This is a genomic window from Haloechinothrix alba (assembly GCF_900188115.1).
Classification (GTDB): Bacteria; Actinomycetota; Actinomycetes; order Mycobacteriales; family Pseudonocardiaceae; genus Haloechinothrix; species Haloechinothrix alba.
The window spans coordinates 1-57,671 of sequence record NZ_FZNW01000018.1 but is presented as its reverse complement, the minus strand read 5'-3'; the positions used below and the strand labels follow the sequence as shown (position 1 = coordinate 57,671).

At 68.2% G+C, this 57,671-nt stretch carries 47 protein-coding genes and 1 pseudogene (1 of these 48 running past the window's edge); 27 read left to right on the top strand and 21 right to left on the bottom strand.

Features of this window, described 5'->3' with window-relative positions:
* The 5 genes in view from CHB84_RS23935 to CHB84_RS17050 are tightly spaced (each overlapping or abutting the next) and all read left to right on the top strand, a layout consistent with a single transcriptional unit that may run on beyond the window.
* On the top strand, positions 1–37 hold the end of the coding sequence (locus CHB84_RS23935) for a DUF5941 domain-containing protein (protein WP_089302639.1). Its footprint begins 581 nt before the window's first position; only the last 37 of its 618 coding nucleotides appear in the window; the start codon falls outside the window, past its left edge; it ends in the stop codon at positions 35–37.
* Positions 34–774, top strand: coding sequence for a phosphocholine cytidylyltransferase family protein (locus tag CHB84_RS17065; RefSeq protein ID WP_089302638.1), 741 nt, complete (start codon positions 34–36; stop codon positions 772–774). Before CHB84_RS23935 ends, CHB84_RS17065 begins: the two co-directional genes overlap by 4 nt.
* Positions 753–1,808 (top strand): iron-containing alcohol dehydrogenase family protein, encoded by a 1,056-nt coding sequence (locus CHB84_RS17060; RefSeq protein WP_089302637.1) that lies wholly within the window; start codon positions 753–755, stop codon positions 1,806–1,808. The genes CHB84_RS17065 and CHB84_RS17060 overlap by 22 nt, the downstream gene beginning before the upstream one ends.
* Entirely contained in the window at positions 1,789–2,556 is a 768-nt protein-coding gene (locus CHB84_RS17055; RefSeq protein WP_217898605.1) for a CDP-alcohol phosphatidyltransferase family protein, read from the top strand. The genes CHB84_RS17060 and CHB84_RS17055 overlap by 20 nt, the downstream gene beginning before the upstream one ends.
* Complete coding sequence (locus CHB84_RS17050; protein ID WP_089302635.1) at positions 2,556–3,416, top strand: glycosyltransferase family 2 protein; 861 nt, start codon at positions 2,556–2,558, stop codon at positions 3,414–3,416. Before CHB84_RS17055 ends, CHB84_RS17050 begins: the two co-directional genes overlap by 1 nt.
* A 93-nt stretch (positions 3,417–3,509) precedes the next feature.
* Here CHB84_RS17050 and CHB84_RS17045 read toward each other — a convergent pair whose 3' ends face one another.
* Complete coding sequence (locus CHB84_RS17045; protein ID WP_089302634.1) at positions 3,510–6,278, bottom strand: penicillin acylase family protein; 2,769 nt, start codon at positions 6,276–6,278, stop codon at positions 3,510–3,512.
* 110 nt (positions 6,279–6,388) lie between these two features.
* A complete protein-coding gene (locus tag CHB84_RS17040; RefSeq protein WP_089302633.1) occupies positions 6,389–7,504 on the bottom strand; it encodes a substrate-binding domain-containing protein in 1,116 nt (371 codons plus the stop codon).
* 101 nt (positions 7,505–7,605) lie between these two features.
* On the opposite strand from CHB84_RS17040, the gene CHB84_RS17035 reads away from it, so the two are divergent.
* From CHB84_RS17035 to CHB84_RS24050, 6 genes and pseudogenes are all read left to right on the top strand, one after another.
* Positions 7,606–8,031 carry a MarR family winged helix-turn-helix transcriptional regulator gene (locus CHB84_RS17035; protein ID WP_089302632.1) on the top strand — a complete coding sequence of 142 codons (426 nt, stop codon included), beginning with the start codon at positions 7,606–7,608 and terminating at the stop codon, positions 8,029–8,031.
* A 140-nt stretch (positions 8,032–8,171) separates the two neighbouring features.
* Positions 8,172–8,507, top strand: coding sequence for a zinc ribbon domain-containing protein (locus CHB84_RS17030; protein WP_176440011.1), 336 nt, complete (start codon positions 8,172–8,174; stop codon positions 8,505–8,507).
* A 63-nt stretch (positions 8,508–8,570) separates the two neighbouring features.
* Positions 8,571–9,824: a formamidase gene (fmdA, locus tag CHB84_RS17025; protein ID WP_089302630.1), complete on the top strand. Its 1,254-nt coding sequence runs from the start codon at positions 8,571–8,573 to the stop codon at positions 9,822–9,824.
* Positions 9,825–9,935: 111 nt separating this feature from the next.
* Positions 9,936–10,466 (top strand): AmiS/UreI family transporter, encoded by a 531-nt coding sequence (locus tag CHB84_RS17020; protein ID WP_089302629.1) that lies wholly within the window; start codon positions 9,936–9,938, stop codon positions 10,464–10,466.
* 95 nt (positions 10,467–10,561) lie between these two features.
* A pseudogene (locus CHB84_RS24055) lies at positions 10,562–11,158 on the top strand (M23 family metallopeptidase); the annotation flags it as partial.
* A gap of 180 nt (positions 11,159–11,338) precedes the next feature.
* Positions 11,339–11,992, top strand: a complete 654-nt coding sequence (locus CHB84_RS24050) for an SH3 domain-containing protein (protein ID WP_425432313.1) — start codon at positions 11,339–11,341, stop codon at positions 11,990–11,992.
* A 97-nt stretch (positions 11,993–12,089) separates the two neighbouring features.
* Here the strand turns inward: CHB84_RS24050 and CHB84_RS17010 are convergent, their stop codons facing one another.
* Entirely contained in the window at positions 12,090–12,278 is a 189-nt protein-coding gene (locus tag CHB84_RS17010; protein ID WP_089302627.1) for a DUF397 domain-containing protein, read from the bottom strand.
* Entirely contained in the window at positions 12,275–13,117 is an 843-nt protein-coding gene (locus CHB84_RS17005) for a helix-turn-helix domain-containing protein (protein ID WP_089302683.1), read from the bottom strand. The genes CHB84_RS17010 and CHB84_RS17005 overlap by 4 nt, the downstream gene beginning before the upstream one ends.
* Before the next feature lie 131 nt (positions 13,118–13,248).
* Here CHB84_RS17005 and CHB84_RS23010 point away from each other — a divergent pair, with 131 nt between their 5' ends.
* Both CHB84_RS23010 and CHB84_RS17000 read left to right on the top strand, forming a co-directional pair.
* Positions 13,249–13,422 (top strand): hypothetical protein, encoded by a 174-nt coding sequence (locus CHB84_RS23010; RefSeq protein ID WP_176440010.1) that lies wholly within the window; start codon positions 13,249–13,251, stop codon positions 13,420–13,422.
* A gap of 374 nt (positions 13,423–13,796) precedes the next feature.
* Positions 13,797–14,624 (top strand): LytR/AlgR family response regulator transcription factor, encoded by an 828-nt coding sequence (locus tag CHB84_RS17000; protein WP_089302626.1) that lies wholly within the window; start codon positions 13,797–13,799, stop codon positions 14,622–14,624.
* A 446-nt stretch (positions 14,625–15,070) separates the two neighbouring features.
* On the opposite strand, the gene CHB84_RS23820 is transcribed toward CHB84_RS17000, so the two are convergent.
* From CHB84_RS23820 to CHB84_RS16965, 7 genes are all read right to left on the bottom strand, one after another.
* Positions 15,071–15,565, bottom strand: coding sequence for a DUF4282 domain-containing protein (locus CHB84_RS23820; protein WP_089302625.1), 495 nt, complete (start codon positions 15,563–15,565; stop codon positions 15,071–15,073).
* Between the two features lie 169 nt (positions 15,566–15,734).
* Positions 15,735–17,204, bottom strand: coding sequence for an adenosylhomocysteinase (gene ahcY, locus CHB84_RS16990; protein ID WP_089302624.1), 1,470 nt, complete (start codon positions 17,202–17,204; stop codon positions 15,735–15,737).
* A gap of 31 nt (positions 17,205–17,235) precedes the next feature.
* Positions 17,236–20,784, bottom strand: a complete 3,549-nt coding sequence (gene metH / locus CHB84_RS16985) for a methionine synthase (RefSeq protein WP_089302623.1) — start codon at positions 20,782–20,784, stop codon at positions 17,236–17,238.
* A gap of 68 nt (positions 20,785–20,852) precedes the next feature.
* Positions 20,853–21,830, bottom strand: a complete 978-nt coding sequence (locus CHB84_RS16980; protein ID WP_089302622.1) for a carbohydrate kinase family protein — start codon at positions 21,828–21,830, stop codon at positions 20,853–20,855.
* A 286-nt stretch (positions 21,831–22,116) separates the two neighbouring features.
* The gene (metK, locus tag CHB84_RS16975; protein WP_281251771.1) at positions 22,117–23,319 is read right to left on the bottom strand and encodes a methionine adenosyltransferase; all 1,203 of its coding nucleotides are present in this window, start codon (positions 23,317–23,319) and stop codon (positions 22,117–22,119) included.
* Between the two features lie 276 nt (positions 23,320–23,595).
* Entirely contained in the window at positions 23,596–25,317 is a 1,722-nt protein-coding gene (locus tag CHB84_RS16970; protein ID WP_089302620.1) for a glycine/sarcosine N-methyltransferase, read from the bottom strand.
* Between the two features lie 687 nt (positions 25,318–26,004).
* Positions 26,005–27,045 carry an AraC family transcriptional regulator gene (locus CHB84_RS16965; protein WP_089302619.1) on the bottom strand — a complete coding sequence of 347 codons (1,041 nt, stop codon included), beginning with the start codon at positions 27,043–27,045 and terminating at the stop codon, positions 26,005–26,007.
* Positions 27,046–27,219: 174 nt separating this feature from the next.
* On the opposite strand from CHB84_RS16965, the gene CHB84_RS16960 reads away from it, so the two are divergent.
* Positions 27,220–28,686 carry a flavin-containing monooxygenase gene (locus CHB84_RS16960; RefSeq protein ID WP_089302618.1) on the top strand — a complete coding sequence of 489 codons (1,467 nt, stop codon included), beginning with the start codon at positions 27,220–27,222 and terminating at the stop codon, positions 28,684–28,686.
* A gap of 10 nt (positions 28,687–28,696) precedes the next feature.
* Here CHB84_RS16960 and CHB84_RS16955 read toward each other — a convergent pair whose 3' ends face one another.
* Positions 28,697–30,379, bottom strand: coding sequence for a peptide chain release factor 3 (locus CHB84_RS16955; protein WP_089302682.1), 1,683 nt, complete (start codon positions 30,377–30,379; stop codon positions 28,697–28,699).
* Between the two features lie 392 nt (positions 30,380–30,771).
* On the opposite strand from CHB84_RS16955, the gene CHB84_RS16950 reads away from it, so the two are divergent.
* Both CHB84_RS16950 and CHB84_RS16945 read left to right on the top strand, forming a co-directional pair.
* Positions 30,772–32,133 (top strand): WS/DGAT/MGAT family O-acyltransferase, encoded by a 1,362-nt coding sequence (locus tag CHB84_RS16950; RefSeq protein ID WP_089302617.1) that lies wholly within the window; start codon positions 30,772–30,774, stop codon positions 32,131–32,133.
* Between the two features lie 232 nt (positions 32,134–32,365).
* A complete protein-coding gene (locus CHB84_RS16945) occupies positions 32,366–33,316 on the top strand; it encodes an alpha/beta hydrolase (protein ID WP_089302616.1) in 951 nt (316 codons plus the stop codon).
* Positions 33,317–33,391: 75 nt separating this feature from the next.
* On the opposite strand, the gene CHB84_RS16940 is transcribed toward CHB84_RS16945, so the two are convergent.
* Together CHB84_RS16940 and CHB84_RS16935 are read right to left on the bottom strand one after the other, a co-directional pair.
* Positions 33,392–34,804, bottom strand: a complete 1,413-nt coding sequence (locus tag CHB84_RS16940; RefSeq protein ID WP_089302615.1) for an amidase — start codon at positions 34,802–34,804, stop codon at positions 33,392–33,394.
* A gap of 70 nt (positions 34,805–34,874) precedes the next feature.
* Positions 34,875–35,801, bottom strand: coding sequence for a D-2-hydroxyacid dehydrogenase (locus CHB84_RS16935; protein WP_089302681.1), 927 nt, complete (start codon positions 35,799–35,801; stop codon positions 34,875–34,877).
* A 438-nt stretch (positions 35,802–36,239) separates the two neighbouring features.
* Between CHB84_RS16935 and CHB84_RS16930 the strand changes: the two genes are divergently transcribed.
* The 3 genes from CHB84_RS16930 (at position 36,240) to CHB84_RS16920 (ending at position 38,787) form a co-directional block, all read left to right on the top strand.
* Entirely contained in the window at positions 36,240–37,004 is a 765-nt protein-coding gene (locus tag CHB84_RS16930) for a maleate cis-trans isomerase family protein (RefSeq protein ID WP_089302680.1), read from the top strand.
* Positions 37,005–37,343: 339 nt separating this feature from the next.
* Positions 37,344–38,084, top strand: a complete 741-nt coding sequence (locus CHB84_RS16925; RefSeq protein WP_089302614.1) for a maleate cis-trans isomerase family protein — start codon at positions 37,344–37,346, stop codon at positions 38,082–38,084.
* Positions 38,074–38,787, top strand: a complete 714-nt coding sequence (locus tag CHB84_RS16920; protein ID WP_089302679.1) for a GntR family transcriptional regulator — start codon at positions 38,074–38,076, stop codon at positions 38,785–38,787. Before CHB84_RS16925 ends, CHB84_RS16920 begins: the two co-directional genes overlap by 11 nt.
* Positions 38,788–38,847: 60 nt before the next feature.
* Here CHB84_RS16920 and CHB84_RS16915 read toward each other — a convergent pair whose 3' ends face one another.
* Positions 38,848–40,326: an NAD-dependent succinate-semialdehyde dehydrogenase gene (locus CHB84_RS16915; protein ID WP_089302613.1), complete on the bottom strand. Its 1,479-nt coding sequence runs from the start codon at positions 40,324–40,326 to the stop codon at positions 38,848–38,850.
* 430 nt (positions 40,327–40,756) lie between these two features.
* Between CHB84_RS16915 and CHB84_RS16910 the strand changes: the two genes are divergently transcribed.
* The 3 genes from CHB84_RS16910 to CHB84_RS16900 all read left to right on the top strand — a co-directional run bounded on the left by CHB84_RS16910 (position 40,757) and on the right by CHB84_RS16900 (position 44,496).
* The gene (locus tag CHB84_RS16910; protein WP_089302612.1) at positions 40,757–42,025 is read left to right on the top strand and encodes an aspartate aminotransferase family protein; all 1,269 of its coding nucleotides are present in this window, start codon (positions 40,757–40,759) and stop codon (positions 42,023–42,025) included.
* 94 nt (positions 42,026–42,119) lie between these two features.
* A complete protein-coding gene (locus CHB84_RS16905) occupies positions 42,120–42,629 on the top strand; it encodes a DUF3830 family protein (RefSeq protein WP_089302611.1) in 510 nt (169 codons plus the stop codon).
* Between the two features lie 220 nt (positions 42,630–42,849).
* On the top strand, positions 42,850–44,496 hold the full coding sequence (locus tag CHB84_RS16900; protein ID WP_089302610.1) for an FAD-binding dehydrogenase: 1,647 nt from the start codon (positions 42,850–42,852) through the stop codon (positions 44,494–44,496).
* A gap of 92 nt (positions 44,497–44,588) precedes the next feature.
* Here CHB84_RS16900 and CHB84_RS16895 read toward each other — a convergent pair whose 3' ends face one another.
* Entirely contained in the window at positions 44,589–45,827 is a 1,239-nt protein-coding gene (locus CHB84_RS16895) for a cytochrome P450 (protein WP_089302609.1), read from the bottom strand.
* A complete protein-coding gene (locus CHB84_RS16890) occupies positions 45,824–46,348 on the bottom strand; it encodes a hypothetical protein (RefSeq protein WP_089302608.1) in 525 nt (174 codons plus the stop codon). Before CHB84_RS16890 ends, CHB84_RS16895 begins: the two co-directional genes overlap by 4 nt.
* A 57-nt stretch (positions 46,349–46,405) precedes the next feature.
* Between CHB84_RS16890 and CHB84_RS16885 the strand changes: the two genes are divergently transcribed.
* Positions 46,406–47,032, top strand: a complete 627-nt coding sequence (locus tag CHB84_RS16885) for a TetR/AcrR family transcriptional regulator (protein WP_089302607.1) — start codon at positions 46,406–46,408, stop codon at positions 47,030–47,032.
* Here the strand turns inward: CHB84_RS16885 and CHB84_RS16880 are convergent.
* Positions 47,010–47,657, bottom strand: a complete 648-nt coding sequence (locus tag CHB84_RS16880) for a TetR/AcrR family transcriptional regulator (protein ID WP_245818797.1) — start codon at positions 47,655–47,657, stop codon at positions 47,010–47,012. The two genes, CHB84_RS16885 and CHB84_RS16880, sit on opposite strands and share 23 nt — an antisense overlap.
* A gap of 219 nt (positions 47,658–47,876) precedes the next feature.
* Here CHB84_RS16880 and CHB84_RS16875 point away from each other — a divergent pair, with 219 nt between their 5' ends.
* Entirely contained in the window at positions 47,877–49,154 is a 1,278-nt protein-coding gene (locus tag CHB84_RS16875) for a lipase family protein (RefSeq protein ID WP_089302606.1), read from the top strand.
* Positions 49,155–49,225: 71 nt separating this feature from the next.
* Here CHB84_RS16875 and CHB84_RS16870 read toward each other — a convergent pair whose 3' ends face one another.
* Positions 49,226–51,400, bottom strand: coding sequence for a 3-hydroxyacyl-CoA dehydrogenase NAD-binding domain-containing protein (locus tag CHB84_RS16870; protein ID WP_089302605.1), 2,175 nt, complete (start codon positions 51,398–51,400; stop codon positions 49,226–49,228).
* Positions 51,401–51,428: 28 nt separating this feature from the next.
* Entirely contained in the window at positions 51,429–52,640 is a 1,212-nt protein-coding gene (locus CHB84_RS16865) for an acetyl-CoA C-acetyltransferase (protein WP_089302604.1), read from the bottom strand.
* 212 nt (positions 52,641–52,852) lie between these two features.
* Between CHB84_RS16865 and CHB84_RS16860 the strand changes: the two genes are divergently transcribed.
* The 3 genes from CHB84_RS16860 (at position 52,853) to CHB84_RS16850 (ending at position 56,831) form a co-directional block, all read left to right on the top strand.
* Positions 52,853–54,058, top strand: a complete 1,206-nt coding sequence (locus CHB84_RS16860; protein WP_089302603.1) for a TetR/AcrR family transcriptional regulator — start codon at positions 52,853–52,855, stop codon at positions 54,056–54,058.
* 172 nt (positions 54,059–54,230) lie between these two features.
* On the top strand, positions 54,231–55,535 hold the full coding sequence (locus CHB84_RS16855; protein WP_089302602.1) for an acyl-CoA dehydrogenase family protein: 1,305 nt from the start codon (positions 54,231–54,233) through the stop codon (positions 55,533–55,535).
* 84 nt (positions 55,536–55,619) lie between these two features.
* Entirely contained in the window at positions 55,620–56,831 is a 1,212-nt protein-coding gene (locus tag CHB84_RS16850; RefSeq protein ID WP_089302601.1) for an acyl-CoA dehydrogenase family protein, read from the top strand.
* A gap of 154 nt (positions 56,832–56,985) precedes the next feature.
* On the opposite strand, the gene CHB84_RS16845 is transcribed toward CHB84_RS16850, so the two are convergent.
* Positions 56,986–57,447 (bottom strand): VOC family protein, encoded by a 462-nt coding sequence (locus CHB84_RS16845; RefSeq protein ID WP_089302600.1) that lies wholly within the window; start codon positions 57,445–57,447, stop codon positions 56,986–56,988.
* Between the last annotated feature and the right edge of the window lie 224 nt (positions 57,448–57,671).

The following is a 57,671-nucleotide window of genomic DNA, read 5'->3' as shown; positions in this document are numbered from 1 at the left end:
CGCGCAGTACGAAGAGGAAGAAGACGAAGCAGAATGATCGGACTTGTGTTGGCCGCGGGGGCGGGACGGCGGCTGCAGCCGCTGACCAACGAGCTGCCGAAGGCCCTGTTGCCCGTGTCCGGAGAGCGGACGATCCTCGACATCGCGCTCGGCAACCTCCGCGAGGTCGGCATCGACGAGGTCGTACTCGTCACCGGGTTCGCCGCGCAGCGGATCGAGGAGCGGGTCGACGACTTCGAGCGTCGCTACGGCGTGAACCTGCACACCGTGTACAACGACAAGGCCGAAGAGTGGAACAACGCGTACTCGTTGTGGGTGGCGCGGCAGTGGTTCGGTGAAGGTGCCTTGCTCATCAACGGCGACACGGTCCATCCGCTCACTGTCGAGGAGCGCCTGCTCGAGGCACGCGGCGCGGACATCCTCCTCGCCGTCGACGACGGCAAGCCGCTCGCCGAGGAGGAGATGAAGGTCGTCCTGGACTCCGACGGCGCGCTCGCGCACATCAACAAGGCCGTCGACCCCGCGGTCGCCGCCGGGGAGTACATCGGCGTCACGCTGATCGAGTCCCGTGCCGCCGGAGCGCTCACCTCAGCGCTGGAGACGACGTGGTCGACGGACCCGTCGTTGTACTACGAGGACGGGTACCAGGAGTTCGTGAACCAGGGTGGGAGCATCGCGGTCACCTCGATCGGGGCGGCCGACTGGGTCGAGGTGGACGACCACACCGATCTCGTCCGTGCGCGGGAGGTCGCATGCCATTACTTGCCAGGATGATCGAGTCCCCGCTCACCGTCGATATCCGGCGGGGAGCCATCGACCGGCTCGGCGAGCTGCTCGCCGACGGGAGGATCTCGTCGGGAGGGCGCGTAGCCATCGCCGTCGGTCCGGGCCTGGGGGACGAGGTCGCGAGCACGCTCGAGCCGCAGCTGCGCCAGGCCACCATCGTCCGCGTGGAGGGTGGGTCGATCGACAGCGCGCGCGAGCTCGCGCATTCACTGCGCGAGTCGTTCTACGACGCCATCATCGGGATCGGCGGTGGTCAGACGCTCGACGTCACGAAGTACGCCGCCAGCCTCGTCGGCATCCCGATGGTGTCCGTGGCGACCAGCCTCACCCATGACGGGCTCGCCTCACCGGTCGCGTCCCTCCAGCACAACGGGCGCAAGGGATCCCATGGCGTGCACATCCCGCTCGCCGTCGTCGTCGATCTCGACTACGTCCACCGCAGCCCCGCTCGGTGGTTACGCGCGGGTATCGGGGAGGCGGTGAGCAACCTGTCGGCGTTGAGCGACTGGTGGCTCGCCCACAAGCAGCTCGGCGCGACGGTCGACGGTCTGGCTACCGCGTTCGCGCGTTCCGGTGCCGAGGCCGTGCTCTACCACCAGGAGTCGATCGAGTCCGATGCCTTCCTCAACACACTGGCTCAAGCGCTCGTGCTGAGCGGGCTGGCGATGTCGGTGGCCGGGACGAGCCAGCCGTGCAGCGGTGCGTGTCACGAGATATCGCACGCGATCGACGCGCTCTACCCCGGGAGCGCCAAGCACGGCGAGCAGGTCGCCGTGGGCGCGCTCTTCGCGACATACCTGCGCGGGGACGAGGTGCTCGGCACCATGGACGCGTGCATGCGCAGGCACGGAGTCGCACGGCTGCCCGCCGACATCGGCCTCACCAGAGAACAGTTCTGTGCCGCCGTCGAGGCGGCACCGTCGACCCGACCCGACCGGTACACCATCCTCGAGTCCCGCGAGCTGGACGAGGACCAGATCAGGAAGAATGTGGATGCATTCATTGAAACCTTCGATCGCTGACCTGCGCCGGACCTGCCATCCGGACTCGGTGCTCGGGCGGGCGAGCGGTGAGCACTGGGCAGGGCGCCTGTACATGCGGAACCTGTCGCTGTACCTGACGCGCGCGCTGCTGCCCACGCCGATCACCCCCAACGGCGTCACCTGGCTGATGATCGGTAGTGGTTTGCTCGCGGCAGGGTTCCTGGGTCTTCCGTATCTCTGGGCCGCCGTCCTCGCGTTCGTGCTGATCCAGCTGCAGCTGCTGTTCGACTGCAGCGACGGGGAGATAGCCCGGTGGCGCGGCACGAGCAGTCCGGCAGGTGTCTATCTCGACCGCATCGGCCATTTCTCCACCGACGCCGCCCTCGTCGCGGCACTCGGCGTGCGGGCGGACGGTGGGTACTCCTCCATCGGAGGATGGACGACGCTGGGCCTGGCCACGGCCCTGCTCGTGCTGATGATCAAGTCCGAGACGGAGCTGGTGCATGTCGCGCGCGCACACGCCGGGCGCGCATTGCTGGCCGATGACGAGACGGTCATGCGCAAACGCGGCTTGCGCAACCTTCGCCAGCTCGTCAACTACGTGCCCTTCCACCGCTTGCTCCTCGCGATCGAGCTCAGCTTGCTCGCCGTGGCCGCTGCCGTCGCCGACGCTGTGCTCGGCTCCCTGACCGGTACCCGAATCCTGCTGGTCGTTCTGGTCCCGATCGCCGTCATCGTGGTGATCGGCCACCTTGTCAGCGTCCTGACCTCGAGGAGGTTGCGCTGATGAACGCTATCAGCTGCATCGTTCTCACCCAGAACAAGCGACCGGACAACCTGCGGCGCGGCGTGGAGTCGCTGCTGCAGCAGCAAGGGGTGACCACCGACATCATCGTCGTCGGTAACGGTGTCACCCCGGAGGGTCTTGACCAGGAGATCCGCGTCATGACGTTGCCGGAGAACGTCGGGATCCCCGGTGGCCGCAACGCCGGGATCAGCAAGGGATCCGGCGACCTCGTGTTCTTCCTCGACGACGACGCGTTCCTGGACGGCAAGGACTTCCTCGAACGCGCCGCGGGGATGTTCAAGGACGACCCGACGCTGGGCCTTGTGCAGCCCCGGGTGCGTGATCCCGATGGCATGCCGACGCCGCGGCGCTTCGTTCCCCGGCTGCGAATCGGTGACCCGGATCGGGGCGGCGACGTCGTGAACGTGTGGGAAGGGGCGTGTGTCATCCGGCGGGACGCACTCGAGTCCGCGGGCGCCTGGCCCGAGGAGTTCTTCTACATGCACGAGGGGATCGATCTGAGCTGGCGCGTGATGGACGCGGGCTACGCGGTGCGCTACTGCACCGAGATCTGTGCCTACCACTCCGCGGTGCCCCCCGAACGGCACGCGCAGGGGCGTTACATGAGCGCGCGGAACCGCGTCTGGCTCGCCAAGCGCAACCTCCCGGCCGCCCTCGGGGCCATCTACATCCTGGCGTGGTTCCTGATCGACACCACGCGGCTGCGCAACCTGGCGGTCTTCCGCGAGCACCTACGCGGCTACTACGACGGGGTGCGCCTGCCGTGCGCGAGACGGTCGCCGATCAGCTGGAACACGATCATGCGCATGGCCCGGCTGGGCCGCCCCCCGATCATCTGACGGGTGGCAGGGCCAACGGGCGAGTAACTCCGGCACGTCAGGTCCGTGTCGAGCGGACCCGACGCGCTTCGGTGCAGGCCCCTCGATCCGGTTCTACCGCCCCGACGTCAGCTGCACGACCTGCTGAAAGGTCGGCCGGTTCTGCCAGTCGATATCCCGGACTCCCACGACACCCGCGCGGACCGAGCGGATGCTGTCGATGCTCTTGTCGTAGGTCAGATCCCCCACGGCAGCGCCGTCCTGACGGTCCCGGACGCGCTCGACGGCCCCGGCCAGCGAGTCACGCAGTGTCGAGCGGCACGCCTCGACCGAGCCGTCACCGCAGTACGAGCGGTGCCAGCGATCCCGGACCGGCTCGCCGAGCAGCTGGCGAAGGTCCTTGTTGACATAGCTGTACCAGGCTCCGGTCCACGCCGAGCCCACTCCGTGCCGCGGATGGTTGTCCAGTGCCTTGGGCAGCTCGTCGACCAGCCCGCCGAGCCCGCCGCGGAGCACGTCCTTCGCGAGGCCGCCGGTGCCGGACTCCCACCATTCGTCGAAGACGGCGATCGCGGCCTGGTGGGAGTACGCGCCGTCGCGGTCGCGGTCCTCGCGGTGCGCGCCGTCCTCCAGCCACGCACGCAGTATCGTCGCCGCCTCCGCAGTACCCGGGTCGTCGCCGAGCGCGTCGAGCAGGTGCGGCAGCGTATAACGGGCTCGCACATCCACCGTCGCCGCGTCCTGCACCGCGGCTGTCAGCGACTCCGGTGTGACGTCGCGCCGCGCGACCATCGGCTCGATACGGTCGGACAGTGCCTGGCTGCGGTGCACGCTCCCGTAGCCCCACTGGTCGTCGGCAGCCGCGAAGTCGACCGCCTGTTTGTTGTTCCAGTTGATCAAGTAGCCGGACGGCGGGTTGACCTGCTGGACGTGCCGGTCGAAGGGCTCGAATCCCTGCCAGCCGAACTCGTCGTCACCCCAGCGCGGCAAGTCGAACTCCACCCCGTCGGCACGCTTCGGCAGCAGCCCGGACCCGAAGTGGGCGATGTCGCTGTCGTCGGCGTAGAACCAGTTGAACGTGTAGTCGATACCGTGCATCGCCTCCTGGAACGACTCGGCGTCGCGAACGTGGTCTGGGTCGTTCGCCCGCATGAAGCCGATCGCCGAGTCGACCTCGTGGTTGTAGGTGCTGCGCTGCGATACGATCGCCACGGGCTCGCCGTCGACGGTGGTTCGCAGCTGCACGATGCCGCGGTGGGTACGCAGCACGAGGAACTCCAGATGCCGGGGGACTTCCGGTGCGGTCACGTTCGGAAGCGCCGTCTGCTCGTGCGTCCGCGAGTCCATCGGCACGCACTCGCCGTCGCGTAGGTAGTCCTCGGACTCCACTGTGGGCTCGGAACCGTCCATCTCGCACAGTCGCTCGACGACGGTGTCCACGTTGTCGCTGTTGGAGCTCGTCGCCGACCAGGCGTAGTCCACCCCCCGGCCGATCTGCACGAACAGGTGCGTGCCTGCGAAGGCGACACCGCGCGCCTTGACGCCCGGCCCGTTCAGCACCTGCTCGGTCCACAGCTGCGGGGCGAAGTACCCGGTCTGCGGGCCGAAGACCGCGGCAGGATGGCCGTCACGGGTGTGGTCCGCGCCGACGAGCGCGGCGTTGCTCATCGCCCGGCCGGCCTGGTTCAGGTCGATCGGCCCCCAGGGGGTGTCCAGCTGCCCGGGGAGCCCGCCCGTCTCGCCCGTCGTGAGGTCGTCGAGAGCAGGCGGCTCGTTCCCGCCGACGAGCGCGCCGGAGCCGGGCGCGGTCGCGTCGGGGTCGAGGTCCGGAAGCGCCACCCCGGGCAGCGACGGATCGATTCCCTCATCGCCGCCGTAGGGGAACTTCCTGTCCACAGTCACCGGAGCCTCGGCGTCCTCCTTGGCGCGTAGGTCATCGTAGACACGACGAGCCTCGTCCTCGCCGAGACGCTCGCGCAGCTCCTGGAACCACATCGCGTTGCCGTACTCGGCACCCCCGCCTGTGCCGAAGATGCCGCCGACGAGCGAGGAGATGTAGACGACGTCGGCGCGAGTCCATTCCTTCGGCTTCTTCTGCAGCGCGGCGTACTCGGCGGGGCAGTCGGGACCGGTCGGCTGCAGCCCCGGGCACATCTCCTCCTGCGCCGCGTTGATGCCGTCGACGAACGCGTCGGCGGCATCCAGCAGGCGCTGACCCTCCTCGCCGTACCGGCCGGCGACGGCCGCGAGCTGGTCGGCAGCCTCCTCCGGGGTGTACGGGGCGAGCCGGAGCTGCTGCTGGTCCATCGCGATATTGCCCTCGGTCGGGCCGAGGAACTCGGCCGATCGCGCCGCGCCTGCGTGCCTGAGCACGTCCATCAGGAACATGCGGTCCAGGGTGCCCGCGTAGCCCGCGCCCCAGGACACGTCCTCATCGGTGTTGCCGTCGATATGCGGCACGCCGTCGCTGTCCCAGGTGATGGTCAGGTCGTGGCGGTCGGGGAAGGTCTGCCGCGGCCGCGACCACTCGCTTTCCGGCGGGGCGGTGAACGTCGCCTGCTTGTAGAAGTCGGTGAGGTCGGAACCGCTGATCTCCTCGGGGGTGAGCGTGTTCAGCTCGTCATACGGCTCCAGCTGGTCACCGACGTTGCTCGGGGTGCTCGCATCGGCATTGCGGTTCTCCGGGTCGTTGGCCATGACCTCGGCCAGCTCGGCCGGGGTCGTCGTTCCCGCCTGCCCCGGCGGCATGATGTTCAGCGCCGTACCGTAGTCGTCGGCCGGATCGGGCCCGGACGGCTCGGTCTGGGCGAGCGCCCCGGTAACCGGACCACTGACCGTCAGGACCGAAGCCGTCAGGACGGCGAGAGACCGAGACGCGCGCACGCTACCTCCCTTGAAAGCGATTCACGTTTCCCAACGAGTGCGCGCACCCGGAGTGACGGGGTTGGGGTCGTGGTCGCCCTCGCTCGGGACCGGCCAGGCGCGACCGTGGTCTAGGGCGACATCGGGGACAGCTCCGCGAGCACGTCGAACTGCATGCCGTCAGCCTTCGCGAGATAGATCCGTTGGTCGAGATGGTGCCCGCTCAACCGGACCTCACCTCGCGGGCCGCCGTACGCCACGGAGTCGGCGACCGAGCAGAGCTCGCCCACCCCGAACCCCTCGGCCTGCCGCGTGAGAGCCGACAGCAACCGCACACCCTCGTAGCACGACTCGCCCATGCTGTTGAGCAGCGGCGCCTCGGGACCGAAGTGCGCGGTGTAGCGTCCCACGAAGTCCAGCGTCTCGGGGGTGGCCGCTGCGGGGAAGAAGCCGGAGGCGGTATAGATCCCCCTCGTGGCATCGGCACCACTGGCCACAAGCATGTTCTCCTCCATGAGGGGGCTCAGCCGCACAAGGGACGAGTCGAGCCCGGCACGGGCGAACGCCCGGTTGAACCGCACCGCGTCGTTACCGACGAGGAACATGAGCACGCCCTGCGCACCACTGCGCTCGATGCGGCGTAGCGGCTCGGCGAAGTCGTCCGTACCCAGCCCGACGTAGATCTCGTCGCAGATGTGCACGCCACACCGGCGTGCGTAGCGGTGCGCGGCTGCCGCCGACCCGCGTGGCCACACGTAGTCGTCGCCCACGACGCACCAGCGGCGCACCCCGAGCTCCTCGGTCATCCACCGGAGGGAGGGCAGCAGCTGGCGCCCCGGGGTCTCACCGGTCAGGAACACGCCGGGCGTACGCTCCCCTCCCTCGTAGAGCGGCGTGTACACGTACGGGATCCGGCTCGCTATCCGCGGTGCGACGACCTCGCGTACGGCCGAGATATGCCAGCCGGTGACGGCATCGATGGCGCCGGCGGACGTGAGTACGTCGAGCTCGTCGGCGACGCGTTGCGGCTTCGCACCCCCGTCGACGACGACGAGACGCAGCTCCCGTCCCAGCACACCGGCACCAGAGTTGATCTCCTCGACCGCCAGCTCGGCACACGCCTCGCAGGACGGGCCGAATATCCCCTCCGGCCCCTGGAGCGGAATGACCAGCGCGACCTGCATGGTCTCCACATCAAGGGCGGGTGGCCTGGACGCTCGCTCGAGCGAGAGTGAAGTCGGCTCCATGGATGGACTCCCATCCTCCGGCGCACGGTCGGGTGTCACTACTTCCGCCAGCAATCATTTATAGTGACTTAGACAGTAGTCACAGCCGGACATGAGGCGCAATGATCGCACGCGTAGGTTGGCAGCTCGCCGAGCTGCTCACCCGTGCCGAGCACGAGGTGTCCCAGCGCCTGGCCGCTGCGCTGGACGCCGAAGGGCTGACGCTGAACCAGTGGCGCGTCCTGTCACACCTGGCCGACGGCGCAGGGCACACGATGAGCGACATCGCCGACCACGCGATGCTTCCCCCGGCTACCCTCACGCGCGTCATCGACCGTCTCGTCGAGGTGAACCTGATCTACCGCCGCGGTGACATCGGCGATCGCAGGCGCGTACTCGTCTACCTCTCCACGCGGGGACGCAACCTGCATCGCACTCTCGCCTCGACACTCGAGCGGGAGGAAGAAGCGCTGACGGCCGCTCTCGGCGACCAGGAGAAGGAGTTACTCGCCGAGCTGCTCGAGCGTCTCACCGCACGCGGGCGCTGACCTCGCTGCTACCCCGGCGACGTCACGCCCCTGCCCCACTCGGCCTCTCCACCGGGAAGTGCGTGGGCACGACTCTTGACGACTAGTTCCTATCGGATTAGTTTCATATGAAATCATTGCAATCCGAAGGGACTGAGCCGATGCCGAGCTACGAGTTCCACTGCCCGGACTGCGGGATCGTGCAGCGTGTCCACCGCATGGGTGCGGCACCGGATACGGAGACGTGCCCGCACTGCGGGACCGCAGCACCCCGCGTCTTCAGCGCCCCCTTCCTGTCCCGGACTCCCGGTCAGCTGCGGTCCGTGCGGGAACGAGCCGAGGAAAGCGGCGAGAACCCCGCGACCACCCACCGCCGACCGGGCCGGCAGGGCAACGACCGGAACCGGCACCAAACCCCGGAACTGGCACGGCTCGTCGGCAAGGAAGCCGCGAGCGAGCTGCGGCACGCCCGGCATCCGGCGAGCCCTTCCCGGTAAGCCGCCGCACCGGCAAGGGAACACACCCACCCTCCGCGACACACCGAACGAAGAGAGGCCGATATGCCTGACGTGGTTTTCAGCGTGGATCAGTCGAGAAGCATGACCGAACAGGACGTTCCCGGTCACAACCGGTGGCATCCGGACATCCCCGCCGCCGTGGAGGTCCGGCCGGGGCAAGAGTTCCGAGTGGAATGTCGGGAGTGGACCGACGGGCAGATTCGCAACAACGACTCCGCCAACGACGTACGGGACATCGGGCTGGACCGCTGCCACATGCTCAGCGGCCCCATCGCGGTGCACGGAGCCGAACCCGGCGACCTGCTCGTCATCGATATTCTGGACCTGGGTCCCGTTCCCCAGGAGTCGGGTCCCGCGGCGGGGCAGGGCTGGGGCTACACGGGCGTGTTCTCCAAGGCCAACGGCGGAGGGTTCCTCACCGACTACTACCCGGACGCGCTCAAGGCGATCTGGGACTTCCACGGGCAGCAAGCCACGTCCCGGCACCTGCCGGGGATCAGGTACACCGGAATCACCCATCCGGGCCTGTTCGGCACCGCCCCGTCCGCGGAGTTGCTCGCCAAGTGGAACCAGCGCGAGCGCGACCTCATCGCCACCGACCCCAGCCGGGTGCCGCCGCTGGCTCTACCCCCGAACACCTCGGACGCCCTCGCGGGCACGTTGCGTCCCGGCTCGGCCGAGTTCGACCGGGTGGCAGGCGAGGGCGCGCGGACGGTACCGGCACGGGAGAACGGCGGCAACCACGACATCAAGAACTTCACGAGGGGGTCGCGCATCTTCTACCCGGTCTTCGTCCCCGGAGCGAAGTTCTCGGGCGGCGACCTGCACTTCAGCCAGGGCGACGGGGAGATCACCTTCTGCGGCGCCATCGAGATGGGCGGCTATATCGACTTCGCCGTCGACGTGATCAAAGGCGGTATGGACACGTACGGCATCACGACGAACCCCGTATTCATGCCCGGCAACGTCGAACCCCGCTACTCCGAGTTCCTGACGTTCATCGGGGTCTCCGTCGAGCACGACTCGAACACGAACCACTACATGGACGCCACCATCGCCTACCGCAACGCCTGCCTGAACGCCATCGAGTACCTCAAGACGTTCGGCTACACCGGCGAACAGGCTTACCTGCTGCTCGGCTCGGCACCGATCGAGGGGCGGATCAGCGGCGTCGTCGACATCCCGAACGCCTGCTGCTCGCTGTACCTGCCGACAGCGATCTTCGACTTCGACGTCCGGCCGTCCGCGTCGGGTCCGGTACGCGCCGACCGTGGCCAAGCCGCAGTGAGCTCGTAGGACACCAGCGCGCCGGTGGGGTGCCCTGGCCAACCGCCACCTCCCACCGGTGCGCACCACCCCGGCGCGCGGGCCCCGCCGCCGGCATGTACTCCCCAGGAGAAGAACACCATGGTGATCGCACTCGTCCTGCTGTACGTCGGGGCCGTTCTGTTCGTGAACGGGATCTGGCTGCTCGGGCACATCGCCGACAGGGAGGTCGGCGTCATCAACGCCTTCGCCGGTGGCATCGGGCTGATCTCCGCGGTGACCCTGCTGGTACACGGCACCATCGAACAGGATCTCGCCTCGATCACGCTGGCCTCGTACATCCTGCTGTTCGCCTTCACCTACCTGTGGGTCTCGATCAACCAGTACCTCGGCAGCGATGGTCGCGGACTCGGCTGGTACTGCCTGTTCGTGGCGATCACCGCCGCGCCGACAGCCTGGATCACGCTGGACACCGCGAGCGGGCAGGCATGGCCGCTGTGGTTGGCGGCGAACTGGGCCGTCTGGGCGGTGTTGTGGTTCCTGTACTTCCTGCTGCTGGCACAGCGCCGCCCGATCACCCGGCTGTCCGCCTACGTGACCCTCTTCGCCGCCGTGACGACCGCCTGGCTGCCGTCCTACCTCCTGCTCAACGAAGTCCTGTCGCTGGCGTGACGAGGTAGAACAGCTCCGCTCCGGACACACAGCGTGAAACACACCGACGACTGATTGACACCGCGAGTTCTCCCGCCATCCATTGCTCAGCTGCCGTGGGTACCGGAGAATCTCCGGCGGCAGGGCGAGCCACCGAAGCACGCTCGCCGACCCGCGACCATGGAGTACGCGTGACGGCAACGTCGACTGGTACGCGATGGAGCTTGGGCGCGGCTGTCATCGTCCTGCTCGCGGTCATCGCCACCACGGCCACACCGCTGCCCACCGGCCAAGCCTCCGGAGACGTCGCCGGTGAGCGGCTTCCGCCCAACCACACACCCGTACCCGAGGGCGACAACCACGCGTTCGTCTGGCCGACCTCGGGTTGGGTGGCCGCCAACGACACCTACGTGGGCGGTGCGCACCACTCGGGGACGGCGGACATCGCGGCACCGCACCACACCCCGGTACACCCGGCACGTTCCGGGCGCGTCATCTCCACCGGATGGAGCGAGGTCAGCGGCTGGTACGTGGGGATCGAACACACCGGGGTCGGCCAGTACAGCTACCAGACGTTCTACGCGCACTTTCTCGAGGAACCGCGCGTCAGCAAGGGCGACATCGTGTCCGCGACCGTCGGCGGCGGGACCGTACTCGGCCATGTCAGCCGCACCGGCAACGCCAACTTCAGTGGCCCGCACGTGCACTTCAGCATCACGCGAATCGACAAGGCCACGGGCGAGCGTGAACTGCTGAGCATTCCCGGCCTGACCGTGGGCAGCTGGGCCACCAGCGGGGAGCACATCCCCGGCATCTACCGCGGGCTCACACCGATACCGCTGGAGCCCGCGCGCGACTTCGACGTGCGGGTCACCGAAAGCGGCGGTCTCGGGATGTACGAGACGACGCGGCGCAGCGGGTCCGGCTACGTCGGCACGATCCCGGAAGACGCGGTGGTGACCGTTTCCGGAAACGACCGGGGGCAGTACCGGGTCCGGCACGAGGGGCGTACCGGCTGGGTCGCCCACTCCGGCACCCGACCCGCAGGCTCCGGTGCCACCGGCGTGCAAACCACGCCGCACTACTCCACGGTCAACGTACGGCGCTCGCCAGGCGGCCCCGTCATCGGTGCCGTTCCGGGCGGCAGGCTCCTCACCCGCTTCGGCACCAACGAATCCGGGCAGTGGAACCGTGTGCAGTGGCACTGCACCTCGGAGACGAACCGCAGCGGCCTGACCGCCGACCGCGCGCGCGAGACCGGCGGCTGCCCCGGCCTGAACACCCCCCAGGTTGTGAAGTACGGCTGGGTCAGCACCGGCGTCAGCTACCCCACGTCGTCGTTCCGGGCACGCACCCGCACCGACGATGTCCCCGTCTACGGCGACATCGTCGACGAGCAGAGCCGCCCGAACACGGATGTGCGGCTGGGCTCGCTCGACATTCGCACCGAGGTCACCGTCACCGCGAGCAGGAACGGCTGGTACCGCATCGACTACGACGGCACACGCGGGTGGATACGCGGGTGGCACACGGCGGGGCGGCAGTAGCGCAGGCCGGGCACACGTGGCGCCGCATCCTGCGCGGATAGCACACAACAGCGCCCCCGGTTCCACGGAGAAACCGGGGGCGCCGACCGAGGTGTGTCTACTGCTCGCGAAGCTGCGTGGTGAATGCCTGCCACGCGGTGAACGGCACCTCAAGAGCACCGCCGTCGCGGTCCTTGGTGTCACGCACCCGCGCGCGAGCAGGGTCAAGGGCCAGCTCGACGCAGTTCGTCTGGCTGCCGGACCGACTGGACTTACGCCAGGTGTCAGTTCTGTGCGGTATTGTCATTCTGTAGTCTCCACGGTGTTGGCTATATCCGCGATGAGCTCCACACTGTCTTCGGGGCTCATCGCGGCCTTTCGGACTGTATCCGCTGCTTCCTGGTAGTCGGCCACGTCCCTCTTGTTGAACAGGGAGACCGACGAGCGGTAATGCTCCAGGTGCACTATGGGGCGTGCCCTGGGGAACTCCAACAGGAGGAACGGCCCATCCAGCGCGGGGGACCATCCCTGCTCGGCAGGCAGCACCTGCACGGTGACGTTGTCCATCCGCGACCAGCTCCGTAGGTGCGCGAGCTGGTCAGCCATCACCAAGCGATCACACGGCGGATACCGCAGCGCGTACTCGCCGATGACCGCCACGAACTCCACGGGCCGGTTGCGCGTAAGCACTTCCCGGCGTCCCATTCGGATCTGCACGCGGTGGTCGGCGTCGCCCTCGGAGCCACCAGCGGCGAGCATGATGCTCCGCGCATAGTCCGATGTCTGGAGCAGGCCGGGGATCAAGAGTGGCTGCACGTCGACCATCAACGTCGCAGTACGCTCGAACTTGATCAGTGCCGAGAGTTGCTTGTCGACGCCTGGAAGGACCCAGTTCGGGTCATCCGCGTCGCGAGCCATCTCGACGAGCTCGTCGTAGTAGGCACCGGTTACGCCGAGCGTGCCGAGTAGCCGTGCAGCGTCCTCGGCCGTCGGCGGGTACTGGCCGGTTTCCCACCGAGTGATCGTCACGTTGTTCTTGCCAAGCTGCGCGGCCAACTGCCGGGTCGAGAGTCCCGCCAACTCACGGAGGTGCTGCAGCTCGGCTCCGAGCGCACGAGCACGGGGAGTGTCGCCGGTACGAGCCATGTAGCAGAGCATAGCCCACACGGCGGGCGTCATCCGATCGATGGATACACATCTGATACGTGTATCAAACCATTGCTACGTGTAGCAGTATGTAGCTACACCGACACGATATCCCGACTGGGGAGGCCTCGATGTTCTGGCTCTGGCTATCGTTGATCTTCGCTCTGCCGTTTCTCACGCTCGTGCCCTGGGACAGGGCGCGCGGCTGGCTGCTGTCGCGCCGGTGGCAGCACGACCCGCACGACACGCGCCCCCGCATGGTCGCCACCCGCGACGGGTACGAGCTCGACCGGGGCCGGCGATGACAGCGGCGTCCCGGCTGCCCACGCACGGGTGGATGCCCGAAATCCCCACCGGCAGCCACACACTGCCCGCCCACTACATCACCCCCGGCAGCCCGCTACAGCCGATCGTGCCCGGCCACGCCTTCCCCCGCGGCTACCAAGCCCCCTGCGGCGCCTGGTGCCTACCCATCTACGGCCACGACCCCTGCAACCGCCTCGCCCGCCACCCACGCTGCCCGAGCTGCACAGCGGAATCGGAGTAACCGTGGTCACCGACGACGTCGCGATCGTCACCACTGACGAGACCTGTACGGACAGAGACTCCCGGCCGGTGCGTGCCACCCCCGACCACGCACCGGCCGGGCACCACTTCCGGGCCACACGGCGAGTGGGCTATGATACCTGTCACTGTGAGTACTGAAGACGACACGAGGAAACTCGTCGCTCTCGCCGTCGACGATGAGCGGCCAGGCATGGAGATCCTCGTGCGCTGCCTGAACAACAACCCGCATATCGCCAAGGTGCGGACCGCTGTGGACGCTTCAGAAGCGTTGCGGGTCATCTCCACCGATGACGAGGACGTGCGGCGCAGGCGGGAGGCGGGACTGCCGCCGATCGACGTCGTCTTCGCCGACCTGCAGATGCCGGGACTGTCCGGTATGGAGATGGCGCGGGTGTTCACCGCGCTGGACCCGGCCCCGCTGCTGGTCTTCGTCACCGGGTACAGCGATGAGGCGGTGCACGCCTTCGAGCTCGGTGCCGTCGACTACGTACTCAAGCCGTACCAACAGGACCGTCTCGACCAGGCGGTCGAGCGGGTCGTCGGTCTCTACGCAGCCCGATACAACTCCGACGCCACGCCGCAGCAACCCGAGCAGGACGACACCGAGGTCATTGCCGTTGAGCTGGGCGGCGTCACCAAGCTCGTCCGCAGAACAGACGTCCGGTGGGTCGAGGCACACGGCGACTACGTGCGGCTCTACACCAACGACGGCTCGCACCTGGCGAGAACTCCGTTGTCGCAGCTCGAAGAGCAGTGGGCCGGTTCAGGCTTCGTCCGGATCCACCGGTCGTACCTGGTCGCCCTCCGGCAGATCACGGAACTGCGCATGGGCCAGGGCGGCTACCAGGTCGTCATCGGGGACGGCGAGCAGATACTACCGGTCAGCAGGCGGCACACCCGTCAGCTCAAGGACCGGATCACCGGCGCCGGAGGCAGGTAGGACAATCGGGGCGGCGTACTGTGCGCGGCCCCGCCGACCTCACCGCGCGGAGTCGCGACGGGCGCCGGAAAGGGTGACCGCGACGTGCCAGGAGACGCCGTGACCACGACCCACCCGATCTGCTCCACTCCAGGATGTGACCAGGAGATCTACCTGCGCCCCGGAGAACGGACCGTGTGCGCCGGATGCCACTACCGCGGCGGTCCTCCCCCGCCGCAGCCCGAGCCCGAGAAGCGGGAAGTCGTCGTCGACTGGGGACCGGTCCCCTCGTGCCAGTGCGGCCGCCCGGTCAGCCGACCCGACGTATCCGGCGACCGGTGCATACGCTGCTGGCGAGAGGACCGCTGACACACCGCACAGCCCCGGACCGGCCGTGACCGCCTCGCCCACGCGGCCGGGGTGGCGTGCCCCGGCCGGACCGGGGCACGCCACCACCGTGGCTGCGCTCAGTACGAGCCGGGTGGCCCTTGCGGCGGGGGCGGTCCCGGCTGACCCGGACCCGGCTGACCCGGACCCGGCTGGCCGGGCCCCTGCTGGCCGGGTGGCGGGCCCTGCTGGCCGGGCGGTGGTCCCTGCGGCGGGCCGCCGGGTGGGGGCCCCTGACCGGGCGGCGGGCCGTAGCCGGGCGGCATCCCGGGCCCACCGGGCGGGGGGCCCTGCGGCCCGGACTGCATACGCACCAGCTCACCGGTGTTCTGCGCGGTGTAGATCGTCGCGAGCAGCGACTCGATGGCGATACGGATCAGGACCAGGTACAGCAGCGCACCGAGCGGCCCAAGAATCACGAGCGTCAACAGGCCGAAGACCACGTCGGCGGCGAAGGCCCCGATCACCGCCCCGATGTAGCCGAGGGCGATCGCGATCATCGCCAGGATGTACACGATCTTCGCGATCGTCGGTGCGACGAACCTGCTGAAGCTGAAGTCGAACAAAGCTCCCATGTCAGCTTTCCCTTGAATTGAAGTGACAATCCGGAACCACGAACCTACCGACCCGATCGTGACCGCCGGTGGCGCGACATGCTACGAGCACGCAGCTGATGCGAGCCGAAGGGCCCCTTGCATACCTGTGCGGTACGCAAGGGGCCCTTCGGCTCGTTGCAAGAGGTGATCAGTAGCGGTAGTGCTCGGGCTTGTACGGGCCCTCGACATCCACGCCGATGTACTCGGCCTGGTCCTTGGTCAGCTTGGTGAGCTCACCGCCGAGCGCCTCGACGTGCACCTTCGCGACCTTCTCGTCCAGAGCCTTCGGCAGCATGTAGACCTCTTTGTCGTACTCCTCGTTCTTGCCGTACAGCTCGATCTGCGCGATCACCTGGTTGGAGAAGCTGTTCGACATCACGAACGACGGGTGACCCGTGGCGTTACCGAGATTGAGCAGCCTGCCCTCACTCAGCACCAGGATCGAGTGGCCGTCGGGGAAGATGAACTCGTCAACCTGCGGCTTGATGTTGACGTGCTTGATCTCCTTGCTGCGCTCCAGCGCCATCATCTCGATCTCGTTGTCGAAGTGACCGACGTTGCCCACGATCGCCTGGTGCTTCATGCGCTTCATGTGCTCGAACGTGACGACGTCCTTGTTACCGGTCGTGGTGATCACGACGTCGGCCTTCTCGATCACGTTGTCCAGCACGGCCACCTCGTAGCCGTCCATCTGGGCCTGCAGCGCGTTGATCGGGTCGATCTCGGTGACGATGACCCGGGCGCCCTGGCCGACCAGCGAGTCCGCCGAGCCCTTACCCACGTCACCGTAACCGCAGACCACGGCCACCTTGCCGCCCATCATCACGTCGGTGGCGCGGTTGATGCCGTCGATCAGCGAGTGACGGATGCCGTACTTGTTGTCGAACTTGGACTTGGTGACCGAGTCGTTGACGTTGATCGCCGGGAACAGCAGCTCACCCTGAGCGGCCAGCTGGTACAGGCGGTTCACGCCGGTCGTGGTCTCCTCGGTCACACCCAGGATCGACTCACCGATCTTGGTCCACTTACTGGCGTCGGCGGCCAGCGAGGCACGCAGCCTGCCCAGCACGACCTTGTACTCGTCCGGGTCGTCCTCCTCGCCCGGGGGAACAACGCCGGCCTTCTCGAACTCGGTGCCCTTGTGCACCAGCAGGGTGGCGTCACCACCGTCGTCGAGGATCATGTTGGCCGGCTCGTTCGGCCAGGTCAGGATCTGCTCGGTGCACCACCAGTACTCCTCGAGCGTCTCGCCCTTCCAGGCGAAGATCGGCACACCCTGCGGCTTCTCCGGCGTCCCGTACGGGCCCACCACCGCGGCGGCCGCGGCGTGGTCCTGCGTCGAGAAGATGTTGCAGGAGGCCCAACGCACCTCGGCACCGAGGTCGGTCAAGGTCTCGATCAGCACAGCCGTCTGCGTGGTCATATGCAGCGAGCCCGCGATCCGCGCGCCCTTGAGCGGCTTGACGTCGGCGTACTCGCGCCGCAGCGCCATCAGCCCCGGCATCTCGTGCTCGGCCAGCCGGATTTCCTTCCGGCCGTACTCGGCCAGCCCGAGATCAGCAACAGCGAAATCAATGCCGTTGCGCGTCTGCAGCTTGTCCGTCGTTTCCAGAGCCATGATTCTCTCTTATCCCCTATCCTTTTCCAGATCAGGTGTTGAAGTACTTCGCTTCGGAGTGATGCGCAACGATGGCGTCCGTCGACTGCTCGGGGTGGAGCTGGAACTCCTCCGAGAGCTTCACGCCGATACGTTCCGGTTCAAGCAAATCGACTATCTTCTTGCGATCCTCCAAATCAGGGCACGCGCCGTAGCCGAGCGAGAAGCGGGCACCTCGGTACCCGAGCTTGAAGAACTCCTGGATGTCCTCCGGGTCCTCGGCCGCGACGACCTTGCCGGACTCCCACTGAAGCTCCTCGCGAATGCGGCGGTGCCAGTACTCGGCCAGCGCCTCGGTCAGCTGGACACTCAGCCCGTGCACCTCGAGGTAGTCACGGTAGGCGTTCTTCTCGAACAACTCGTTGGCGTGGTCGGCGATCGGTTCACCCATGGTGACCAGTTGGAACGGCAGCACATCCACAGCGCCGCGCTCCTGGGCGACCTCCCGGCCGCGGTAGAAGTCCGCGAGGCACAGCCTCCGGTCCTTCTGCTGCCGCGGGAAAGTGAAGCGGCACCGCTCGGCGGCATCCGGCTTCGCCTCCTCCAGCACGATCAGGTCGTTGCCCTCCGAGACGCACGGGAAGTAGCCGTACACCACAGCCGCGTGGGCGAGGATGCCCTTCGTGGTGAGTTCGTCCATCCACGACCGCAGCCGGGGACGCCCCTCGGATTCCACGAGCTCCTCGTAGGAGGGGCCTTCCTTGCCCTTGGTGCCACGCAGGCCCCACTGCCCGAAGAACGTCGCGCGCTCGTCGAGCATCTTGGCGTAGTCCGCGACCGGCACGCCCTTGATGAGCTTGGAGCCCCAGAACGGCGCGGTCGGCACCGGAAGGTCCGGGGCGACATCCGACCTGGTGGTGTCGTACAGGTCCGGCACCTCGCCGGCCTCGGCCTTACGCTTCTCGGCGATGCGCTGCGAACGCTCCCTGCGGGCCTTGCGCTCCTCGCGCTTGGCCTGTTCCTCCTCGTCGGCTTCCAGAACCTCGCCCTTCTTGCGAGCCATGGCGGTGTCCATCAGCCGCAGCCCCTCGAAGGCGTCCTTGGCGTAGTGGACCTCACCCTGGTAGACCTCGTCGAGGTCGTTCTCCACGAAGGTGCGGGTCAACGCGGCCCCACCGAGCATCACCGGATACTTCTCGGAGAGCCCCCGGGAGTTCATCTCCTGCAGGTTCTCCTTCATGATCACAGTGGACTTCACCAGCAGCCCGGACAATCCGATGACGTCGACGTCGTGCTTCTCCGCCTCTTCCAGGATGGTGTTGATCGGCTGCTTGATGCCGATGTTGACCACGTCGTAGCCATTGTTCGAGACGATGATGTCGACGAGGTTCTTCCCGATATCGTGCACATCACCCTTGACCGTGGCGAGCAGAAGCTTGCCCTTACCGCCGGAGTCGTCCTTCTCCATGTACGGCTCCAGATGGGCCACGGCGGTTTTCATCGCCTCGGCCGACTGCAGCACGAACGGCAGCTGCATCTGCCCGGAACCGAACAGGTCACCGACGACCTTCATGCCGGCCAGCAGGTTCTGGTTGACGATCTCGAGCGGCTTTTTCTCCTCCATCGCCGCCATGAGATCGTCTTCGAGCCCGTTGACCTCGCCGTCGACGATGCGCTTTTCCAAACGCTCGAACAGCGGCAGCTTGGCCAGCTCCTCGGCGCGCGACTCGCTCGTCGAGGAGGCCGACATGCCCTCGAACAGACCCATCAACTTTTGCAGCGGGTCGTAGCCCTCGCTGCGCCGGTCGTAGATGAGATCGAGCGCGACCTGCTTGGCCTCGTCGTCGATCTTGTTCATCGGCAGGATCTTCGACGAGTTCACGATCGCGGACTTCAGTCCCGCCTCACGGCACTCGTTGAGGAACACCGAGTTCAGGACCTGCCTGGCAGCGGGGTTGAGGCCGAACGAGACGTTCGACAGACCGAGGGTGGTCTGCACCTCCGGGTGGCGCTGGGCCAGCTGCCGGATCGCCTCGATCGTCTCGATCCCGTCCTTACGGACCTCTTCCTGTCCGGTGGTGATCGGGAAGACCAGGAGGTCGATGATGACCGCGGACTTGTCGAGACCCCAGTTGGTGGTCGCGTCCTCGATCGCCCGCTCGGCGACCCGAATCTTCCAGTCAGCCGTACGCGCCTGCCCGTCCTCGTCGATGCAGGTGAACACCACCGTGGCACCGTGCTCACGGATCATCCGCATGACCCGGTCGTAGCGTCCACCGGGTTCGGTGCCGTCCTCGTAGTTCACCGAGTTCACCGCGCACCGGCCGCCGAAGTGCTCCAGCCCGACCTCGATCACGTCGGGCTCGGTGGAGTCGACCATGACCGGCAGGGTGGATCCCGTGGCCAGACGCGAGGCCAGCTCCCGCATGTCGTGCGTGCCGTCGCGGCCGACGTAGTCGACGCAGAGGTCGAGCATGTGCGCACCCTCGCGGGTCTGCCCCTTGGCGATCTCGACGCAGTCGGAGTAGCGCTCCTCCAGCATCGCCTCCCGGAAGGCCTTCGAACCGTTGGCGTTGGTGCGCTCGCCCACGTTGAGGATCGAGGCTTCCTGGTCGAACGGGATCGCCTGGTAGACGGACGACACCGACGGCACGATGTCCGGGGTGCGTCGCGGAACCGGCAGGTTGGACACCGCGTTCGACACCGCGGTGACGTGTTCGCCTGTGGTGCCGCAGCAGCCACCGACAAGGCGCGCGCCGAAGTCGGTGACGAATCCGGCCAGGGCCTCTGCGAGCTCGTCCGGCAGCAGCGGGTAAACGGCACCGTTCTCCCCGAGCTCGGGCAGACCCGCGTTCGGCATGACCGAGATCGGCACGGTCGCATGGTCGGCGAGTACCCGCATGTGCTCGCTCATCTCGGCAGGGCCGGTGGCACAGTTCATACCGATCATGTCGATGCCGAGCGGTTCCAGCGCGACCAGCGCGGCCCCGATCTCGGAACCGACCAGCATTGTGCCGGTCTGCTCGACCGTCACCTGCGCGATGATCGGCAGTTTTACGCCCGCCTGCTCCATGGCCCGCTTGGCCCCGACGATCGCGGCCTTGGTCTGCAGCAGGTCCTGCGAGGTCTCCACGAGCACGACGTCGATGCCACCGTCGATCAGTCCGAGCACGCTCTCCTCGTAAGCGTCCCGCAGGTCGGCATACGGTGCGTGTCCCAGCGTGGGTAGCTTCGTGCCCGGCCCCATGGAACCGAGCACGAAGCGCGGCTTGTCCGGGGTGGAGTACTCGTCCGCGCACTCCCGCGCCAGGGCTGCGCCCTTCTGGGCGAGCTCGCGGATCCGGTCGGTGATGTCGTACTCGGCGAAGTTGGCCAGGTTCGTACCGAAGGTGTTCGACTCGATCGCGTCCGAACCCGCCTCGAGGAAGCCGCGGTGGACCGCGCGAACGACGTCCGGACGGGTATCGTTCAGGACCTCGTTGCAACCTTCGAGTTGATCGAAGTCGTCCAGCGACAGGTCGTGAGCTTGGAGTGCCGTCCCCATTCCGCCGTCTGCGACGAGCACACGGCGCTCGAGTTCGGTCAGGAACGAGCTATCCACTGGACTACCTACCTCCCGTAAACAGTATGAGTGCGGTGACGAGGTTTACCTCGTCGCGCTTACCGGGCTCAGACACGGAGTTTGGACTCGATCTCGGCTGCGGCGTCGCCGCCGTAGGCGCGGGCGACGCGGTCCGAGAAGGTGGACCGTTCCAGGGTGTATTCCTGCGTGCCGACCGTTTCCAGCACGAACGACGCCAGCGTGCTGCCGGCCTGGGCGGCGCGCTCCATCGGCAGCTTGACACTGAGCCCCCACAGGAACCCGGAGCGGAACGCGTCGCCGACGCCGGTCGGTTCGACTTCGTTGACGTCGGGGACCGCGGCGACCTTCACCGGGTCGTGCTGGCGGCTTTCGATGACGATGCCGTCGGCACCGTGGGTCATGACCCAGGAGCCGACCCTGTCCAGGACCTCGTCGTGTGACCAGCCGGTGCTCTGCTTGAGCAGCGCCGTCTCGTACTCGTTGGTGAACAGGTACGAGGCCCCGTCCACCAGCTTGCGGACCGCGTCGCCGTCCATCCGGGCCAGCTGCTGCGAGGGATCCGCGGCGAACGCGTAACCGTTGGCGCGGCACTCCTCGGTGTGCTTGACCATGGCGCCGGGGTCGTTGGGCGCGATGATGACCAGATCCAGCCCGCCGGAACGCTCGACGATCGGGGCCAGCTCGATGTTGCTGGCCTCACCCATCGCCCCGGCGTAGAACGATGCGATCTGGTTCTGGGTCTCGTCGGTCGTGCAGAGGAACCGCGCGGTGTGCTTGTTCGGCGAGACGTACACCGACTTGGTGTCCACCCCGTGCCGCTCCAGCCACGCGCGGTACTCCTCGAAGTCGGCACCGACCGCGCCGACCAGTACCGGGGACATCCCCAGGGCGCCGAGCCCGAAGGCGATGTTGGCCGCGACCCCGCCCTTGCGGATCTCGAGTTCGTCCACCAGGAACGACAGGGAAACGTTGGCGAGCTGGTCGGCGACGAACTGGTCGGCGAACTTACCGGGGAACGCCATCAAATGGTCGGTCGCGATTGAGCCGGTGACGGCAATGCGCATCGCTTATACCACCTTGTGTCTTGTTCACGAATCGAGTCGTGTCGTGTGCACGAGTCGGGTCGTTCACGACGCCGGGGGACAACCGGCGTTGCGGGTTCGCCTCCGGGGCCCGCCGGTCCAGCAGCCGCCCCCACCCGCGGGTGGCCGGCGCCAGCTGGATCGTGAACAACTCTCCTCGGTTGTGAAGTCAGGCGAATCGAACGCGGGCGCCACCGGCACCCGCAGTCTGCCTACCTCGGACCGGCGGGGCCCTTGATCACATGTCAAGGGCCCCGCCGACCGAAGATCAGGAGTTCGCGATGTCCTTCAGCGCCGCAGCGCGGTCGGTGCGCTCCCAGGGCAGGTCCACATCGTTACGGCCGAAGTGGCCGTACGCCGCGGTCGGCCCGTAGATGGGACGCAGCAGGTCGAGCTCCTTGACGATGGCCGCGGGCCGCAGGTCGAAGACCTCCGTGATGGCCTTCTGGATCTTGGCGGGGTCCACCTTCTCCGTGCCGAAGGTCTCCACGAACAGGCCAACGGGAGCGGCCTTACCGATAGCGTACGCCACCTGGATCTCGGCGCGCTCCGCAAGACCGGCGGCGACCACGTTCTTGGCCACCCAGCGCATCGCGTAGGTCGCCGACCGGTCCACCTTTGACGGGTCCTTGCCGGAGAAGGCGCCGCCACCGTGACGGGCCATGCCGCCGTAGGTGTCGACGATGATCTTCCGGCCGGTCAGGCCGCAGTCACCCATCGGACCGCCGACCACGAAGCGGCCGGTCGGGTTGATCAGGATGTTCGGCTCGTTGACATCCAGACCCAGGTTGTCGGCCTCGGCCTTGATGACGTGCTCGGTCAAGTCCGGCGCCAGGGTCTTGTCCAGGTCGATGCCGTCGGCGTGCTGGGTGGAGATGACCACCGTGTCCAGCCGCACCGGCTTCTCACCGTCGTACTCGATGGTGACCTGGGTCTTGCCGTCGGCGCGCAGGTACGGCAGCACACCGTCCTTACGGACCTTGGTCAGCCGCCGGGACAGGCGGTGCGCCAGCGCGATCGGCAGCGGCATCAGCTCAGGGGTGTCGGTGCTGGCGTAGCCGAACATCAGGCCCTGGTCACCGGCACCCTGACTGTCGATGTCGTCATCCTTGCCACCCACACGCTTCTCGTGGGCCTCGTCGACACCCTGGGCGATGTCCGGCGACTGGGCATCCAGCGACACGTTGATGGCACACGTCGTGGCATCAAAGCCCTTGTCCGACGTGTCGTAACCCACGTCCAGGATCTTGTTCCGGACGACCTCCGGAAGCTCCACCTGCGCCTGCGTCGTGACCTCACCCGCAAGGTGCACCTGGCCGGTGGTGATCATCGTCTCGACAGCGACCCGGCTGTTCGGGTCCTGCTCGAGGAAGGCGTCCAGGATGCTGTCGCTGATCCCGTCAGCCATCTTGTCAGGGTGACCTTCAGTTACCGACTCGCTGGTGAACAGCCTGCGGTTGGTTGCACTCAACTTCTCGTCCTCACCTCGGTGTGTCTTCGTCGCGCGGGAGCCGTTCACCGCAGCGGGCCAACGACTGCCTCCGCGCATCTTTCTCATGAGCCAGGGGCCCGCCTGCCGGATCGATGCGTCGATCCCGCAGGCGAACGCCCTCGGTGTCCTTCTCGGTGGTCGCGCCGTCCACTACCGGCACCCGCTCCCGCGAGGCGCCTGCGACGCTTCCCGCCGCCAGCGAACGACCTTCCCGGTGCGTGGCCGATGACACCATGGGGATGTGACCGTGCGCGCTCACGAGCGCGCCACGAAGATCCCCCAAGCCAGGTTCCCCGAGTTGCCACCCTCGACCCAGTGACGCAGACCTTGCTTCATCCGGTCGATGTAGGCCTGGCTGACCTGCCCGGCGATATCCGCCTCGCGCTTCTCGAGCTGGCTCAGCACACGACCGTAGTGCGCAGGCAACTGGGAACTGTGATCCTCGAACGTCACCTCCCTCATGCCGAGTCGCTTGAGCTCCCGCTCGTAACGCCCGGGCGAACCCAAACTCTCCAGGTGGAGGCGATCGAGAATCGGCCGCAGAACGTCCTTGGTCGCTCCGTCCTTGGCCATCGGGTCGGTGAAGATGAACTCGCCTCCCGGCTTGAGAACCCGGTCGACCTCCTGCAACGAGCGCACACGGTCACCACTGTGCAAAAACGAGTCCTGCGACCAGACCACGTCGAAGCTGTTGTCCTGGTACGGCATGTCCTCGAACGAACCGTCCGTCACCTCGATCAGGTGCGACAGACCCTGCTCCTCGTTCGCCTTCCGGTTGCGCTCGTTCTCCACCTCACTGAGGTTCAGGCAGGTGACATGGCAGCCGTAGGTCTTGGCCAGGTAGCGCGCCGCACCGCCGTAGCCGGCACCCGCGTCGAGCACCCGCGTCTTGCTGGTGATGGTGACCTTGCTTGCCATCCGCTCGACCGTCCGGCGACTGGGCTCCTTGATGTCCGTCTCGTCCGGCTCGTACAACCCGACGTGGATGTCCTCCCCACCCCAGATGGCGTAGTAGAAGTTGTCCGCGTCTTCCGAGTTGTAGTAGTCCCGAGCGGTATGCACCGCCGAGGAATACTTGCTGGCCCGCTCGTCTTCCTTCGTGTACGCCTTTTCGGCGATATGCACCAGAAAGTCCGGCTCGTCGTCCGCGAAATTCTCCTGAAAGTCCCCGTACGAGTCGACCTGCTGGAAGCCGACCTCACGCAAAAGCCTCCGCACGTAATCTTGGCGGAGGGGGTACATATTCAGGTGATACTGACTCTTGTCGGGGAACCGGTAACGGAACCGGGCCAATCCCTCGTCCACATATTCCGGCTCGGCCGATACGGACTCACCACAATAGTAATACGTGTGCTTGCTGGAGAATCCGTTGTCCAGAATCGAGTCATAATTGCGGTGATCAATGATCAAGATGCCGTTGGGCTTGAGCACCGAGTAGAACTCGGCGAGCGCCTTGCGGCGGTCACGCTCGGAGAACAAGTGGGTGAACGAGTTACCCAGGCAGATCACCGCGTCGAACTGACCCTGCACGTCCTGGGTGAGCCACCGCCAGTCGGCGTGCACGACCCGCAGGATGTGCCCCCCGTAGGACTGACCGTTCTCGAAGGCCTTGGACAACATCTCCGCACTACCGTCGACGCTGACCGTGTCGAACCCCGCCTCGATAAGACGCACCGAATGAAACCCCGTCCCGGTGGCCACATCCAGCACCGACTCCACACCATGAGACTTCAACAAATCAACGAAGAAGCTACCCTCACTCTCGTAACGCTTCTTCCAATCAATGAGCTCATCCCACTTGTCGACGAACCCATCGGTGTACTCATCCGTGTAGTGATCCGATTCCCGGACTTCCAGGGGATCGTCGCCGAACGATTGCGCCGGATGCGCTTCGATGGACTTTTCGATTACCGCGCCGCGGGAACCGTCCTGATCACCCGTCCTGTCGTCACTACGCACCGACCTAGAATCGCTCATTGCACTCCTTCCCGCGATGCGTCCGATACCAAGATCCGCCGTTCCAGAAGTCGCCCAAACCGTATGCGGTCGCGCTACGCCCACGTATACGGGCGGCGCGTTGAGCCGCGGTTCAGCCACTTCACCGGCGACGACTCTGCTCAGCTCGGGCGCATTCCACAATCGCCGAGCCACCAGGGGCGGGATCGTCGTTGATCGCCCTCAGGCCTTCCTCATAGCAACATAGGGAACTTCGGCCCAGATTTCAATGCGTCGATGGCATGACCCCGAAATCTCACCTTTCGTATATGACCTGCGCCACATTGGAGCGCATGATCGCGCGCCCGTAGGGGCGGATTCACAAGCGTTTCCGGAGGTAGGAGCGGTCGCGCCGCGCCTTCGACACATCGCAGCACCCGCCCCTGCATCCGAGGGTCCGCTTGACATCCAAGTCACCCATTCAGGGGAGTTATACATACACAGAGTAGCAAAACGGGGTAACTTGAGTCTCAAATTCGCCCGCAAGAAGCAGCAGGCCCGCGGTGTGTCATCTCACCGAGCGCGAGCATGAGGGCGGTCTTCGTGACACATCGTGGCGTATCCCACCGCTGCGACAACGGAAACATGACGTTGGATTCATGAGTATTCTTGATCGCCTCGACCGGCAATGCGCGAATGGCGCAACGGTTGCTTTGCCCGCAACGGAATTTACCGCCCGAACCCCCGTTGATATGCCGCGGGCGTCACACCTTTCCATCGTTTGAACGCGTAGACGAAACTGGTGGATTCGGCGTAGCCCAACCTGATCGCCACGTCGGACACCGACAGTGCCCCGGTGCCGAGCATCTCCTCTGCCAGCGCCTCGCGCACCTCGTCGAGCAGCGCCCGGTAGCCGGTGCCCTCCTCGTCCAGCCTGCGCCGCAACGTGCGCTGGCTCATGCCCAGCTCGCGGGCGATCTCGTCGATGCCCATACCCAGCCCGCCAGGCCGGGCCAGCCGGGAGCGCACCTCCTGCGCCGTGCCGGATCGAGCGCGCTTACGGGTGACCAGCTCACGGCACTGCGCCTGGCAGATCGCCATGGTGTGCTCGTTGGCCTGCGGAAGCGGCCGGTCGAGGTAGACGCGGTCGAACGTGGCGGTGTTGGCGGGGGCGCCGAAGCCCGGCGTCACCCCGAAGACCTCGCGGTAGCGCGCCGCGCGGCCCGGGGCCTCCGTACGCAGGGCGAGCGCTCGAAGTGGCAGCGCGGTGCCCAACAGGTCACCGATGACCGTGTGGATAGCGGCGAGATCCCGATCGACAAGGACCTCACGCACGTCCGGTGGCACGCGTTCGTCGTGCAACGACAGCACCAGCTCCTCGTCGGCCACCTCCACCGTGGGGATGCAGAACGCGAAGGACAGGTCGAAGTAGCGCAGCGCGAAGGCGATCGCGTCCCGCAGGGTCGGGCTGGACACGCAGGCGAACCCGAACACACCGAAGGTGCTGGCCCGGTACCTGCGCCCGATCTCGAGACCCAGCACGTGCCGGTCCTCGAACGAGGCGACCAGGTTGCGGATCACCGCGAGCTCCTGGCGCGCCTCGAGCTGGGCGCCCGGGTCGGCCACCCTGCGGGCGGACAGGCCCGTGCCGCGCAGGACGGTCGCCGCATCGACACCGCGCTCCTCGGCATACCTGGTCATCAGCAACACGCTCGTAGCGCCTCGCGGGAAGGTCCATTCCCGTACCGCGGGTCGCGGCAACTCGTCCATGGCCGTCATTATCGGGTGCCGCGGCGAGCTCGCCACCCGGTGCTCGCACCGAGCAGGCGGAGGGGCCAGGGTCGCCGAGCGCATCCCGTCCCCGGTATCGCCGTGGCCGGAAATATTGGTACCTGACCGCTGTTCTCTTCGTTTCCGCCGGTACGGCCGCTACCGTTACCGGGTATGAGCACGACGGCACCCGCTACACGCGCCTCGGTCCTGATCATCGGAGCCGGCTTCGGCGGGCTCGCGGCGGCACTGGAGCTCGCGCGATCAGGCAGGGACGACTTCACGCTGCTTGAGGCCTCCGACTCGATCGGCGGGGTCTGGCGGGAGAACACCTACCCGGGATGCGGCTGCGACGTGCCGTCGCCGCTGTACTCGTTCTCGTTCGAACCCAACCCCACCTGGCCGATGCGCTTCTCGCTGCGCGATGACATCCACGCCTACATGCGCCGCGTGGCGTCCAAGTACGGGATCGACCGCCGTATCCGGTTCAACACCGCGGCCACCGGCGCGGCATACGACGACGATCGCGGCCTGTGGCGCGTCGAGACACGTACCGGCGAGGTCTTCGAGGCCACGGTGCTCGTGCCCGCGGTAGGCCAGCTGTCGCGGCCCGCATGGCCGACCATTCCCGGGCAGGACACCTTCGGCGGAACGGCGTTCCACTCGGCCCGCTGGGACCACGACTGCGAGCTGGAGGGTAAGCGGGTCGCCGTCATCGGCACCGGAGCCAGCGCGATCCAGTTCGTGCCCCAGATACAGCCGCAGGCACGCCACCTCACGGTCTTCCAGCGCTCCGCGCCGTACATCATCCCCAAACCGGACCGGGTCTACACCGCACTGCATCACACGCTCTTCCGGCGCCTCCCGTTCCTTCAGGCCGCCGAACGCTTGCTGTGCTGGTCGTTCTTCGAGCTCGTCACCACCGGCCTCATCGGGAACAAGCCCATCGCCTCGATGTTCGGTGCTCTGGCGCGCCGGCACCGGCGCAGGCAGGTGCAGGACCCCGACCTGCTGGCCAAGCTCACGCCGGACTACCCGGTCGGCTGCAAACGCGGGTTGCTGTCCAACGACTACTACCCGGCGCTGGCCGAGCCCAACGTCACCGTCGAGACCGAGCGCATCTCCGAGATCACCCCGAACGGGGTGCGCACGGCCGACGGCACCGAGCACGCCGCGGACGTGCTGATCTACGGAACCGGCTTCACCGCGACGGACTTCCTCGCCCCGCTGAAGATCACCGGCTCGGGCGGTGCCGAGCTGTCCCAGGTGTGGCGGAACGGGGCGTACGCGTACCTGGGTATGGCCGTCCCGCACTTCCCCAACATGTTCCTGATGTACGGCCCCAACACCAACCTGGGCTCCGGCTCGATCATCTACATGCTCGAGCGGCAGGCCCGCTACATCCGCGAGGCCGTCTCCTACCTCGATACGAGCGAGGCCTCCGCGCTCGACGTGCGGGAGGACACGGCTCACCGGTTCGACGCGGAGATGCAGCGGCGGCTCGAACGCTCCGCATGGGCCATGTGCGAGAGCTGGTACCGCGATGCCAACGGGCGGATCGCGACCAACTGGCCCGGGTTGGTCAGCGAGTACGACCGCAGGACGAAACGACTCGACCTGGACGCCTACCGGATCCGGTAACCGGGGGCGGCTACGCCCCGTCCCCGCTGGCGATCAGGTGCTCGACAGCCAGCTCCGGGTGCTGCCGCTGCAGCGCGCCCAGCGCGACGTCGTCGTTGAACAGCGCGAGATCGGTCCCGTCGGTCCGGGTGAGCACCTCGGCTCGCCTGCTCGACTCGATGACGCGGCGGTGCGTGGAGTCGGTGAGGCGGCGGACCGTGCGGTAGGGCAGGTGGTCGAGCTCGACGGAGACACCGAACTCGTCGTCGAGGCGGTGCGCGGCGACCTCGAACTGCATCGGCCCGACAGCCGCGAAGACCGGGGTCGCGTCCCCGCGCCGGTCCGACCGCAGGATCTGCACGACGCCTTCCGACTCGAGCTGGTCGACCCCCTTGCGGAACTGCTTGGCCCTGCCGAGGTCCTTCGGGCGCGCCACAGCGAAGTGGGCGGGGGCGAAGCTCGGCAGGCCCGGGAACCGCACCGCGGGCTTGCCCTCGTACAGCGTGTCCCCCACCCGTAGCGCGGTCGCGTTGACCAGGCCGATCACATCACCGGGGTAGGCCTCATCGACGGTGGACCGTTGCTGCCCGAACACCTGCTGGACGTACTTCGTCGCGAACGGCCGCCCGGTCCGCGCGTTGGTCACGTTCATGCCGCGCTCGAACTTGCCCGAGCACACACGCGCGAAAGCGACCTGGTCGCGGTGCGCGCGGTCCATCCCGGTCTGCACCTTGAACACGAACGCAGAGAACGGCGCATCCAGCTCGCGGGCTCGCTCGTCGACATCCAGCCTCGGTGTCGGTGGCGGGGCCATCTCGACCAGCGCGTCGAGCAGGTGGCGCACGCCGAAGTTGAGCATGGCGGCACCGAACAGCACCGGCGTCGCCGTCCCGTCCAGGAAGCGCTGGTAGGAGAACTCCCCGCGCTCGGCGAGCATCAGCTCGGACTCCTCGCAGGCCTGCTCCCAGTCGTCCGCGTGCTGCTCGCGGGCCTGCTCCGGGGAGAGGTGTTCCTCGGGGGCTGCCGTGGCGCCGCCCGCCGTGCGCTCGTAGCGCACCATCTCGCCGGTGCGCAGGTCCTGCACCCCGTGGAAGTTACCGGCGAAGCCGACCGGCCAGGTCAGCGGCATCGCGGGCAGGTCGATCCGCTCGGACAGCTCCTCGCACAGCTGCAGCGGATCGAGACCGGGACGGTCCCACTTGTTGATGAAGGTCATCACCGGGATGCCCCGGTGCCGGCAGACGTCGAACAGCTTCAGGGTCTGCGGCTCCAGCCCTTTGGCTGCGTCCAGCAGCATGACCGCCGAGTCCACCGCGGCCAGCACCCGGTAGGTGTCCTCGGAGAAGTCCGCGTGTCCCGGGGTGTCCAGCAGGTTGATCACCGTGTCGCCGTAGGCGAACTGCAGCGCGGCCGAGGTGATCGAGATGCCGCGCGCCTGTTCCATCTCCAGCCAGTCCGAGGTCACGCCACGCCGGTCGCCCTTGCCGTGCACCGCCCCCGCCGAGGTCAGCACGCGCGCGTGCAGTGCGAGGGCCTCGGTCAGCGTGGACTTACCGGCGTCCGGGTGGCTGATGACGGCGAACGTCCTGCGCCGGGCAGCCTCGTCGCCCGCACCATCCGACACCAGACAGCCTCCTCGAGTACGGTTCCTTCGACGACCATCGATCGTGATCTCGCCGGGACCTCGCACGGGCACGTGCCCGCACGGACGCATCGTCACCGGGACGGCGTCCCGTGCCACGGCCTTACCACGATCCCATACGGGCAGGTGCGATCCGCCCCTACCGGTGAGCGCGACCCGACGCCACCACCGCTACCGGTACGGCTGGCGGCAGTGCCGCTGCCTGCGAACCGGGGCTGCCGCCCGCCCTGCCGCGTAACGCAACGCCCAGTGTACGGCACGTTCGCAGCGTTCCCGGCAGCTCGGCGGCGATGCGGAGCACAACTGTGCGTGGATGTTTTGTGACGATGTGTTGCGGCTCGCAGTTTCTTCGTGTCAACCCGGTTCGTTGAACTACACGGGTGCGTAAACTGTCCCGGTGTTACCTGGATCACTCGGCTACGCACACAGTCCACGTGAGATCAGCGACCGAAGGCGGTAGTGCCATGCAGATGATGCCCGTAACCGACTCGATGTTCCTGCTGATGGAATCGCGCGAGCACCCGATGCACGTGGGTGGGCTCCAGCTGTTCAAGAAGCCGGAAGGTGCCGGGGAGGACTACGTGCACACCATCTACCGGAACCTGATCGACTCGGCCGAGGTGCGCCCGCTGTTCAAGAAACGCCCGGCCGCGCCCGTGAACAGCCTCGGTCAGTGGATGTGGAGCACGGACAACCGGCTCGACCTGGACTACCACGTGCGACGGTCGGCGCTGCCCAACCCGGGCAGGATCCGGGAGCTGCTCGAGCTGACCTCCCGCTGGCACGGCTCGCTGCTCGACAGGCACCGCCCGCTCTGGGAGACGCACTTCGTCGAGGGGCTCTCCGACGGGCGCTTCGCCATCTACACCAAGGTGCACCACGCGATTCTGGACGGGATCTCCGCGTTGCGGCACATGACGAACACGCTGAGCGAGGACCCCACCGCCCGGGACTGCCCGGCACCCTGGGAGCTGCGTGCCGCACGGCCCAGGTCGGCGGCATTCAACCCGCTGTCCTTCGCGCGCTCTGCCGGACGCGCGCTCGGCGAGTTCGCCGCGTTCCCCCCGACGGCGCTGCGGGCGGCCAACCAGGCATTCCGGGAGCAACGGCTCACCCTGCCCCTGCAGGCCCCGAAGACGATGCTCAACGTGCCCATCGGCGGCGCGCGGCGGTTCGCGGCGCAGTCGTGGCCGCTGGAATCGTTCCGCAAGATCAAGAAATCCGCCGGGACCACGCTCAACGATGTGGTACTCGCGATGTGCGCCGGGGCCCTGCGGGACTACCTCATCGAGCAGCGGGCACTGCCGGACGCGCCGCTGACCGCCATGGTTCCTGCCACGCTGCGCACTCCCGATGCGGCCGAGGACGGTGGCAACTCGATCGGCGCCATCCTGTGCAACCTCGCCACCAACGAGCCCGACCCGGCCAGGCGTCTGGAGACGATCAAGAACTCGATGGCCGACGGCAAGAAGCTGTTCGAGGGGCTCAGCCCCGTGCAGGTCATGCTGCTGTCGGCGATGAACGTCGCGCCGCTGGGGCTATCGCCCGTGCCGGGCATGGTGAACTACACGCGCCCGCCGTTCAACCTCGTCATCTCCAACGTCCCCGGCCCGCGCACGACCACCTACTGGAACGGCGCCGAGCTGGACGGGGTCTACCCCGCGTCGCTGCTGATGGACGGCCAGGCGTTGAACATCACGCTCACCACCCGTGCCGACTCCGTCGACTTCGGCATCGTCGGCTGCCGGCAGAGCATTCCGCACCTGCAGCGCATGTTGCTGCACCTGGACACGGCGCTGACGGAGCTGGAGTTCGCAACGCGGTAGCCGCGCAGGCCGCTGTCGTTGCGCAATGCCGCCGATCCTCGCGTTGGAGATACTGCCGGTACTTGTGTAACGTTGTTCGCCAAGCGGGGGCCGAGCACGCGGCCCGCGGAGCGACGTGCCGGAAGGATGCGGTATGCGCGGTATGCACAGCGTTGTGCGGATGCCGGAGGGCGTGTCGAGACGCCGGTGGGACGGGCTCGGGTGCGCGCCCCGGCTGCGGAGCGTGAGCTGAATGGCCATGCACATGACGGGAGAACCTCGCGACGTCAGTCCCCGGTCGCGGGTGCTGTACGCGGCGGCGTGGGCGGCCGGGCGCTCCGTGTTGCGCACGGTGCCGCTGAACGAGCGCAGCATCGCCGCCGCGCAGAAGCTCGACTCGCTCGCCGGGCTCGCCCCCGGCCCGCGTTACGCGCGGTCGGTCCCGCACTCCTTCGGGGAGTTCGACGCCGAGTGGGTACGCAGCGGCGACACCCGCGACGACGGTGCGGTGCTGTACTTCCACGGCGGCGGTTTCTTCTTCTGCGGGCTCAACACGCACCGGCGCTGTGCCGCACGGCTGTCGCAGAAGACCGGGCTCGGCGTGTTCTCCGTGGACTACAGGCAGTACCCGGCAACGGACCTCACCGGCTCGGTCACCGACTGCCTGACCGCCTACCGGCACCTGCTCGACGAGGGCATCGATCCGGACCGCATCGTCTTCGCAGGCGACTCGGCTGGTGGGTACCTGGCCATGGCCACGGCCATGCGCGCCCGCGACACCGGGATGCCGCTGCCAGCAGGCGTGGTGACGCTGTCCGCCCTCTTCGAGGTCGACTCGTCGGCGCGGATGCGCCACGCGAACGCACACAGGGACACCTACGTGCCGACCAAGCACCTGCCCGCGCTGTCCGACCTGTGGTCGGGTAACGGGAACGGCCGCCGCCCGATCTCCCCTGTCGACGAGGACCCGCGCGGCCTGCCGCCCGCGCTGATCATCGCCGCCGAGTCGGAGGTGCTGCGCCTGGACTCCGAGCTGATGGCCCAGCGGCTCATCGACGCAGGCGTTCCGTGCACCCTGCAGCTGTGGCCGGGCCAGGTGCACGCCTTCCCGGTCCTCGGCCACATGCTTCCGGAAAGCAAGGCCGCCCTGACCGAGGTCGCGACCTTCATCCGCAACACCACCGGAGGTGGGAGCCGAAGGTGACATCGGGCTCCCTAGAGGAACCCGATGTCACCTTCGGCTCCATCCATCCGGGCGCATCGGTGCCCCGAGGGCGGGCTACCGTCCGGCACGGCTCCCGGACGGCGCAGGCGGGCGCTCGCCCGACCAGGGGCAGACCTCCCGTACCAGCCGCGCGACACCCAGGACGAGGTCGTCGGAGTGCCGGGGGCCGACGATCTGCAGGCCCACCGGCATCCCGTCCGAGGTGAACCCGACCGGCACGCTGATCGCGGGCTGCTGGGTCATGTTGAACGGGTAGGTGAACCGCGTCCACTCCGGCCAGTGCCGGTAGTCGCCGTCCGGTGGGACGTCGTGGCCAGCCTCGAACGGGCGGATCGGCATCGTCGGGGTGATCAGCACGTCGTGCCGGGTATGGAACTCGCCCATATGGATACCGAGCTCGACGCGGGCCTCGTTCGCCCCGAGGTAGTCGAGCGCCGAGTACGTCAGGCCGCGGTTCCACAGCTCGCGCAGCCCCGGGTCGATCCGGTTCTCCGAGCCCTCCGGGAACTTGCTCAGCCACTTGGCGGCACCGGTGCTCCACAGCACGTCGAACATCTCCCGCGGGTCACCGATCCCCGGGTCGGCCTCGTCCACGTGCAGCCCGGCCTCGCCGAGGTCACGGACCACACCGTCGACCACACGCGCGATCTCCGGGTCGACGTCGACGTAGCCGAGCGTCGGCGAGTACGCGGCGTGGATGCCACGGACGTCGCGCCGGGTCGCTTCCCGGTACGAGCCGAGCGGCGGCTGCAACGCCGTGGGGTCGCGGTAGTCCGACAGCGCCAGCACATCCAGGAACAGCGCGATGTCGTCCACGGTGAGCGCCATCGGACCGGCGTGCGCGAGCATCCCGAACGGGCTCGCCGGGTACAGCGGGATCCGCCCGTAGGTCGGCTTGAATCCCACGATGCCGCAGAACGAGGCGGGGATGCGGACCGAGCCGCCCGCGTCGGTGCCCACCGACAGCGCCCCCATGCCTGCGGCGATCGCGGCGGCCGATCCGCCGCTGGACCCGCCTGCCGTCTTGCCAGGGTCCCAGGGGTTGCGCGTGATACCGGTCAGCGGGCTGTCCGTGGTGCCTTTCCAGCCCAGTTCCGGAGTGGTCGTCTTGCCGAGCAGCACCAGGCCGTTCTCGCGCATACGTGCCGTCGCCGGGCCGTCGATCTCCCACGGCTGCTGCGGGTCGATGCACCGCGATCCGCGCAGCGTGGGCCATCCCTGGGTGAGGAACATGTCCTTGATCGAGGACGGCACCCCGTCCAGCGTCCCGATGGGATTGCCCTCGTGCCAGCGCTGCTCGGACGCGCGGGCCTGGTCGAGCGCGCTCTCCGCGTCGACGAGGCAGTAGGAGTTGTACGTCCCGTCGTACTGTTCGATCGCCTCGAGGGCGGCCCTGGTCGCCTCCACAGGGGAAAGCTCACCGGTGGAGTACGCGGTGACGAGCTCGCTCGCCGACAGCAGGGTCATCTAGTCACTCCTTCGTGCGCTCCTGTCACCCGGAAACCGATCGAGCCCTCCGCTCGCGCTCCCTCGCTGCTCACACTCGTGAGGTCCCCGTCGGGACGTACCCGAGGTCCTTGTCGACCACGTTGCGCAACGGCTCGCCCGCGGCCCACCGCGTGAAGTTATCAACGAAGATCTCCACCAGCGAGTCGCGCCACCCGACGACATCGCCCGACATGTGCGGGGAGACGAGCACGTGCGGCATCGTCCACAGCGGGCTGTCGGCAGGCAGCGGCTCGTTGTCGAACACGTCCAGCGCAGCGCCCCCGAGCTGCCCGGTGTCCAGGGCCTCGATCAGGTCCCCGGTCACGGCAAGCTCGCCACGACCGACGTTGATGAACCGGGCACCGTTCTTCATCGCCCGGAAGACGTGCCTGTCGAACATCCCGCTCGTCTGCTCGGTCAGCGGGGCGATCGCGATCACGTAGTCCGCCGACCCGACGTGCTCGGACAGCTCGTCGGTGGGGTACACGGTGCCGAAATGCGCGTCGTTCGCGCGGTAGCTGCGCCCGGCCCCGCTGACCTCCATGCCGGCGGTGCGCAGCGTGGTGGCGATGGCACGACCGATCGGCCCTGTCCCCACGACGAGAGCACGCTTGCCGCCGACACGCTCGGTCTCCCTGTGCTGCCAGCGCTTCTCGCGTTGCAGGTCGTAGCTGCGCATGAGGTCCTTGGCGAACGCGAGGATCACGCCGAGGACGTACTCCGCGATGGGGGTGTCGAACACGCCGCGCGAGTTGGTCAGCACGACATCGCTGGAGCGCAGCTCGGGGAACAGCACGGGGTCCACCCCCGCGCTGGCGATGTGCAGCCACCGCAGCCGGTCGGCTGCGTGCCAGGCGTCCGGAACCGCCGTGGACAGGAAGTCCCATACGAACAGCGCGTCGGCGCCACGCAGGGCGTCGGCGAGCCCTTCCGCGTTCGCGTAGCGAACCTCGGCTTCCTGCTCGACCTTGGCCATCCCGTTCGGACGGTGGTCACCGCACAGCACGGCGACGACGGGTCGCCCGGTGTCGCCGCCGTACCCGGATCCGGACGGTGCCGTCGCCGGGGAACCGCCACGGGGCGCGTCAACGTCGGGACGGTGCACTTTCCCTGCCCCCATCCTGTCCTCATCCGTCAGTCGGGCCGCTCGGACCCGACCCTACGTGGCGTGCGCGCGACCGGCGACCGGTGACCGCCGACAGTGCGTTGATACCGTACGAGCGGATCGTATGATTGTCAACAATTGTGCTCGGCCTGGGGTGGCACGCCGGCCCGGACACGACCGCACCGGGTAGCGACACAGCAGACACCACCGATAATCGGGGAAGGCCCGACCGCCCTGCCGCGACATGTCGGGGGACCGCCGTGCCGCGTACCGTCCGAACCCTGCCAGCCGTATGTGGGAGCGCCGACCTTGGACCTGTCTTCGCTGGACCTGCCGTTCGATGGTCCGCTCGCGCAACGCGGCATCGGCGTCATCGCACCGTTCGACCTGGCGCTGGAACGTGAGCTGTGGCGCTGGATCCCGGTGGAGGTCTCGCTGCACCTCGCGCGCACGCCGTACGAGCCCGTTCCGGTGAGCATGGAGATGGCCGACCTGGTCAGCAACGTGCAGCACGTCGCAGCGGCCACCAGGGATGTGCTGCACGTCGAGCCTGAGGTGGTGGCCTACCTGTGCACCTCGGGCAGCTTCGTCAAGGGTGTCGACGCCGAGCGCGAGCTGCGCAAGGTGATCTGCGATGCCGGCGCTCCGGACGCGGTCACGACCTCCGGCGCGCTGGCCGAGGCGCTCCATCATCTCGGTATCGGGCGGGTATCCGTGCTCACACCGTACGACTCCGACCTGACGGCCAAGCTGCACGAGTTCCTCGCCGAGCTGAATGTGGAGACGGTCTCCAGCGATCACCTTGGGCTGGGCGGCGGCATCTGGCGGGTGAGCTATCGCACGATCGCCGAGCACATCATCGCCGCCGACCACCCCGACGCCGAAGCCGTGTTCGTCAGCTGCACCAATCTGCCCACCTTCGACCTGATCGACCCGCTGGAGAACATGCTGGGCAAGCCGGTGCTCACGGCGAACCAACTCACCATGTGGGCGTGCCTGGACCGGATGGGGCTACCGATCGTCGGCCCGGGAAGCTGGCATCACGGAATGCCCGACCGGGCTACCACGGAGTAGGTAAACTGCGCGGGGATTGTCGACGATCCCTCCGGCCCGGTATGCACAGCAGGCTGGTCACACGCATGCGTCCGGCGGCGCCCATCGGACCGGCCCCGATAGAGACCCCCGGTGGAGACCCCCGATAGAGACCCCCGATAGAGACCCCCGATAGAGACCCCCGGTGGCCCGGGCGCGGCTGAACGAAACGACAGCTGAACAGGCCCACTGGCACTATGATGTCGTACTCACCTACCGGGTTATTCACACCAGGAAGGGACGCCGCCGCGAGAGCGGGAGGTGGATGGGCGGGCCCGTCCGCTGGATCATGAATAACCACAGGCGACCCGGAGGCACCCCATGACCACCATCGGGTTCATCTACCCCGACCACGCCGCCGAGGACGACTACCCGCTCGCGCAGCGGCTTCTCGGCGACGTGGCCCGGCTGACCGTGGCGCACGTCTACGGAACGGACCTGCACGCCGTGCCCGAGCTGCGCGACCTCGGCAGCCCCGAACGGCTACGCGAGGGAGCGGCCTCGCTCGCCGCGTACGATCCCGATGCGGTCGTGTGGGCCTGCACGAGTGGGAGCTTCGTCTTCGGCCACGACGGCGCCACCGAGCAGGTGGCGGCGCTCGCCCGCGACAGCGGCACGCCTGCGTCCTCCACCTCGTTCGCCTTCGCGCGAGCCGCACAAGCTCTCGGGTTACGCCGGGTCGCCGTCGCGGCCAGCTACCCGGACGAGGTCGCCGAGATGTTCGTCCAGTTCCTCGCCATCGAGGGCATCGACGCGGTGTCGATGTCGAGCGCCGATATCGACACGGCAGCCGAGGTGGGTCGCCTCGACGACGAACGCGTTGTCGAGATCGCGATGAGCGGCGACCATCCCGATGCCGACGCCGTGCTGATCCCCGACACGGCGATGCGCACGGTCGGCCTGCTCGACACCATCGAGAGCGCGCTCGGCAAGCCGGTGCTGACGGCCAACCAGGTCACGGTGTGGGAGGGCCTGCGGATCGCGGGACTGTCCCCGCAAGCACCGTCCCTCGGTGCCCTGTTCCGCCAGGTAGCCGGGAGTGAAGCGGACCATGTCTCCTGACATCGAACCCATCACCAGGGAGTCCACCGCGGCGATCATCGCGCGCCAGCTGCGCGAGGCGATCACCAGCGGTGTGCTCGAGCCTGGCAAGCAGCTCGGCGAGGCCGAGCTCGCCGCGCAGTTCCAGGTCTCGAGAGGGCCCCTGCGGGAGGCCATGCAACGGCTGGTCTCCGAGGGCCTGCTCCGGAGCGAACGCCACCGCGGTCTCTTCGTCATCGAGCTCGAACCCGCCGACGTCTACGACATCTACGCCGCCCGCGCGGCCATCGAGTACGCCGCGGCGGTACGAATCATCCGCAGCCGGGACACCTCGGCGGTGGCCGCTCTCGAGGACGCACTCGCCGAGCTCGAGCAGGCGACCACGCGGGACGACCCACGGGCGGTGTCCGATGCGGACTTCCGCTTCCACGAGGTCCTTGTGCACGAGTCGGGCAGCCGCAGGCTGGTCAGGACGGCACGCACGCTGTTCATCGAGACCCGCATGTGCCTGGCCGCCCTGCAGCACCACTACCCGGACCCGACGCAGCGGGTCGCCGAGCACGCGCGTATCACGGACGCCATCCGCCGGGGCGACGAGCCCGCCGCGCTGTCGGTGATCGAGGCGCACATGGACGACGCGGTCGCCCGCCTTGCGCCGGGGACGAGCCTGCTGTCCGGATCGGCTCCCACCATCGGCGAAGGCGGGGTGGACATCTCCGGCTGAGGTGCGGGGACATCCGCCGGGACATCGCCGTACCGGCCGCCGGGCAGGCCCGCGAGCCCGCTACGGCTGCTCGCGCAACCCGATCGCCACGTACTTGGTCTCCAGGAACTCGTCGATACCGACCGTGCCGCCCTCGCGCCCGACACCGGAGTGCTTGATGCCGCCGAACGGGGCAGCCGGGTTGGACACGATCCCCTGGTTGAGCCCCACCATGCCGGCCTCGAGCGCCTCGCTGACCCGCAGCGCGCGGTCGAAGTCGCCGGTGTAGAGGTACGAGACAAGGCCGTACGGGGTGTTGTTGGCGCGGCCGAGCACCTCCTGCTCGGTCTCGAAGGTACTGATCGGGGCGACCGGCCCGAAGATCTCCTCGGAGACGATGCGCGCGTCTGCCGGGATGTCCGTGAGCACGGTCGGCCGGTAGTAGTGGCCGGTGCCGTCGATGGTCGAACCTCCGGTGCGCACCACGGCACCACGCTCGACCGCGTCGTCGACCAGCGTGGTGACCTTGTCGACGGCGGCGCTGTCGATCAGCGGACCGATGACCACGCCCTCCTCGGTCCCCCGGCCGATCGGCTGGGCCTGCATACGTTCGGCGAACTTGCGGGTGAACTCCTCGGCCACCCCGGACTGCACGTAGAAGCGATTGGCTGCCGTGCAGGCCTCCCCGATGTTGCGCAGCTTGGCCAGCATGGCGCCGTCGACGGCAGCATCGACGTCGGCATCGTCGAAGACGATGAACGGGGCGTTGCCACCGAGCTCCATCGAGGTGCGCAGCACCTGGTCGGCACACTGCTCGAGCAGCTTGCGGCCGACGCCGGTGGACCCGGTGAACGACAGCTTGCGTGCCCGGCCGTCCCGGATCATCGGCTCCACAACGCCACCGGAGTCACTGGTGGTCACGACGTTGACGACGCCGTCGGGCAGCCCTGCCTCGGCCAGGATCCCTGCCAGCGCGAGCATCGAGAGCGGGGTCTGCGCCGCGGGCTTGATCACCGACGTGCATCCCGCGGCGATCGCCGGACCGATCTTGCGCGTGCCCATCGCCATCGGGAAGTTCCACGGTGTGATCAGGATGCTGGGGCCGACGGGCTGGCGGGCCACAAGGAACCGCCCCCCGCCCTTCGGGGCGACGGCATAGCCACCGTCGATACGCACCGCCTCCTCGGCGAACCACCGGAAGAAGTCCGCCGCGTAGGCCACCTCTCCCCGCGACTCGGCGAGCGGCTTGCCCATCTCCAGGGTCATCAGCAGCGCCAGCTCGTCGACTCGCTCGCTGATCAGCTCGTACGAGCGGCGCAGGATCTCGCCCCGTTCGCGGGGCGGGTACGCGGCCCAGCCCGGCTGCGCGGCCACCGCAGCGTCCAGCGCGGCGATGCCGTCGGCGGGCGAGGCATCGGCAACCGAGCACAGCTCCCGCTCCGTCGACGGGTCGTACACCGGAAGGCGTTTGCCTTCCGCAGCAGGCCGCCACGCGCCCCCGATGTACAGATCCTTGTCGACTCCGTCCACGACGGCGGTCTCACCTGCTGCGATGCTCATCGGTTCACCTCGGGTCCACTCCTCGTCGTCAGTCACCTCTACGGGCCACACTAGGCCGCACACCGGGACGGCGCAGTCGGCTCCCGCCACGGTGCACCCGCCGCGCGCGGTGACCGCGTGCCGATGGCGTGGCGCCGCGCGTGGCCGCTGGCACTGCGCCACCGCCTCACCTATCGTCGGGTACCGGCCGCAGGCGAGCGGGGCGTGCGGCACGCACGGACCCGTCCGGTGCGCACACGCACCGTATCCCTACGGCCATACTGGAGCCATCTCGCTCCACCTGCCACAGGCGGCGGCGTGGAACGGGTACGAGCGCCATGCTATACAGATTGTCAACAATCGACAACAGAGTGTCCCAGTCCAGCCGCGCGGGCGAAGGTAACCGGCACGTACGCCCGCCGACGTTCACGTACGAAGGAGCACGGTCGCCATGTCGCAGCTATCGCCACTGCTGAAGCAGGCAACACCGGTCGAGGTCGATTACGGGGAAGGGGTGTACCTGTACGACCACAGCGGCAGGCGGCACCTCGACTTCACGGCCGGGATCGGCGTGACAAGCACCGGACACTGTCACCCGAAGGTGGTCGCCGCCGCGCAGGAGCAGGTGGGAAAGCTCATCCACGGGCAGTACACGACGGTGATGCACGACCCGCTGCGTTCCCTGGCCGAGCGGCTCGGCGACGTGCTGCCACCCGGGCTGGACTCGGTGTTCTTCGCCAACTCCGGAAGCGAGGCCGTGGAAGCCGCGCTGCGCCTGGCACGTCAGGCAACCGGGCGGCCGAACATCATCGTCTTCCAGGGCGGTTTCCACGGCCGCACCGTGGGAGCGGCGTCGTTGACCACCTCCGGCACCCGGTTCCGTGCCGGTTACGCCCCGCTCATGGACGGGGTGCACGTCGCGCCGTTCCCGTTCGCCTATCGCTACGGCTGGGACGAGGCCACGGCGACCCGCTTCGCGTTGCAGGAGCTGGACTACCTGTTCGCGACGATGTCGCCGGGTGAGGAGACGGCCGCCATCTTCGTCGAACCCGTACTGGGTGAGGGCGGGTACGTCCCGGCCAACCGGGAGTTCCTCGCCGGCCTGCGCGAGCGCGCCGACAAGCACGGGATCCTGCTCGTCGCCGACGAGGTCCAGACCGGGTTCGGCCGCACGGGCAAGTTCTGGGGCATGGAGCACTTCGACGTCCAGCCGGACGTCGTCATCACGGCGAAGGGACTCGCCAGCGGGTTCCCGCTGTCCGGCATCGCCGCCTCGACCGAGCTGATGGGCAAGGCATGGCCCGGCTCGCAGGGTGGGACCTACGGGGGCAACGCCGTGGCCTGCGCCGCCGCCCTGGCGACACTGGACGTCATCCAGGAGGAAGGCCTGGTCAACAACGCGGCGACGCAAGGGGCGCGGCTGCTCGAAGGCAGCCGCCAGATCGCCGAGAAGTTCCCCCAGATCGGCGACGTGCGGGGCCTCGGCCTGATGGTGGGCTCGGAGTTCGTCACTGCGGACGGGCGAGCGGACCCGGACACCGCCAAGGCCGCCCAGCAGGCAGCCGCCGAGCGTGGCCTGCTGCTGCTGATGTGCGGTGCGTGGATGAACACCGTCCGGATGATCCCCGCACTCGTCGTCAGCGGTGCGCAGGTCGATGACGCACTCGGCATCTGGTCCGAGTCCGTCGCCGCGGTCACCGGAGGCGCCGCACGCACCTGACCGTGGCGGGCGGGTGGTCCCGGAAGTACCGCGACGGTACCGCCCGGGGCCGTCCGCCCGACCCGCTCACCGACACGTCCACAAGGGAGAGACTATGGCCAGGTACATCACGATCAGCCTGGACAAGCGGGGAGTGTCGTGCCACGCTCGGCTGCTCGACGAGCAGGCACCCCGGACCTGCCGGGCGGTCTGGGATGCGCTGCCCCAGAGCGATCAGGCCTATCACGCCAAGTACGCGCGCAACGAGGTTTACACCCTCCTCTCCCCCTTCGCCGACCCGGAACCCGGCAGGGAGAACCCCACCGTCACCCCGATCCCCGGCGATGTCGTCTACTTCGCCTTCGAGCCGTGGGAGATCGGTAACCCGGCATACGGCTACGACACCGGCAGCCAGGCCTACGACGCCGCGGGCGCCACCGACCTGGCCATCTTCTACGGGCGGAACAACCTGCTGATCAACGGCGACGCCGGCTGGGTGCCCGGTAACGTCTTCGCCACCATCACCGAGGGACTCGACGACATCGCAGCCGCCTGCCAGGACATCTGGCTGCGCGGGGTGGAAGGGGAGTCGCTCACCTTCCGGCGAGCCGACTCGCACGGCTAGGTCATGTCTGTTGATCCCCTTCGCCGCGCCGGCCCCGCGCAACCCCGTCGAGGCTGAATGACGCTTTCAGTCCACGTGACGGACTGAAAGCGTCATTCAGCACACCCCGCAGCAGGCCGGCGGCGTGCTGCACGGTTCGTGCACTGGTCTCCCGTGCGGCTGACCGGCGCGATACCGTCCTACCGGACAGCGCTGATCGCCACCCGGATCGGAGTGCCGCATGGACGCAGACGTGATCGTGATCGGTGCCGGCCTTGCCGGGCTGGTGGCCGCGGACGCCGCGGCGCAGGCAGGCAAACGGGTGATCATCGTCGAGCAGGAGCCGGAGGCGTCGTTCGGCGGCCAGGCGCACTGGTCACTCGGCGGTCTGTTCCTCGTCGACAGCCCGGAACAGCGGCGCATGCGGGTGCGTGACTCGGCCGAGCTCGCCTGGCAGGACTGGCTCGGCACGGCAGGCTTCGACCGTGCGGACGACCACTGGCCGCGCGAGTGGGCGCGAGCGTACGTGGACTTCGCCGCAGGCGAGAAACGATCGTGGCTGCACGGTCTCGGCTTGCGTTTCTTCCCCGTCGTCGGGTGGGCCGAGCGGGGCGGGTACGGCGCGACCGGCCCCGGCAACTCGGTCCCGCGCTTCCACATCACCTGGGGCACCGGCCCCGGCGTGCTGGCACCGTTCGTCCAGCGAGTGCGCGACGCCGCCGCCCGGGGCCGGATCGAGCTCAGGTTCCGCCACCGGGTCGACGCGCTGACCACAACAGGCGGCGCCGTTGACGGCGTGCGCGGGGCCGTTCTCGAAGCGAGCGACGTCGCGCGAGGCGAGGCGAGCTCGCGCACGGAGACCGGCGAGTTCACCCTGCGCGCGCAGGCCGTGCTCGTCGCCTCCGGCGGCATCGGCGGCAACCAGGACCTGATCCGGAAGAACTGGCCGTCCCGGATGGGAGACCCGCCCGAGCACATGCTCTCCGGGGTGCCCGCGCACGTCGACGGGCGGATGCTGGGTATCAGCGAGCAGGCGGGAGCACGGCTGATCAACTCGGACCGCATGTGGCACTACGTCGAGGGAATCGACAACTACGACCCGATCTGGCCGCGACACGGCATACGCATCCTGCCGGGTCCCTCCTCGCTGTGGCTCGACGCGCGCGGCAACCGGCTGCCCGTACCCCTCTACCCCGGGTTCGACACCCTTGGCACGCTGGCTCACCTGCGCGGTACGGGCTACGACCACTCGTGGTTCGTGCTCACCCACAAGATCATCGAACGCGAGTTCGCGCTGTCCGGTTCGGAGCAGAACCCCGACATCACCGGCAAGAGCGTCCGCGACACGCTCCGGCGCGCCCGGCCCGGCCCGCCGGGTCCCGTCGAGGCCTTCACCCGCAAGGGAGCCGACTTCGTGGTCGCCGACACCGTGGGTGAGCTGGTCGCGGGTATGAACGACCGCACGGGCGAGAAGCTGCTCGACGCCGAGCACGTCGAGGCCGAGATCGTGGCGCGCGACAGGGAGATGGCCAACCCGTACACAAAGGACATGCAGGTGACCGTCATTCACGGGGCGCGCCGCTACCTCGGTGACAAGCTCGTGCGCGTGGCCGCCCCGCACCGCCTCCTCGACCCCAAGGCCGGACCGCTGATCGCGGTACGGCTGAGCGTGATCAGCCGCAAGACCCTCGGCGGGCTGGAGACCGACCTGTCCGGGCGGGTACTCGGAACCGACGGGCAGCCGTTACCCGGTCTCTACGCAGCCGGTGAGGCCGCCGGTTTCGGTGGCGGCGGGGTGCACGGTTACCGCGCCCTCGAGGGCACCTTCCTCGGCGGGTGCCTGTTCTCCGGTCGGCAGGCAGGGCGCGCCATCGCAGCGGCGGTGTGACCCGCCGCCAACCGGAATGCTGAATGACGCTTTCAGTCCATATGGAAGGTTGAATGACGCTTTCAGTCCGTCTCGTGGACTGAAAGCGTCATTCAGCGTACGGCGACGGGGAGGTGGGCCGGGCCGCGGAGGTTGATGCGGCCGTTCCACTCGACCTCGCCGGTGAGGGCGAGATCGCCGGTCCTCGTGACCAGCTTCTCCAGGGCGATCTGCGCCTCCACCCTGGCGAGCGAGGCGCCGAGGCAGTGATGCACGCCCGCACCGAAGGACACGTGCCGGTGCGGGTTCGGACGGTCCAGGCGCACCCGGTCGGCATCCTCGCCCCACTGCCGCTCGTCCCGGTTCGCCGAGGCGAGTGCGGCCATCACGAATGCCCCTTCCGGGATCTCCACCCCAGCAGCCCGGTGCGGCCGCACCGTGATCCGCCTGCTCGACTGCACGGGGCTGTCGTACCGCAACAGCTCCTCCACGGCGGTGGGCAGCAGGTCCGGCTCGGCGCGCAGCCGCGCGAGCTGGCCGGGATGGCGCAGCAGGGCCAGCGCCCCTCCCCCGATCAGGTTGACGGTGGTCTCGTGCCCGGCGATGAACAGCAGCGCGACCTGAGCCACCAGCTCGTCATCGCTGAGGCTGTCCCCGTCCTCCTCCGCGTCGATCAGCGCGGTCAGCAGGTCGTCTCCCCTGTTGCGCCGCTTCCACGCGATGATGTCGGCGATCATCCGCATCACCTCGTCGTCGGCGGCGACGATCGCCTCGAGCATCTCCGGGTCGGCGACCGGCTCGAGGGAGCGCACCAGCGTACCGGTGAGGTCGCGCAGCCTGGCGACATCGACCCTGGGCATACCCATCATCTCGGAGATCACCGCGAACGGGAGCGGGAACGCGACCGTCCGGACCAGGTCGACCTCGCCTGCCCCGATGACCGGCTCCATCAGCTCGTCGACGAGCTCGCGGATCCGGGGCCGCAACGCCTCGATCGCACGCGGTGTGAACGCCTTCGCGACCAGCCTCCGCAACCGCGTATGCGCGGGAGGATCCAGGTCCAGGATGGACATACCGTTCATGCGGGGTGCGCGATCACCGTAGCTTCCGGCGATCACGTCACGCATCGGCCCTGGCGCCGCGTTGTGCTCCTCCACCGAGTTGCCCGAGCGCAGCAGCTCGGACACCTCCTCGTGGCGGGACAGCACCCAGAACCCGAGCGGGTGCTCGTACACCGGGGCGCGCTCGCGCAGCACGGCGTAGTGCGGGTACGGGTCGTCGGTGAAGCCCTCCGCGAACGGGTTGAACAGGGGTTCGTCCGTCGGGTGAGACGCATGGGCCTGGCCGTTCATGCCGACCTGCCGGACATCTGGCGGGAACGGCCCCCGCTGTCCCCGGAGTCACCGGCTCGCCGGGCCCCGCGCAGCACGCGCCGCGTTCGCCGGATCGGGCACCGGTCATCGCCCCGCCCGGTCGGCTCCTCCGCGGCGCCGGGCAGGGCAGCCGGGTCCACTCCGGTGGCGGTCAGCACCTCGGAGCGGTGCCGCTGCCGCCCAGCCTCCAGCGCCGGATGCCCGTCCGCGGCGTCGAGCAACCTGACCAGCGAGGCGTTCGCCCTGTCGGCGGCAGCGAACGCCGCGGCGACCGCTGCCGCCATCTCCTGCGGCTGACGTTCCAGCACCCCGTCGAGATGCGCGTCGACGGCGGTGTGCCACCGGCGCTGGACATCCTTGAGGAACGCGCCGAGATCGCCGAACTCCGCGTCGATCTCGGCCAGCCACCCGTCCAGCGCCCGCGCTCCGTGCCGCGTGATGTCCTCGGCCACCGCATAGACGAGCTGGTACCGCCGACGTACCTGACTCCACCCTGACATCAGGCTCACCTACCCTATGTTTCTCACATACACCGTGTATGTCGTTAGACTTAGCGTATGTCGCATGTCAAGAGCCGCCGGGAGATGTACGCGGACGCCACCAGGGCCGCGGTGCTGGACGTGGCGACGAGGTTGTTCGCCGAGCGCGGCTACGCGGGGACGGCGCTGGCGGACGTCGCCGCGGACGCCCAGGTCACTCGCGGCGCGGTGTACCACCACTTCTCCGGCAAGCAGGCGCTGTTCGAGGCCGTTCTCGGGGCCCAGGAACTCGAGCTCATCGAGCGCATCGCCGCCGAGACCGCCGAGGTCGCCGACCCGTGGGATGCGGCGCTGGCCGGCCTCGAGTCGTTCCTCGACCGGTGCTGCGACCCGACCTACGGCAGGCTGGTCTGGAAGGAAGGCCCCTCGGCTCTCGGCTTGACCAGATGGAAGGAGTGCGAGAAGGAGTACGCCTACGGTCTCGTCGAGCAGTTCGTGCATTCCCTGACCGGCGCCGGTTACCTGCGGCCGAGCGACATCAACACCACGGTGTGGTTCTGCTTCCAGCTGCTCGGCGCGGCCGGGCTGCGGCTGGCCGAGACCGGCGAGGAGGACAAGCGCCGGATGCGCGACGAGTGCTCTGCCGTGATACGCGCGATGCTCCTCGGCCTGCGCGGGGACGCTACTGGGCGGGGCGGCGGATGATCGCATCGAGCATCAGCTCCCGGATCTCCTCGGCGATCTCGCTGACGGAGCAGCTCGAGCTCCCGGCCTGCCAGGCGCGCAGCAGCTCGGTGATCGCACCCACCAGTCCGAGCGCGGTCAGCCGGTAGTCGCGGGACGGCGCCTGACCGTACGCGGCGACCCGTTCGGCCTCGGACGCGATGTAGCTCGCCCACTGCTCCACCCAGCGCCGGTGTTGCCGTTCCAGGGCCGGGCTCACCCCGACGGCCTCCACGTAGGCGAGCCTGGGGACCCGAGGGTCGGCGGTGATACCGGAAAGGAACGCGTCCAGCAGGATGCGGATCCGCCCGGCGGGCTCCAGTTCGCGTGCCTCGTCCAGCACTGCGGTGACGCGCTCCATCGCCACGGCGTTGATGCGCTCGTGCAGCTCGCACAGCACGGCTTCCTTGCCGGAGAACTCCTCGTAGAAATTGCGCGTGGACACGCCCGCGAGCGTGCAGATCCGCGCGATCCCGGCGTGCTGGTACCCGGTCGAGGTGAACAGCTCCAGCGCCGCATCCAGTAGCCTCGCGCGCCGCTCGGCCCGCCGCTGGTCGATGTCCTTGCCCCGGTACGGGCGAGCACCCGTGGCCGCGCGCTCGGTCACGTTCCCTCCTTCGCCTCGGCACCGCCGTGCTGCCTTCGGACCCTGGTCCGGATCCCAGGGCAGGTTCCGGTAGCCGCGACCGCGCCGTACTGCCCGGGAACGCGCCCACCGGTACCGCTCGCAGACGAGCGTTTGGTAATGGCTATTGCCAGATATGCGGAGCCCGTCCTATATTTTGAAAATTGTTGTTACCACTCTACCGGAAAGGTCGGGCCGCCCATGCGATCGGAACTACGCCACGGACCCCGCCGTCGGCGACGGCTCCAGCACCGGAAGCCGACGGCGGCGATCACCGCGCTCGGCCTGCTGCTGGGTCTGCTACTCGGGCTTGTCGCACCCGCGACAGGGGCGGCCGCGAACGCGGAGGAGCCCCCACCGCCCTCCGAGGATCCCTTCTACACCCCGCCGGAACCGCTGCCGGACGGCGAGCCGGGCGAGGTGCTGCGGCAGCGCGAGGTCGACGTGCGGGCCGAACCGTTCGGCGTGCTCGACGTTCCGGTGCGGGCCTGGCAGCTGCTCTACCGATCCACCTCGGCCACCGGGGAGGACAATGCCGTGTCGGCGACCCTGCTCCTGCCCGGGTCCGGATGGTCGGGAGACGGCGACCGCCCGCTGCTGAGCTACGCGGTCGGCACGCACGGCATCGGTGACCACTGCGCTCCCTCGTACGCGCTGCGCACCGGCACCGAGCAGGAGGTCGCTCTGCTGGCGCAGGCGCTGTCCAAGGGATGGGCCGTCGTCGTCACCGACTACGAGGGCCTCGGCACACCCGGCACACACACCTACGCCACCGGCCGGGCGGAAGGTCCGGCCGTGCTCGACGCCGCCCGCGCGGCGCAGCGCGCCGACGGGGCCGGGCTCTCCGCCGGCGGGCCGGTGGGGATCGCCGGTTACTCGCAGGGCGGTCAGGCTGCCGCGTTCGCCGCGGAGCTGCACCCGCGCTATGCCCCCGAGCTCGACCTCGTCGGCGCCGCGCCCGGTGGCGTTCCCGCCGATCTCGTCGAGGTCGCGGAGTTCAACGAGCGCGGCCCCGCGTTCGGGCTGGTGCTCGGCGCGGCCCTGGGGCTGGCGAATGCCTACCAGGACGTGCCGTTCGAGGACATCCTCAACGACCGGGGTGAGCGGACGGTCCAGCGCATCGAGCAGTCCTGCACCGCCGAGCTCGGCTCCGCAGCGCCGTTCGGCGCGCTGACCGACTACACCACTATGGACGATCCCCTGAACGACCCGGCCTGGCAGGAACGGCTGGCCGAGAACAGGGCGGGACAGCACGCTCCTCAGGCCCCGTTACTGCTGTACCACGGAACGCTCGACGAGCTGATCCCGTACTCGGTCGGCAGGCAGCTGCGGGACCGCTACTGCGAGCTGGGGGCCGGCGTGCAGTGGGCGGCGATCCCCCTCGCCGAGCACATCGGTGGCGTCGCCGTCGGCGGGCCGATGGCGCTGGAATGGCTGGACCGCAGGTTCGCAGGCGTGCAGCCACGCGACTCCTGCTGAGCTCGCACGCATGAGCGTGGCCCCGCGGGATCGATCCCGCGGGGCCACGCTGCTGGGGGAGGCTTTCCCGTCTACTCGAAGGTTCCGCCCTTGTTCGCCTTGTCCACAAGAGACTGCGGAGGCTCGAACTGGGAACCGTACCTCGCTGCGAGCTCGCGAGCCCGCTCGACGAAGCCGGGCAGCCCACCAGGGTACTGCTTGATGTACTGCACGACACCACCGGTCCACGGCGGGAAGCCGATGCCGAAGATGGAGCCGATGTTGGCATCCTCCACCGAGTTCAGCACGCCCTCGTCGAAGCAGCGGACCGTCTCGATGGCCTGCACGAACAGCATCCGCTCCTGGAGGTCGACGAACGGGACCTCGTCGGAGTCGGTCTTGAACGCGTCGCGCAGGCCCGGCCACAGCCCGAACCGCTTGCCGTCCTCGTCGTACTCGTAGAACCCGGCGCCTGCCGCCTTGCTGGGCCGGTCGAACTCGTCGACCATCCGGTCCACGACGAAGTCGGCGCCGTGCGGTGTCCACGTACCGCCTGCCGCCTCGACCCCGGCCCTGGTCTCGTTGCGGATCTTCTGCATCAGCGTCAGGGTGAGCTCGTCGGACAGCTGCAGCGGAGGCGCGGGGAAGCCGGCCTGCGAACCCGCCTGCTCGATGCTCGCGGGCTCGACACCCTCACCGACCGCGGCGATGGCCTCGTTGATGAAGGTCCCGATGACGCGGCTGGTGAAGAACCCGCGGCTGTCGTTGACCACGATCGGCGTCTTGTTGATCGCCAGGGTGTAGTCGAAGACCTTGGCCAGCGTGGCGTCCGAGGTCTTCTCCCCGCAGATGATCTCCACGAGCGGCATCTTGTCCACCGGCGAGAAGAAGTGGATGCCGATGAAGTCCTCCTGCCGCTTCACCCCCTGGGCCAGGCCCGTGATCGGCAGCGTGGAGGTGTTCGAGCCGAGCACCGCGTCCTCGTTGACGACGTCCTCGATCTCCTGGAAGACCTTGTGCTTGAGGTCGGTGCTCTCGAAGACCGCCTCGATCACGAAGTCGACGCCGTCGAGATCCTCCGGCGAGCCCGTGGTGGTGATGCGGTCGAGCAGGGCGTCCGACTTCTCCTGGGTCGTCTTGCCCCGGGAGAGCGCCTTCTCCTCCAGCTTGCGGGAGTAGTCCTTGCCCTTCTCGGCATTGTCGACGCTGACGTCCTTGAGCACGACCTCCATGCCGGCCTTGGCCGAGACGTAGGCGATACCCGCGCCCATCATGCCCGCGCCGGGCACACCCACCTTACGCACGGTGTGCTTGTCGTAGCCGGACGGGCGGCTGCCGCCGTTGTTGATGGTCTCCAGGTCGAAGAAGAACGCCTGGATCATATTCTTCGACACCTGCCCGGTGGCCAGGTGCACCAGGTACCGCGACTCGATCTTCGAGGCAGTGTCGAAGTCGACCTGCGAGCCCTCCACCGCGGCGGCCAGGATCGCCCGCGGGGCGGGCATCGGCGCGCCCTTGAGCTGCTTGCGCAGGTTCGCGGGGAACGCGGGCAGGTTCGCGGCGAAGCTCGGGTTCGACGGCGTGCCGCCCGGGATCTTGTAGCCGTCCTTGTCCCATGGCTGCACCCCGCCTTCCGGGTTGGCCTTGATCCATTCCTTGGCCTTGGGCAGCAGCTCGTCGATCGAGTCGACGACCTCGTCGACGATGCCGACCTCCTGGGCCTTGCGCGGCTTGTACCGCTGCCCCTCGGCCAGCACGTTGAGCACGGCGTTCTGGATACCCAGCAGCCGGACGGTACGGGTCACGCCGCCACCGCCGGGCAGCAGCCCGAGGGTGACCTCGGGCAGGCCGATCTGGCTGCCCTTGACGTCGGCCGCGATGCGGTGGTGGCAGGCAAGCGCGATCTCGAGCCCGCCGCCGAGTGCCGCGCCGTTGATGGCTGCGACGACCGGCTTGCCGAGCGTCTCCAGCTTGCGCAGCGGAGCCTTGACCCGCTCGTCGGCCATCCTGGTCATCTGCTCAGCGTGTTCGGGCTGAGCCTGGATCAGGTCGTTGAGGTCACCACCGGCGAAGAAGGTCTTCTTCGCGGAGGTGACCACCACGCCGGTGATCGAGTCCTTCTCCTGCTCGAGACGGTCCACGATCGCCAGCATCGAATCGATGTAGTCGGTGTTCATCGTGTTCGCCGACTGGTTGGGATCGTCAAGCGTCAGCACCACGATGCCGTCGGAGTCCTGCTCCCAACGGATGGTCTTGGATTCAGTCATCGCTCTCCTCGCCGTTTGCGCTGCCCGGTCAGACCCGCTCGATGATGGTGGCCAGGCCCATGCCGCCGCCGATGCACAACGTCACCAGCGCCCTGCGGGCGTTACGGCGTTCCAGCTCGTCGACCATGGTGCCGAGGATCATCGCCCCGGTGGCCCCCAGCGGGTGCCCCATGGCGATGGCGCCGCCGTTGACGTTGAGCTTCTCGTCCGGGATGTTCAGGTCCTTCTGGTACTTCAGCACCACCGAGGCGAACGCCTCGTTCAGCTCGAACAGGTCGATGTCGTCGACGCCGAGACCGGCCTTGGCGAGCACCTTCTCGGTGGCGGGGGTCGGGCCGGTCAGCATGATGGTCGGGTCCGAGCCGGTCACGGCCGTTGCCGCGACCCGGGCGCGCGGGGTCAGGCCGAAGTCCTTGCCTGCCTGCTCGTCACCGAGGAGCACGAGCGAGGCACCGTCGACGATGCCGGACGAGTTCCCGCCGGTGTGCACGTGGTTGATCTTCTCAACGTTGTGGTACTTCTGCAGCGCCACCGCGTCGAAGCCACCCATCTCGCCGATACCGGCGAACGACGGGTTGAGCTTGCCGAGGTCCTCGACGGTGGTGCCCGGCCTGCGGTGCTCGTCGTGATCGAGCACCGTGACGCCGTTGATGTCGGTGACCGGGACCACGGACTTGGCGAAGTACCCGCCGGACCAGGCAGCCTCGGCCCGCTCCTGGGAACGCGCGGCGAAGGCGTCGACGTCCTCCCGGGAGAAGCCTTCCAGCGTGGCGATCAGGTCGGCGCCGATGCCCTGCGGCACGAAGTAGGTGTCGTAGTTCGTGGCCGGGTCGAGGAACATCGCCCCGCCGTCGGTACCCATCGGCACCCGCGACATCGACTCGACGCCACCCGCCAGCAGCAGCCGGTCCCAGCCGGCCAGCACCTTCTGCGCGGCCTGGTTGACCGCCTCGAGCCCGGAGGCGCAGAAACGGTTGAGCTGCACGCCCGCGACCGAGTCGGGCAGCCCCGAGGCTATCGCGGCGGCCCTCGGCAGCACGCCGCCCTGGTCACCGACCGGCGAGACGATCCCCATGATGATGTCGTCGATCGCGGCGGGGTCCAAACCAGGATGGCGGCGCTTGATCTCCTCGATCAGCCCGATGGTGAGATCGATCGGTTTGATCCCGTGCAGGGATCCCTTCTTGCCTTTACCCCGAGGCGTACGAATCGCCTCGTAAATGAACGCCTCATTGCTCACGCCAACATGTCCTTCCTGATGCACGCGACATCCGCTAGCTAGCACTACTGCCTCGTGGCGCTAATACTCACTAACATAATGCGCCTGAACGCCCTGTTGTCAATGGGTTGTCAGCTATTCAACTCGCGCTAGAGTATGTTCACTATGACGGTCGATCAGCAGCCCGGAACCAGGCGACCGGCACGCGCCGTGGACAAGGCCGCGAGCAGGCTATGAGCAGGACGACGGCAGCGCGGCCACGCAACCGGAAAGCCCAGCTCGCGGCGGTGGCCGCCGAGCTCTTCCGGACACACGGCTATCACGAGGTCGGCATCTCCGATATCGCGGCCGCGGCAGGCGTGACCGGGCCCGCGATCTACCGGCACTTCACCGACAAGCAGGACATGCTCGCCCACGTGGTGCTCAGCGGCGTCGACGAGCTGGCTGAGGCGACCAACAGGGCGATCGGGACCGATCCCCACCCCTCGGCCGAGCAGGTCGAGGACATGCTGGCGACCATGGCGAAGCTCTCCGTCGAGCGGCGCGAGCTCACCGCGCTGTGGCGAACGCAACGCAGGCACATGCGCGAGAGCGATCGAGCCGCCACGCGCCGCCGCTCCCGGGAGCTGCTCGACAACTGGACACGGGCGCTGCGCGCGGTGCGCCCGGAGCTGGCCGAGGCCGATGCCGAGCTGCTGTGCTGGGCGGCGCTGAGCACGTTCGGCAGCGCGTCGATGCACTCGACCCGCATCGCCAAGCGCCGGTTCGAACGCGTCCTCGCCGAGCGGGCCCGCGCGGTGCTGCACTGCACGCTGCCGGAGAGCGCACCTCCGGCGCCCGGCGCGCAGGCACGCGACACCGCTGCCGAGGTCACCGAGTCCCAGGTGCTGCGCGCCTCGCGGCGTGAGCAGCTGATCACCGAGGCAGGCAGGCTCTTCCAGGTACGGGGCTTCCACGAGGTGAGCATGGACGATATCGGTGCCGCCGCCGGTATCAGCGGGCCCAGCGTCTACCGGCACTTCCCGAGCAAGGCTGCCCTGTTCCTTGCCGTCTCGCAGCGGGTGACCGACCGCCTCGAACGCGGCAGGCAGCGCGTCTCCGAGACCGCGACCGACGAGACCGCAGCGCTGCGCGGCCTGATCAGCAGCTATGTGGAGACCATGTTCGCGCATGCGGACCTGCTGGGGGTCGGTCAGCAGATGAGCGCCCTGTCCGAGGGCGAGCGCGCCGAGCTGCGGCGCGTGCAGCGTGACTACGTCAGCGAGTGGGTACGCCTGCTGTGTGCGCTCCAGCCGGAGCGCGACACCCAGGAAGGCAGGATCATCGTGCACATCGCGCTGACCATCGCCAACGACCTGCTACGGACCCGGCGCATCACGGCCAGACCCGGCATTCGAGCCGAGCTCGAGACCCTGATGGCGACAGCGCTCGGGCTTTAGCCCCGATGAGGTGACCGACCCCACTGGCGCGAACCAGCTCCAAGGGTTTACTTTACTCACGAGTAGGTTATCGCGACGGCCGTGCGCGGCCGATGGGAGAGTGACCGTGTCTGACGCCGTACCCACTCCGAAGAACAAGCAAGGCGGGCACCCGCCGAGGAAGCGCGACGCGATGGGAGCCGGTCTCGCCGCACTGAACAAGGTCGCGAGCTCGCGGGTGATCGACAGGGTCGGTCTCCGCAAGCCGCTCGAGGACCTCGTGCACGGCTCGACCAAGTACGGCTTCCGTGCTGTCGGGGCGGCGAACCGCACCTTCCAGGCCACCCGGAAACTCGACAAGCCCGCCAGGCTCGGCCCGGCGAGCGAGCGCGGGTTGTTCGACCTCAACCCCACCGACGAGCAGCAGATGATCGTCGACACCGTCCGCGACTTCGCCGCCGAGCAGCTCCGCCCGGCCGCACCGGACGCCGACGCCAAGTGCCAGACCCCGGACGGGCTACTCACCCGCGCCGCCGAGCTGGGCATTGGGATGATGGGCATCCCCGAGGACGTCGGCGGTTTCGGCACCGAGCGGGACGTGGTCACCAACGTGCTGGTCGCCGAGGCACTCGCGCACGGGGACATGGGCCTTGCCGTGGCCACGCTCGCGCCGTCCGCGGTGAGCACCACGCTCGCGCAGTGGGGTGACGCCGACCAGCAGGCCACCTACCTCCCGGCGTTCACCGGCGAGAACGTACCGGCCGCGGCCCTGGCGCTCGCCGAGCACGCCCCGCTGTTCGACCCGCTGCGCCCCCGCACCCGGGCCAAACGCACCCCGAAGGGTTACCAGCTGGACGGCGTCAAGGCACTGGTTCCCCGTGCCGCCGAGGCGGAGCTGTTCGTGGTCTCGGCCGACCTCGAGGGCCAGAACGGACACCGCCCCGCACTGTTCCTCGTCGAGGCCTCCACGGCGGGCGTATCGACCGAGCCCGACCCCGCGATGGGGTTGCGTGGCGCCGCCACGGCCAGCGTGCACCTGGACAACGTCTCGCTCCCGGCGGGCTCACTGATCGCGGGAGGGGACCCGGACGCCTTCACCGAGGTGGTGCGGCTGTCCCGGCTCGGCTGGTGCGCCCTGGCAGCAGGCACCGGCAAGGCCGTGCTCGACTACGTCATCCCGTACGTCAACGAGCGGGTGGCGTTCGGTGAGCCGATCAGCCACCGGCAAGGCGTGGCATTCCAGGTCTCCGACATCGCCATCGAGCTGGAGAGCATCCGGCTGGTGACACTGCGCGCCGCGGCACGCGCCGAGCAGGGCCTGCCCTACGCCCGCGAGGTCGCACTCGCGCGCAAGCTGGCCGCCGACAAGGGCATGTTCATCGGCAGCGCCGGCGTCCAGCTCCTCGGCGGGCACGGCTACACCAAGGAACACCCGGTCGAGCGCTGGTACCGCGACCTGCGCGCCATCGGCGTGATGGAAGGCACGGTCCTGGTCTAGACGGGCACCTGCGGCCTGCACGGCCCGCAGACCCGGCAAGGACCCACTGCCCCACACACGACGTCAGTTTCAGGAGACACACTCATGATCAATCTTGAGATCCCGAAGAAGGCCGAGGCGCTGGTCAACCAGGCCTACCAGGCGGCGAACGAGGTCTTCCGGCCCATCTCCCGCAAGTACGACCGGGCCGAGCACAGCTACCCCTCGGAACTGGACATGCTCGCCTCGCTCATCGACGGGTTGAACTCCTCCGGTGAAGGCGGTGCCGGAGCGTCCGGCGTCCGCAAGGACGACAACGACGAGGGCGGCAAGAAGAACGTCAACGGCGCCAACCTCCGTACCGTCGTCGGAACCATCGAGATGTGCTGGGGCGATGTCGCGCTGCTGCTGTCGATGCCCCGGCAGGGCCTCGGCAACGCCGCCATCGCCTCGGTCGCCGACCCCGAGCAGCTCGAGCGTTTCGCCGGAACGTGGGCGGCGATGGCCATCACCGAGCCGCACTTCGGCTCGGACTCCGCAGCCGTGTCGACCACCGCGGAGCTCGACGGCGACGAGTACGTGCTCAACGGCGAGAAGATCTTCGTCACGGCCGGCGAACGCGCCGACTCGGTCGTCGTGTGGGCCACTCTGGACAAGAACAAAGGCCGTGCCGCGATCAAGTCGTTCGTGGTGGAGAAGTCCCGTCCGGGCATCCGGGTGGAGCGCCTGGAGCACAAGCTCGGCATCAAGGCCTCCGACACCGCGGTCATCCGCCTCGAGAACTGCCGCGTGCCCAAGGAGAACCTCCTCGGCAGCCCGGAGATCGACACCAAGAAGGGCTTCGCCGGGGTCATGGAGACCTTCGACAACACCCGCCCGCTCGTGGCGGCGATGGGTGTCGGCGTGGCCCGTGCCGCCCTCGACGAGACAGCTCGCCTGCTCTCCGAGGCGGGAATCGAGGTCGACTACGACCGGCCCGCCAACGCCCAGCCCGCGGCCGCGGCCACCTACCTGCAGCTGGAATCCGACTACGAGGCTGCCCACCTGATGACGATGAGCGCGGCATGGATGGCCGACAACCGCGAGCCCAACTCGCTGGAAGCGTCCATGTCCAAGGCCAAGGCCGGACGCTCGGTCGTGGACATCACGCTGCGCTGCGTCGAGCTGTGCGGCACCCTCGGCTACAGCGAGCAGAGCCTGCTGGAGAAGTGGAGCAGGGACAGCAAGATCCTGGACATCTTCGAGGGAACCCAGCAGATCCAGCAACTCATCGTCGCACGCAAGCTGCTCGGCAAGAGCAGCTCGGAGCTGAAGTAGCCCCAGGAGTGGAGCCGAATGTCACGTTCGGCTCCATAGAAGGAACCGCGGTCACCCTGGCTCCATCGCGACGAGCATGAGCTGAATGACGCTTTCGGTCCCGCAGATAGACCGAAAGCGTCATTCAGCTCCCATCGCGAACCGTGCTCCGGGGTCAGCTGCCGAACAGCGCGGCGGCCCGCTGGGCCATCTCCTCGTCCGAGACGTCCTCGACATGGGTAGCGACGTGCCACGCGTACCCGAAGGGGTCAGTGACCCGCCCGACGCGATCACCGTAGAACTCGTCGGTCACCGGCTGCTCCAGCGTGGCCCCGTTCTGCACGGCACGCTGCACCGTCGCGTCGACATCCTCGACGTAGAGCATGATGGTCACCGGCGTGCCGCCGAACGCGTGGGGACCGCGGTTGCCGAACTCGGGGTCCTCGTCGGCCAGCATGATGACCGCGTCCCCGACCTGCAGCTCCGCGTGCGCGATGCTGCCGTCCGGCGTGGTGAAGCGTTCACCGCGCTCCGTGGCGCCGAAGACCTCGCTGTAGAAGGTGATCGCCTCGGCTGCGCCGTTGACGCTCAGATGCGGGATCACGCGCGGATAGTTGTCCGGAATGGGCTTGGGCATGGTCGTCACCTTCCGTGATGTGCGCCGTGGCCGAGTCCGTCGAGGGAAGACCACGAGGGGCTTCGGGCTGTGCCGAACATAGCGGAAGGCACCGACAGGAACGGGCGTTCGCGGACGCGCGCTGAATGAGGGACTCCTCAGGTTTGTGTGGGGAGTGTGATGGTGATGCCTCCGGCGCAGAGGTAGATCATGGCGATGAGGGCGGTGGGGCTGTGGTGGCCGTA

What these genes read in the sequence shown, in the direction of transcription:
- CHB84_RS17065 (WP_089302638.1), top strand. Translation starts at nt 34, where the DNA reads ATGATCGGACTTGTGTTGGCCGCGGGGGCGGGACGGCGGCTGCAGCCG.
- CHB84_RS17060 (WP_089302637.1), top strand. Translation starts at nt 753, where the DNA reads ATGCCATTACTTGCCAGGATGATCGAGTCCCCGCTCACCGTCGATATC.
- CHB84_RS17050 (WP_089302635.1), top strand. Translation starts at nt 2,556, where the DNA reads ATGAACGCTATCAGCTGCATCGTTCTCACCCAGAACAAGCGACCGGAC.
- CHB84_RS17040 (WP_089302633.1), bottom strand. Translation starts at nt 7,504, where the DNA reads ATGGAGCCGACTTCACTCTCGCTCGAGCGAGCGTCCAGGCCACCCGCC.
- CHB84_RS17035 (WP_089302632.1), top strand. Translation starts at nt 7,606, where the DNA reads ATGATCGCACGCGTAGGTTGGCAGCTCGCCGAGCTGCTCACCCGTGCC.
- CHB84_RS17030 (WP_176440011.1), top strand. Translation starts at nt 8,172, where the DNA reads ATGCCGAGCTACGAGTTCCACTGCCCGGACTGCGGGATCGTGCAGCGT.
- fmdA (WP_089302630.1), top strand. Translation starts at nt 8,571, where the DNA reads ATGCCTGACGTGGTTTTCAGCGTGGATCAGTCGAGAAGCATGACCGAA.
- CHB84_RS17020 (WP_089302629.1), top strand. Translation starts at nt 9,936, where the DNA reads ATGGTGATCGCACTCGTCCTGCTGTACGTCGGGGCCGTTCTGTTCGTG.
- CHB84_RS24050 (WP_425432313.1), top strand. Translation starts at nt 11,339, where the DNA reads ATGTACGAGACGACGCGGCGCAGCGGGTCCGGCTACGTCGGCACGATC.
- CHB84_RS17010 (WP_089302627.1), bottom strand. Translation starts at nt 12,278, where the DNA reads ATGACAATACCGCACAGAACTGACACCTGGCGTAAGTCCAGTCGGTCC.
- CHB84_RS17005 (WP_089302683.1), bottom strand. Translation starts at nt 13,117, where the DNA reads ATGGCTCGTACCGGCGACACTCCCCGTGCTCGTGCGCTCGGAGCCGAG.
- CHB84_RS23010 (WP_176440010.1), top strand. Translation starts at nt 13,249, where the DNA reads ATGTTCTGGCTCTGGCTATCGTTGATCTTCGCTCTGCCGTTTCTCACG.
- CHB84_RS17000 (WP_089302626.1), top strand. Translation starts at nt 13,797, where the DNA reads ATGATACCTGTCACTGTGAGTACTGAAGACGACACGAGGAAACTCGTC.
- CHB84_RS23820 (WP_089302625.1), bottom strand. Translation starts at nt 15,565, where the DNA reads ATGGGAGCTTTGTTCGACTTCAGCTTCAGCAGGTTCGTCGCACCGACG.
- ahcY (WP_089302624.1), bottom strand. Translation starts at nt 17,204, where the DNA reads ATGGCTCTGGAAACGACGGACAAGCTGCAGACGCGCAACGGCATTGAT.
- CHB84_RS16980 (WP_089302622.1), bottom strand. Translation starts at nt 21,830, where the DNA reads ATGCGCATTGCCGTCACCGGCTCAATCGCGACCGACCATTTGATGGCG.
- CHB84_RS16970 (WP_089302620.1), bottom strand. Translation starts at nt 25,317, where the DNA reads ATGAGCGATTCTAGGTCGGTGCGTAGTGACGACAGGACGGGTGATCAG.
- CHB84_RS16965 (WP_089302619.1), bottom strand. Translation starts at nt 27,045, where the DNA reads ATGGACGAGTTGCCGCGACCCGCGGTACGGGAATGGACCTTCCCGCGA.
- CHB84_RS16960 (WP_089302618.1), top strand. Translation starts at nt 27,220, where the DNA reads ATGAGCACGACGGCACCCGCTACACGCGCCTCGGTCCTGATCATCGGA.
- CHB84_RS16955 (WP_089302682.1), bottom strand. Translation starts at nt 30,379, where the DNA reads ATGCGTCCGTGCGGGCACGTGCCCGTGCGAGGTCCCGGCGAGATCACG.
- CHB84_RS16950 (WP_089302617.1), top strand. Translation starts at nt 30,772, where the DNA reads ATGCAGATGATGCCCGTAACCGACTCGATGTTCCTGCTGATGGAATCG.
- CHB84_RS16945 (WP_089302616.1), top strand. Translation starts at nt 32,366, where the DNA reads ATGGCCATGCACATGACGGGAGAACCTCGCGACGTCAGTCCCCGGTCG.
- CHB84_RS16940 (WP_089302615.1), bottom strand. Translation starts at nt 34,804, where the DNA reads ATGACCCTGCTGTCGGCGAGCGAGCTCGTCACCGCGTACTCCACCGGT.
- CHB84_RS16935 (WP_089302681.1), bottom strand. Translation starts at nt 35,801, where the DNA reads ATGGCCAAGGTCGAGCAGGAAGCCGAGGTTCGCTACGCGAACGCGGAA.
- CHB84_RS16925 (WP_089302614.1), top strand. Translation starts at nt 37,344, where the DNA reads ATGACCACCATCGGGTTCATCTACCCCGACCACGCCGCCGAGGACGAC.
- CHB84_RS16920 (WP_089302679.1), top strand. Translation starts at nt 38,074, where the DNA reads ATGTCTCCTGACATCGAACCCATCACCAGGGAGTCCACCGCGGCGATC.
- CHB84_RS16915 (WP_089302613.1), bottom strand. Translation starts at nt 40,326, where the DNA reads ATGAGCATCGCAGCAGGTGAGACCGCCGTCGTGGACGGAGTCGACAAG.
- CHB84_RS16910 (WP_089302612.1), top strand. Translation starts at nt 40,757, where the DNA reads ATGTCGCAGCTATCGCCACTGCTGAAGCAGGCAACACCGGTCGAGGTC.
- CHB84_RS16905 (WP_089302611.1), top strand. Translation starts at nt 42,120, where the DNA reads ATGGCCAGGTACATCACGATCAGCCTGGACAAGCGGGGAGTGTCGTGC.
- CHB84_RS16900 (WP_089302610.1), top strand. Translation starts at nt 42,850, where the DNA reads ATGGACGCAGACGTGATCGTGATCGGTGCCGGCCTTGCCGGGCTGGTG.
- CHB84_RS16895 (WP_089302609.1), bottom strand. Translation starts at nt 45,827, where the DNA reads ATGAACGGCCAGGCCCATGCGTCTCACCCGACGGACGAACCCCTGTTC.
- CHB84_RS16890 (WP_089302608.1), bottom strand. Translation starts at nt 46,348, where the DNA reads ATGTCAGGGTGGAGTCAGGTACGTCGGCGGTACCAGCTCGTCTATGCG.
- CHB84_RS16885 (WP_089302607.1), top strand. Translation starts at nt 46,406, where the DNA reads ATGTCGCATGTCAAGAGCCGCCGGGAGATGTACGCGGACGCCACCAGG.
- CHB84_RS16875 (WP_089302606.1), top strand. Translation starts at nt 47,877, where the DNA reads ATGCGATCGGAACTACGCCACGGACCCCGCCGTCGGCGACGGCTCCAG.
- CHB84_RS16870 (WP_089302605.1), bottom strand. Translation starts at nt 51,400, where the DNA reads ATGACTGAATCCAAGACCATCCGTTGGGAGCAGGACTCCGACGGCATC.
- CHB84_RS16860 (WP_089302603.1), top strand. Translation starts at nt 52,853, where the DNA reads ATGAGCAGGACGACGGCAGCGCGGCCACGCAACCGGAAAGCCCAGCTC.
- CHB84_RS16855 (WP_089302602.1), top strand. Translation starts at nt 54,231, where the DNA reads ATGGGAGCCGGTCTCGCCGCACTGAACAAGGTCGCGAGCTCGCGGGTG.
- CHB84_RS16850 (WP_089302601.1), top strand. Translation starts at nt 55,620, where the DNA reads ATGATCAATCTTGAGATCCCGAAGAAGGCCGAGGCGCTGGTCAACCAG.
- CHB84_RS16845 (WP_089302600.1), bottom strand. Translation starts at nt 57,447, where the DNA reads ATGCCCAAGCCCATTCCGGACAACTATCCGCGCGTGATCCCGCATCTG.